The 57,253-nt window shown below is 60.3% G+C and carries 57 protein-coding genes and 3 pseudogenes; 30 read left to right on the top strand and 30 right to left on the bottom strand.

Annotated elements, in window-relative coordinates; genetic code table 11:
- Positions 1–338 precede the first annotated feature (338 nt).
- From C489_RS18965 to C489_RS18945, 5 genes and pseudogenes are all read left to right on the top strand, one after another.
- Positions 339–1,790 carry a sodium-dependent transporter gene (locus C489_RS18965; protein WP_083902852.1) on the top strand — a complete coding sequence of 484 codons (1,452 nt, stop codon included), beginning with the start codon at positions 339–341 and terminating at the stop codon, positions 1,788–1,790.
- Between the two features lie 2 nt (positions 1,791–1,792).
- Positions 1,793–2,116 carry a hypothetical protein gene (locus C489_RS18960; protein ID WP_049891100.1) on the top strand — a complete coding sequence of 108 codons (324 nt, stop codon included), beginning with the start codon at positions 1,793–1,795 and terminating at the stop codon, positions 2,114–2,116.
- Between the two features lie 102 nt (positions 2,117–2,218).
- On the top strand, positions 2,219–3,217 hold the full coding sequence (locus tag C489_RS18955) for a proline racemase family protein (RefSeq protein WP_006432982.1): 999 nt from the start codon (positions 2,219–2,221) through the stop codon (positions 3,215–3,217).
- Between the two features lie 356 nt (positions 3,218–3,573).
- The gene (locus C489_RS18950) at positions 3,574–4,485 is read left to right on the top strand and encodes a DMT family transporter (protein WP_006432980.1); all 912 of its coding nucleotides are present in this window, start codon (positions 3,574–3,576) and stop codon (positions 4,483–4,485) included.
- An 87-nt stretch (positions 4,486–4,572) separates the two neighbouring features.
- Positions 4,573–4,839: pseudogene (locus tag C489_RS18945) on the top strand (sodium/proline symporter); the annotation flags it as partial.
- Positions 4,840–4,884: 45 nt separating this feature from the next.
- On the opposite strand, the gene C489_RS18940 reads toward C489_RS18945, so the two are convergent.
- Positions 4,885–6,141, bottom strand: a complete 1,257-nt coding sequence (locus C489_RS18940; protein ID WP_006432978.1) for an RNA-guided endonuclease InsQ/TnpB family protein — start codon at positions 6,139–6,141, stop codon at positions 4,885–4,887.
- 223 nt (positions 6,142–6,364) lie between these two features.
- On the opposite strand from C489_RS18940, the pseudogene C489_RS22980 reads away from it, so the two are divergent.
- Positions 6,365–6,808: pseudogene (locus C489_RS22980) on the top strand (hypothetical protein).
- Positions 6,809–7,664: 856 nt separating this feature from the next.
- On the opposite strand, the gene C489_RS18930 reads toward C489_RS22980, so the two are convergent.
- Genes C489_RS18930 through C489_RS18920 form a run of 3 tightly spaced genes read right to left on the bottom strand, consistent with a single transcriptional unit; the run spans position 7,665 to position 10,172 of the window.
- Positions 7,665–8,492, bottom strand: coding sequence for a hypothetical protein (locus C489_RS18930; RefSeq protein WP_006432976.1), 828 nt, complete (start codon positions 8,490–8,492; stop codon positions 7,665–7,667).
- Entirely contained in the window at positions 8,485–9,957 is a 1,473-nt protein-coding gene (locus C489_RS18925) for an MATE family efflux transporter (protein ID WP_006432975.1), read from the bottom strand. Before C489_RS18925 ends, C489_RS18930 begins: the two co-directional genes overlap by 8 nt.
- A complete protein-coding gene (locus C489_RS18920; RefSeq protein WP_006432974.1) occupies positions 9,954–10,172 on the bottom strand; it encodes a TetR/AcrR family transcriptional regulator in 219 nt (72 codons plus the stop codon). The genes C489_RS18925 and C489_RS18920 overlap by 4 nt, the downstream gene beginning before the upstream one ends.
- A gap of 176 nt (positions 10,173–10,348) precedes the next feature.
- Between C489_RS18920 and C489_RS18915 the strand changes: the two genes are divergently transcribed.
- Positions 10,349–10,948 carry a TetR/AcrR family transcriptional regulator gene (locus C489_RS18915; RefSeq protein ID WP_006432973.1) on the top strand — a complete coding sequence of 200 codons (600 nt, stop codon included), beginning with the start codon at positions 10,349–10,351 and terminating at the stop codon, positions 10,946–10,948.
- Positions 10,949–11,056: 108 nt separating this feature from the next.
- Here the strand turns inward: C489_RS18915 and C489_RS18910 are convergent, their stop codons facing one another.
- The gene (locus C489_RS18910; protein WP_006432972.1) at positions 11,057–11,497 is read right to left on the bottom strand and encodes a zinc ribbon domain-containing protein; all 441 of its coding nucleotides are present in this window, start codon (positions 11,495–11,497) and stop codon (positions 11,057–11,059) included.
- A 475-nt stretch (positions 11,498–11,972) separates the two neighbouring features.
- Entirely contained in the window at positions 11,973–12,512 is a 540-nt protein-coding gene (locus C489_RS18905; RefSeq protein WP_006432971.1) for an Rrf2 family transcriptional regulator, read from the bottom strand.
- A gap of 350 nt (positions 12,513–12,862) precedes the next feature.
- Between C489_RS18905 and C489_RS18900 the strand changes: the two genes are divergently transcribed.
- From C489_RS18900 to C489_RS18870, 7 genes are all read left to right on the top strand, one after another.
- Positions 12,863–14,191 (top strand): 5'-deoxyadenosine deaminase, encoded by a 1,329-nt coding sequence (locus C489_RS18900; protein ID WP_006432970.1) that lies wholly within the window; start codon positions 12,863–12,865, stop codon positions 14,189–14,191.
- Between the two features lie 72 nt (positions 14,192–14,263).
- A complete protein-coding gene (locus tag C489_RS18895) occupies positions 14,264–15,085 on the top strand; it encodes a YqcI/YcgG family protein (protein ID WP_006432969.1) in 822 nt (273 codons plus the stop codon).
- Between the two features lie 6 nt (positions 15,086–15,091).
- Entirely contained in the window at positions 15,092–15,670 is a 579-nt protein-coding gene (locus C489_RS18890) for a cysteine hydrolase family protein (protein WP_006432968.1), read from the top strand.
- 129 nt (positions 15,671–15,799) lie between these two features.
- Positions 15,800–16,855: a PAS domain-containing sensor histidine kinase gene (locus C489_RS18885; protein WP_006432967.1), complete on the top strand. Its 1,056-nt coding sequence runs from the start codon at positions 15,800–15,802 to the stop codon at positions 16,853–16,855.
- A gap of 335 nt (positions 16,856–17,190) precedes the next feature.
- Positions 17,191–18,180 (top strand): NAD(+) synthase, encoded by a 990-nt coding sequence (gene nadE, locus C489_RS18880; protein ID WP_239642088.1) that lies wholly within the window; start codon positions 17,191–17,193, stop codon positions 18,178–18,180.
- 156 nt (positions 18,181–18,336) lie between these two features.
- Positions 18,337–19,491 (top strand): galactonate dehydratase, encoded by a 1,155-nt coding sequence (gene dgoD / locus C489_RS18875; RefSeq protein ID WP_006432965.1) that lies wholly within the window; start codon positions 18,337–18,339, stop codon positions 19,489–19,491.
- A gap of 45 nt (positions 19,492–19,536) precedes the next feature.
- A complete protein-coding gene (locus C489_RS18870) occupies positions 19,537–19,716 on the top strand; it encodes a DUF7557 family protein (RefSeq protein ID WP_006432964.1) in 180 nt (59 codons plus the stop codon).
- 15 nt (positions 19,717–19,731) lie between these two features.
- Here the strand turns inward: C489_RS18870 and C489_RS18865 are convergent, their stop codons facing one another.
- The 10 genes from C489_RS18865 to phnG all read right to left on the bottom strand — a co-directional run bounded on the left by C489_RS18865 (position 19,732) and on the right by phnG (position 28,704).
- Positions 19,732–20,910: a Fic family protein gene (locus C489_RS18865; RefSeq protein WP_006432963.1), complete on the bottom strand. Its 1,179-nt coding sequence runs from the start codon at positions 20,908–20,910 to the stop codon at positions 19,732–19,734.
- A gap of 416 nt (positions 20,911–21,326) precedes the next feature.
- Complete coding sequence (locus C489_RS18860) at positions 21,327–21,722, bottom strand: hypothetical protein (protein WP_083902851.1); 396 nt, start codon at positions 21,720–21,722, stop codon at positions 21,327–21,329.
- Between the two features lie 281 nt (positions 21,723–22,003).
- Positions 22,004–22,810 carry a sugar phosphate isomerase/epimerase family protein gene (locus tag C489_RS18855; RefSeq protein ID WP_006432961.1) on the bottom strand — a complete coding sequence of 269 codons (807 nt, stop codon included), beginning with the start codon at positions 22,808–22,810 and terminating at the stop codon, positions 22,004–22,006.
- Positions 22,807–23,970, bottom strand: coding sequence for an alpha-D-ribose 1-methylphosphonate 5-triphosphate diphosphatase (locus tag C489_RS18850; protein ID WP_006432960.1), 1,164 nt, complete (start codon positions 23,968–23,970; stop codon positions 22,807–22,809). The genes C489_RS18855 and C489_RS18850 overlap by 4 nt, the downstream gene beginning before the upstream one ends.
- Positions 23,967–24,704: a phosphonate C-P lyase system protein PhnL gene (locus C489_RS18845; protein ID WP_006432959.1), complete on the bottom strand. Its 738-nt coding sequence runs from the start codon at positions 24,702–24,704 to the stop codon at positions 23,967–23,969. The genes C489_RS18850 and C489_RS18845 overlap by 4 nt, the downstream gene beginning before the upstream one ends.
- Positions 24,701–25,531, bottom strand: a complete 831-nt coding sequence (locus C489_RS18840) for an ATP-binding cassette domain-containing protein (RefSeq protein ID WP_006432958.1) — start codon at positions 25,529–25,531, stop codon at positions 24,701–24,703. Before C489_RS18840 ends, C489_RS18845 begins: the two co-directional genes overlap by 4 nt.
- Positions 25,528–26,592: an alpha-D-ribose 1-methylphosphonate 5-phosphate C-P-lyase PhnJ gene (locus C489_RS18835; RefSeq protein ID WP_152423198.1), complete on the bottom strand. Its 1,065-nt coding sequence runs from the start codon at positions 26,590–26,592 to the stop codon at positions 25,528–25,530. The genes C489_RS18840 and C489_RS18835 overlap by 4 nt, the downstream gene beginning before the upstream one ends.
- Positions 26,585–27,718: a carbon-phosphorus lyase complex subunit PhnI gene (locus tag C489_RS18830; protein ID WP_006432956.1), complete on the bottom strand. Its 1,134-nt coding sequence runs from the start codon at positions 27,716–27,718 to the stop codon at positions 26,585–26,587. Before C489_RS18830 ends, C489_RS18835 begins: the two co-directional genes overlap by 8 nt.
- Entirely contained in the window at positions 27,719–28,264 is a 546-nt protein-coding gene (gene phnH, locus C489_RS18825; RefSeq protein WP_006432955.1) for a phosphonate C-P lyase system protein PhnH, read from the bottom strand. It abuts the gene before it with no gap.
- On the bottom strand, positions 28,261–28,704 hold the full coding sequence (gene phnG / locus C489_RS18820) for a phosphonate C-P lyase system protein PhnG (RefSeq protein ID WP_006432954.1): 444 nt from the start codon (positions 28,702–28,704) through the stop codon (positions 28,261–28,263). The genes phnH and phnG overlap by 4 nt, the downstream gene beginning before the upstream one ends.
- 405 nt (positions 28,705–29,109) lie before the next feature.
- Between phnG and C489_RS18815 the strand changes: the two genes are divergently transcribed.
- Genes C489_RS18815 through C489_RS18800 form a run of 4 tightly spaced genes read left to right on the top strand, consistent with a single transcriptional unit; the run spans position 29,110 to position 32,499 of the window.
- On the top strand, positions 29,110–29,958 hold the full coding sequence (locus C489_RS18815; RefSeq protein WP_006432953.1) for a PhnD/SsuA/transferrin family substrate-binding protein: 849 nt from the start codon (positions 29,110–29,112) through the stop codon (positions 29,956–29,958).
- Between the two features lie 26 nt (positions 29,959–29,984).
- Entirely contained in the window at positions 29,985–30,809 is an 825-nt protein-coding gene (locus C489_RS18810; protein ID WP_006432952.1) for a phosphonate ABC transporter ATP-binding protein, read from the top strand.
- Positions 30,806–31,837 (top strand): phosphonate ABC transporter, permease protein PhnE, encoded by a 1,032-nt coding sequence (gene phnE / locus C489_RS18805; protein WP_006432951.1) that lies wholly within the window; start codon positions 30,806–30,808, stop codon positions 31,835–31,837. The genes C489_RS18810 and phnE overlap by 4 nt, the downstream gene beginning before the upstream one ends.
- Positions 31,834–32,499 (top strand): DapH/DapD/GlmU-related protein, encoded by a 666-nt coding sequence (locus C489_RS18800; protein ID WP_006432950.1) that lies wholly within the window; start codon positions 31,834–31,836, stop codon positions 32,497–32,499. The genes phnE and C489_RS18800 overlap by 4 nt, the downstream gene beginning before the upstream one ends.
- Positions 32,500–32,747: 248 nt before the next feature.
- Here the strand turns inward: C489_RS18800 and C489_RS18795 are convergent, their stop codons facing one another.
- Positions 32,748–33,653 (bottom strand): hypothetical protein, encoded by a 906-nt coding sequence (locus tag C489_RS18795; protein WP_006432949.1) that lies wholly within the window; start codon positions 33,651–33,653, stop codon positions 32,748–32,750.
- A 200-nt stretch (positions 33,654–33,853) separates the two neighbouring features.
- Here C489_RS18795 and C489_RS18790 point away from each other — a divergent pair, with 200 nt between their 5' ends.
- Both C489_RS18790 and C489_RS21725 read left to right on the top strand, forming a co-directional pair.
- The gene (locus C489_RS18790) at positions 33,854–34,870 is read left to right on the top strand and encodes a phosphate signaling complex PhoU family protein (RefSeq protein ID WP_006432948.1); all 1,017 of its coding nucleotides are present in this window, start codon (positions 33,854–33,856) and stop codon (positions 34,868–34,870) included.
- 407 nt (positions 34,871–35,277) lie between these two features.
- Entirely contained in the window at positions 35,278–35,910 is a 633-nt protein-coding gene (locus C489_RS21725; RefSeq protein WP_152423197.1) for a hypothetical protein, read from the top strand.
- Between the two features lie 569 nt (positions 35,911–36,479).
- Here C489_RS21725 and C489_RS22930 read toward each other — a convergent pair.
- A complete protein-coding gene (locus tag C489_RS22930) occupies positions 36,480–36,608 on the bottom strand; it encodes a hypothetical protein (protein WP_275039583.1) in 129 nt (42 codons plus the stop codon).
- Positions 36,609–36,620: 12 nt separating this feature from the next.
- Here C489_RS22930 and C489_RS22775 point away from each other — a divergent pair, with 12 nt between their 5' ends.
- Positions 36,621–36,887 (top strand): transcriptional regulator, encoded by a 267-nt coding sequence (locus C489_RS22775; RefSeq protein WP_006432947.1) that lies wholly within the window; start codon positions 36,621–36,623, stop codon positions 36,885–36,887.
- Between the two features lie 378 nt (positions 36,888–37,265).
- On the top strand, positions 37,266–38,315 hold the full coding sequence (locus C489_RS18775; protein WP_006432946.1) for an RNA-guided endonuclease TnpB family protein: 1,050 nt from the start codon (positions 37,266–37,268) through the stop codon (positions 38,313–38,315).
- A gap of 369 nt (positions 38,316–38,684) precedes the next feature.
- On the opposite strand, the gene C489_RS21110 is transcribed toward C489_RS18775, so the two are convergent.
- The 4 genes from C489_RS21110 to C489_RS18755 all read right to left on the bottom strand — a co-directional run bounded on the left by C489_RS21110 (position 38,685) and on the right by C489_RS18755 (position 43,454).
- On the bottom strand, positions 38,685–38,996 hold the full coding sequence (locus tag C489_RS21110) for an AbrB/MazE/SpoVT family DNA-binding domain-containing protein (protein ID WP_006432945.1): 312 nt from the start codon (positions 38,994–38,996) through the stop codon (positions 38,685–38,687).
- A 271-nt stretch (positions 38,997–39,267) separates the two neighbouring features.
- A complete protein-coding gene (locus C489_RS18765) occupies positions 39,268–40,695 on the bottom strand; it encodes a sodium-dependent transporter (RefSeq protein ID WP_049891089.1) in 1,428 nt (475 codons plus the stop codon).
- Positions 40,696–41,157: 462 nt separating this feature from the next.
- On the bottom strand, positions 41,158–42,255 hold the full coding sequence (locus tag C489_RS18760) for a CNNM domain-containing protein (RefSeq protein ID WP_049891115.1): 1,098 nt from the start codon (positions 42,253–42,255) through the stop codon (positions 41,158–41,160).
- Between the two features lie 95 nt (positions 42,256–42,350).
- The gene (locus tag C489_RS18755; RefSeq protein WP_006432942.1) at positions 42,351–43,454 is read right to left on the bottom strand and encodes a CNNM domain-containing protein; all 1,104 of its coding nucleotides are present in this window, start codon (positions 43,452–43,454) and stop codon (positions 42,351–42,353) included.
- 100 nt (positions 43,455–43,554) lie between these two features.
- On the opposite strand from C489_RS18755, the gene C489_RS18750 reads away from it, so the two are divergent.
- Both C489_RS18750 and C489_RS18745 read left to right on the top strand, forming a co-directional pair.
- Complete coding sequence (locus C489_RS18750) at positions 43,555–43,998, top strand: universal stress protein (protein WP_006432941.1); 444 nt, start codon at positions 43,555–43,557, stop codon at positions 43,996–43,998.
- 156 nt (positions 43,999–44,154) lie between these two features.
- Positions 44,155–45,147, top strand: a complete 993-nt coding sequence (locus C489_RS18745; RefSeq protein ID WP_006432940.1) for a hypothetical protein — start codon at positions 44,155–44,157, stop codon at positions 45,145–45,147.
- 215 nt (positions 45,148–45,362) lie between these two features.
- Here C489_RS18745 and C489_RS23140 read toward each other — a convergent pair.
- The 8 genes and pseudogenes from C489_RS23140 to C489_RS18715 form a co-directional block, all read right to left on the bottom strand.
- Positions 45,363–45,543 (bottom strand): annotated as a pseudogene (locus tag C489_RS23140) (hypothetical protein); the annotation flags it as partial.
- A 54-nt stretch (positions 45,544–45,597) separates the two neighbouring features.
- A complete protein-coding gene (locus C489_RS18740) occupies positions 45,598–46,878 on the bottom strand; it encodes an RNA-guided endonuclease InsQ/TnpB family protein (RefSeq protein ID WP_006432939.1) in 1,281 nt (426 codons plus the stop codon).
- A 109-nt stretch (positions 46,879–46,987) separates the two neighbouring features.
- On the bottom strand, positions 46,988–47,128 hold the full coding sequence (locus C489_RS21960; RefSeq protein ID WP_006432938.1) for a hypothetical protein: 141 nt from the start codon (positions 47,126–47,128) through the stop codon (positions 46,988–46,990).
- Positions 47,129–47,154: 26 nt separating this feature from the next.
- Positions 47,155–48,174, bottom strand: a complete 1,020-nt coding sequence (locus C489_RS18735) for an SDR family oxidoreductase (protein WP_006432937.1) — start codon at positions 48,172–48,174, stop codon at positions 47,155–47,157.
- 2 nt (positions 48,175–48,176) lie between these two features.
- Positions 48,177–49,709 (bottom strand): vitamin K epoxide reductase family protein, encoded by a 1,533-nt coding sequence (locus C489_RS18730; RefSeq protein WP_006432936.1) that lies wholly within the window; start codon positions 49,707–49,709, stop codon positions 48,177–48,179.
- Positions 49,710–49,724: 15 nt separating this feature from the next.
- Positions 49,725–51,698 carry a glycoside hydrolase family 15 protein gene (locus tag C489_RS18725; RefSeq protein WP_006432935.1) on the bottom strand — a complete coding sequence of 658 codons (1,974 nt, stop codon included), beginning with the start codon at positions 51,696–51,698 and terminating at the stop codon, positions 49,725–49,727.
- A gap of 12 nt (positions 51,699–51,710) precedes the next feature.
- Positions 51,711–52,076, bottom strand: a complete 366-nt coding sequence (locus C489_RS18720) for an SPW repeat domain-containing protein (RefSeq protein WP_006432934.1) — start codon at positions 52,074–52,076, stop codon at positions 51,711–51,713.
- Between the two features lie 73 nt (positions 52,077–52,149).
- Positions 52,150–52,503: a four-helix bundle copper-binding protein gene (locus C489_RS18715; protein ID WP_006432933.1), complete on the bottom strand. Its 354-nt coding sequence runs from the start codon at positions 52,501–52,503 to the stop codon at positions 52,150–52,152.
- A 340-nt stretch (positions 52,504–52,843) separates the two neighbouring features.
- Between C489_RS18715 and C489_RS18710 the strand changes: the two genes are divergently transcribed.
- From C489_RS18710 to C489_RS18685, 6 genes are all read left to right on the top strand, one after another.
- Positions 52,844–53,164 carry a hypothetical protein gene (locus C489_RS18710; RefSeq protein ID WP_006432932.1) on the top strand — a complete coding sequence of 107 codons (321 nt, stop codon included), beginning with the start codon at positions 52,844–52,846 and terminating at the stop codon, positions 53,162–53,164.
- Entirely contained in the window at positions 53,152–53,733 is a 582-nt protein-coding gene (locus tag C489_RS18705) for a helix-turn-helix domain-containing protein (protein ID WP_006432931.1), read from the top strand. The genes C489_RS18710 and C489_RS18705 overlap by 13 nt, the downstream gene beginning before the upstream one ends.
- 104 nt (positions 53,734–53,837) lie before the next feature.
- A complete protein-coding gene (locus C489_RS18700) occupies positions 53,838–54,425 on the top strand; it encodes a hypothetical protein (RefSeq protein WP_006432930.1) in 588 nt (195 codons plus the stop codon).
- Positions 54,422–55,039, top strand: a complete 618-nt coding sequence (locus C489_RS18695) for a glycoside hydrolase family protein (RefSeq protein WP_006432929.1) — start codon at positions 54,422–54,424, stop codon at positions 55,037–55,039. The genes C489_RS18700 and C489_RS18695 overlap by 4 nt, the downstream gene beginning before the upstream one ends.
- Positions 55,040–55,233: 194 nt before the next feature.
- Positions 55,234–55,968, top strand: a complete 735-nt coding sequence (locus tag C489_RS18690) for a hypothetical protein (RefSeq protein WP_239642087.1) — start codon at positions 55,234–55,236, stop codon at positions 55,966–55,968.
- 333 nt (positions 55,969–56,301) lie between these two features.
- A partial coding sequence (locus tag C489_RS18685) for an IS200/IS605 family accessory protein TnpB-related protein (RefSeq protein ID WP_006432927.1) occupies positions 56,302–57,253 on the top strand: 952 nt, incomplete at its 3' end.

Below are 57,253 nucleotides of genomic sequence, written 5' to 3'. Positions count from 1 at the left end.
GCACGGTCGCACCGTGCGAGCGCAGACATGGTACCGTGAGTTCAGAGAAGGCGTTTTGATATTCGACATCTCCAACGTCGAATGCACCTCTTCAGCACTATGAATTCGATGCCGTACCTCTATTCAACAGAGCAGACTGAACTGAATGGGATCCTTGATTGAAGGATAGATGTTGATCAAGGGATCCTAGACTAACCTGGCGTGTTCTTCGAATGTGCTATTTTGAGATTCATATGGAGTAAATCGGAAGATCTCATGAAGTCGTTTTGATCCAGCGATACACGCGATACGAGAACAGAAACATTTATACAAACGTATCTTTCACGTTTTATCGTAGTATGGAAGAGGATACAGGACTTGCCCGTGATCAGTGGGCAACACGATTTGGTTTCGTTATGGCACTGGTTGGGGCTGTTGTGGGGTCAGGTAACATCTGGCGTATGCCTTATGTTGCTGGAATGAACGGAGGTGGGGCGTTTTTGGTTATATATCTCGCCCTACTGTACCTCATCGCTGTCCCTGGATTAATGGCAGAAACGTTTCTCGGCCGGTACACCCAGAGTGGAGTCATTGGTGCGTTTAAGAACTTCCTCGGAGAAGGGTGGTCCGAAGGATTGGGCCTCGTAGTCGTCATCGTCAATATCGGGTTGATGTCTTATTATGCTCCGGTAATCGCGTGGACAATCTACTATCTGGCGCACGCGGTACTGGGAACGTTCTATCAACCTGGGTTCGATCCCACGGCGTTCTGGGCCGCGTTCTCTGGGTCTCCTCTTTTAGTCGTGGGACTGCACACATTGGTTGCAGTCCTAGTCGGATTTGTGTTACTTTTCGGTATATCGGATGGTATTGAACGAGTCGTCAAATGGATGATCCCGGCTTTGGTGGTGACGCTATCCGCAGTCGCTATCAAAGGGCTAACGCTTCCTGGGGCAATGGAAGGGCTCGCGTTCGCGTTCAACCCTGAGTGGCAGTACATGACCGATGCAAATACGTGGATCGCTGCTCTTGGTCAGGCACTCTTCTCAACCGGGCTGGGATGGGGTATTGCACTCACTTACGGTAGCTACCTAGGAGAGAGCGACGATGTCCCGCTCGGAGGCGGCTTGATTACCGCAGTTGGGAATACGAGCATTGGTCTACTTGCCATCTTTACCGTGTTTCCTGCCGTCTTCGCGTTCGGTCTAGAACCGACTACAGGCGCTGAGTTGACCTTCGTTTCGCTCGTTTCCATCTTCCCGAGTATGACCGGAGGCTACATCTGGGGCCTTCTGTTCTTCCTTGGCTTCCTGTTTGCTACATACTCGTCCGGCCTCGGTATCACAGAGGTCGGGGTAACGACAGTCAAAGAAGAGACGCGTCTGACGCGTACTCAGTCCGTGATAGCAGTTGTCGGGGCTTGGTGGTTGCTCGGAATTCCGAGCGCGTATTCCTCTGAGTTCCTCGGATGGATGGACTTTATGTTCGGCAACTTCGGACTCCCGCTTGCGACGTTGATGATACTCATCCTTGTCGGCTGGGTGATTGATTCGAAACGCGCTCGTATCCTCGACTTAAATCATAACAGCGATGTCTATATTGGCTCTTATTGGGATCCGATCATCAAATACGTGATTCCGACCGTGATGGTCTTCATTATGGGATATTACTTCGCGACCAATATCGAGGACCCGCGGGCAATCAGCGGTCTCGCCCTCATGGCTGGTCTTACTATCGGGAGTGTCCTACTCATGCAGTTCATTCGGAGAGGAAAAACGAATGAACCCGCTCTGACGCCGGGAGGTGACTGATAATGGCGGAAACATTAACTGCGTTCGGTTGGGTCGTCATGCTATCAATGATAATTAGCTTGTGGGTGGTTACCATAGTGGCTCTGAAGAAAACCCTTTCCGAGGAAGATAAAAAAGCCGAGTTGATAACCAAACAAGGGGCGATAGAGAGCTACTCCCCACGCGCTCTGTCAGAACTCCGTGAGTGGATCGAGAACCATCCTAACGACCCGTATCGTGAGATAGCAGTCCACCGGTACAATGAGTGCGTTGAGACTCTGAAAGAGATAGACGAGCCGTTTTACGACTGGAACGACTCGCAGATATCCGACTTAGAGAAACTATAGGTTGGGGTTGCAGATCTGACTGCTGTAATTGAATCTTTTTCATTGGTACTGAGAACCCCTCAGGAGCGAAATCATTATACTTGAACTCGCGGATGATAGGATATGCAGTCAAACGTGCTTATTGAGTCGATCGACACGCACACAGGTGGCGAGCCGACTCGCATTATCACTGGCGGCCTCAACCGAGAAGTGTTCGAGGGCGGAACGGTTCAAGAGCAACGGGATAAGTTTGCCGAAGAGCTCGACCACTTGCGTGAGTTCCTGATGAAGGAACCACGAGGCCATGACGATATGTTCGGAGCGATTACGGTCCCTCCCTCTCGTGACGAAGCTGACCTTGGATTATTCTTCATGGATAACAAGGGGTACCTCGACATGTGTGGGCATGGAACTATCGGTGTCGTGACTGCATTGATAGAAACGGGACAACTAGAAGCGAAATCACAGTTACGAATCGAAACGCCAGCAGGCGTCGTCTCAGCACGTCCAGAGATGAGTGAGGACGGGCAGGTCGAACGAGTTGCGGTCCAGAACATTACCACATATATTATTGACAAGGTCGAAGTTACCCTGGCGCTTGGTAGCAGAACAGTCGTAGTACCGGTAGACGTTGTCCACGCTGGTAATGTATTCGCACTCATTTCTGCGTCTGCAGTTGACCTCGCAGTCGCGACAGAAAACACCGACAAATTCGTCGAATTAGGCCTTGAAATCCGGAGGACCATCAACCAAGAGATTGATCTTCAAGACCCACTTTCTGGAAAGAGTATAACAGTGGACATTACGGAGTTCTATGAGTCAGACAACGACGCCGACCGAAACGTCGTTATTTTCGGCGAAGGGCAGGTTGATCGTTCACCGTGTGGAACCGGGACTTGTGCTAAAATGACCCTTCTTCATGACAAGGACAGACTTGAGCTTAACGAGCCATATCATTACGAAAGCGTGATCGGAACGCGTTTTGAAGGCGAACTCCAAGACCACAAGGACAGAGACGGCACCCGCGTGATGACATCGGAGGTTGCTGGATCCGCGTATATCGTCGCGACCCACAACTTCTTACGTGATTCTGAGGACTCAGTCCCAGGCTTTAGTGTCTAGACTCGATATTACACCAAGCCTGAGAAACTCGGAGTCAACTATCCCACCCTACTGCGCTACTCACTTGCGTTCGCTCGTTGCGTTGCTCCTTGAGGGTGGGGACTCCGCGCTACCACAAGTTGAAGGAGGTGCGGTTCTCCAGACGTGACATTGCACATCCGGTTGAGTATTATTTTCGGAACACATCCGCCAACTTCGATATTTTCAAGACCGTGTGTGACAATTACGACAGGTGGCTGTCAGTCGAATGAGTACGTCAACAACTCGAGTACAACTCGCGGGACAATGGCGCGGTGTGGAGTCTATCATCAGACTGTGGAGAGCTAATCCGGTTACAAAATCACGGAGAGTATAGAATGTCGACAGTTAGAGACGTTCGGGATCTGGGGCTTCTCGCACTGGTATGGGGTACCATCTTTCCGGCTGCCGAAATCGGGCTTTCGACGTTCCCGCCGCTTCTGTTGATGGCACTGCGATTCGACGTGGCTAGCCTGATTATGATCGGGTACGTCGTCCTTCGGGGGGAAGACTGGTGGCCACGTTCACAAGGTGACGTGCTTGCGATCGTTGCTGGTGGCGTGTTGTGGACTGTAATCGGCAACGGTGTCTGGTACATCGGCCAGGCCCTGACGACGAGCGTTTTCTCGGGCATAATGACTAGCCTCGTTCCGGTGTTAACAGCCGGGTTCTCGTGGGTGCTTCTTCCCAAAGAACGGCTTCGCCCTCTCTCGATCGTTGGTTTAGGAATCGGATTCGTCGGTGTGGTGGTTATGCTGGTTCCGTCCGGAGCAATTACGTTCACCGAGAGCCTGCTTGGCAAAGCCATTCTATTCGGGGGTGCGGGTGGCGTCGCGCTGTCGAGTGTGCTGATTCGATACGCCGACATGTCACTCACCAGTTCAGTGCAAACAGCTTGGTCAGCGGCCTTCGGTGCAGTCCTCTTACACGTCCTGGGCCCACTATTTGGAGAGACGTGGAGTGGTGAGGTGTCACTGATTGCTGGCGTGGCAGTCGTTTATCTCGGTATCATCTCGACAGTCGTTGCGTATCTGCTCTATTTTTCATTGCTCCAGCGTCGCCCCTCGTTCGAGGTAACTCTTGTTATGTATCTGTCTCCTGTAGTTGCCGCGACTACGGGGTGGCTTCTATTCGGGGAGCCAATCACGTTCTCCATGGTTGGAGGGTTCCTCCTCATAGTTGTGGGGTTCGCACTGATGAAACGCCAAGAGATTCGGGCAGAGCTCACTCGATACGGAATCGCTGACTGATATGTACAATTCTGGATGAAAAACAGTGCTACTATCTACTGTGATGGGGAGCCCACCTCACCGGAGCGGGCCACCTATGTTGACGCCGTTTACGGGCTCTTCCCCGCGTTCATCCTCTCGACGACGACGCTCATCGTCGTCTCACTGCTGACGAAGCCACCGGAGGGCGTCGACGACCACTTCGAGTCGTTCAACAAGCCGCTCTCGGCGCTCTCGAGCAGCGACGATCCGACCGGGACGCCCGAGTACGTGACCGACGGCGGTCGCGATGTCGATCCGAAAGCCGTGACGGAAACGGACACCATTCGCGCCCACGTCGAAGAGAGCAATTACTGGAACTCGGGTGAGGATTGACATCCTCCTCCGTCTGAAGGCGGAGGAATCCCAAGCGTTGGGATATTACGGTTTGCAGACTCCCTGCTCTCTCGTTTTGAACGACCCGCTCTCGCGGTCGAACAGGAAGACTCCGGGCTGTGCCAACCAGCCGTTACTCATATCCCCTGTCGGGAGACTTTGAGTTATCTTTCTGCGAATGTTCACCGCACCGTTCACATCTGCGTTCATCGTCGCCCCGCACGACGAACAGACGTACAGACCGCGCTCCACGCGATTTGAGTCACGAATCTGCCCGCAACACGAACACGTCTTGCTCGTGTTCTCCTCGTCTACGCGGTCAACGAGGATGCCATGTTCCTCGGTCTTGTATTCGAGAAGGCGAGCGAATCGGTCGAACTCCCATCCGTGGAGTTTCTTGTTCCTCGACTGGCCCCAGTTCCGTGAGTCACCGTTGTCATCCTCACGAATATCGCTGAGGTCACCAACCGCGATCTCTTCTACGCCTTCTTCGACACACCGCTGAACGATGTGTTTCGAGAGGGTATGGAGGAAGTGGTCTTTGCGTCGGGAGAGTTTCTGTCGGGCTTTCCGCGCACGTTTTGACGGCCCGTTCTCACCTTCGGTCTGGTACTCCTCGCGGGTGAAGTAGTGCTTGTCCTCTTTCAGCACGTTCCCCGGATACAACTCCGAAGGGCCGTCTTCGTAGTCGATGGCGAGGTAGTTCGTGATACCGAGGTCGATACCCGCTGTCTTGTCGCCGGGTGCGTCTTCGACTGGAATCTCTTTCTTGCAGACGAGATGCAGTTCCCACTCGTCTCCGTTCCAGACGGCACGCACCTGCTGGACATTCTCGACTTCTACGTCGGGGCGGGTTTCGTACTCCGCGAGGATGAAGTCAGACCGACTCTCTTTCAAGTTGAACCCTTTCGAGAGGCGGAGTTGGCCGTGCTTATCGTCGTGCTTGATAGCCCGTTTCTTCCACGTGACGGTGGAACGCGGGTGGGCGTCGCCACGTTTCCGGTAGCCCGGTGGGTTGTTACCGTCGTCGGAGTTGTACCAGCCGATAAACGCCTCAGCAAGTTCTTCGAGAACTCGCTGACTTGACTGAGAATGCAGGTCACTATAGCGTTCGTGGTCTTTCAACTCCGATTTCAGTTCGGCCTCGTCGGGAATCTCGTCGTCGTCGTCCCACCGACCTTGGATGTAGTAGCGACCGACGTTCCACAGTTTGGATGCGGAGAACCCACACTGGTCAAGGTCGTCACGAACCTGTTCGTGATTCGTGATGCGTGCGACGTAGGTACGGGTCGTCTCCAGCATCTGTCTGTGGTCCATAACTAGTTATGAGAAGAGACCTATTAAAACACACGACTGGGCGTTGAATATCTGGCTGGAGTGTCGTCGGTGGGTTGTCGCTCAGAATGTCGGATTCATCCCGCGCCTAAAGGCGCGGGTATTCTCCTTGCTCTTTATAATGAGCGAAACGCGTCGGCAGCAGGCCGAGACCGCCGACATCACGGGACAGACCCGGTAGCGTTCGAACCTGACCGTCATCGAGCCGACAGTAGCACGCGAAGATGTTGACTCGACCGGCCGCGTCGGCGCGGTCGCGTATCCATACCGCGTCTACGACACGGTCGTGACGGTCAACCGACCAATAATCGCGGACTGAGACCTCGAGTACGTCGTCAGCGTCGACCGCGCTCGTCGACTCGCCGTGCGGGCCGACGTGGTCCCCGAGACCGTCTCGAGAACCGTCGACGACGTCCTCGTCGTTCCGTCCGAACTCACCGACGAGCAGGTCCGCGAGAAGGCCGAAAACGCGCTATTCAAGTGGACGCTCCGGAAGATCGCCGTGGGGTCCACGCCGGACGTGCAATTCGAGCAGGCGGTCACCGCCCACAAACTGTTCTGGATCGCGTCTCGGCCTGACGGCGACGTAATCGTCGACAGCGTCCGCGGCACCGAGTCGCCGTTGGACGGCTGAGAGCGCTCGGGCGGCACCGAACGCTGTTCGGCGCGATCGAAACCGGGCGGCCAAATCTTCGCTGTCGCCGGCAAGCACCGACCGCCGACTCGAGAGACCCGGTTCGGTCGGCTGTCTGTGCGTGACCTTCTCAAGGTGACTGCGTATCGACATCCCACAATACAGAAGTTACCAATCTCAAATAGTGATTGGTTTCCAGAGAGATTCCGATCGGTCTGGTGCAGTCGATGCTCCCAGAGTACGACAGGAACGTAAACCGACAGGCTGGAGACGGAACCCACACAGATGCGTTCCGGCCGACGATTCGGTGGCCTGCTACGCTGCTGACCGCTAGTGATCACATACAGCCGATCGGCAATGCAACTAATCGCTGCCTATTCCCCTTACTCGGCGTCGTTGCGGTTTTCGTTCGTGGTTCTACACACGGTCACGGCGCGGAACGTCAAAGCGGCGTGTCTCTCGTCGGTTCCGTTCCGAAATTCATCGCCGGAGATCGTCGCCATCGACTTCGATTCGCGAAACGTGGATTCCAGGATCCGATAGAAAACTAGGATTTAGTATACTTCTGTATACCTCTCTATTTATCGATAGCTCGAGAGATCCCCAGTAGAACGTGTCTTCGGTAGTATGGTCGGCACAGTATACCGGTGCTGTGACTGCGTGCGGTTCGGTCTGTGAAAAAGTGAACCGACTGCCTACCCGGCCAGCTGACCGACATCGCGGATCAGCTTTCGGAGGGGGAGTGGCTCACTGAGACCGATCGTCGCTCGAGGGGAGAGCAGTCGGAAACGGCCTGAGTCGTCTGTGAACTGCCTCGGCGTCCTGTTATCACGAGCGGGCAGGACCTCGATTCGAGTCAGTCTCGACATTGTTTAGGCAGACGGTCCGGCGCAGCCTCCCTCACGAAGGCTCGCAAGGGGGCGACATCGGCGACGGGCGACAGTTCGTCGAGGGCCCGCTCGACCTCGGTCAGACGCCGCGTCGCGTGCCGCCGGAGTCGTCGTACCGTGGGTGACGATGAACCCGGTTGGAGAGCGCCGGCGTCGGACGCGAGGACGAACTGTATTCGACTGACTGTTCCGAACCCGTGGCCCACTGTCGCGACGTGTTCGCTGTACTGCTCGTCGATGTCCGCAAGCGTCGCACCGATACGGGCCGATCCGCGGCCGAGTGAGCCAGCCGTCTCGTCGATCAGCGAACAGTAGTCCGTCGCCGGCCCCGTCGACTCGCTCTTGGCAGTCCCCAATGCGTCGATAATCGAGGCCGAGGCGGACGCAAGCGTTTCGAAACATGACCCGATACGGTCGTCCTCGAGGCTTCCGAGCGTCGAGTACGCGGTTGTGTAGAGGTAGTCGGAGGCCAACAGCGCGCTCGTCACGTCCCACTGCACCGAGGCGTCCTCGTCGCCGAGACGACAGAGCAATTGCGCCCGGAGCCGGGCGTACCCGCGGAACAGTTCGATCGCCGTCGCCGCGGACAACACGGTCTCGCGATTCGGTGTCGCCGCGATCGAGTCGTGAACCTGCGCCACCAATTGGCCGTACCGCCTGTCGTCGCGTTCCGTAATCGACGTCCGGGCAGGGCCGAACCGATTGTGCTCGACCGGCTCGAGTGCCTCCTCGAGTCGACGGTCGATCTCGAGTCGTCGGTCGGCTAGCGTCTCGTTTCGAGTCATGTCAGTCATGGGTTGTCGAAACGTCGATGCTGGTGTCGTCGACGTCGACGGCGGATTCGGTCAGATCGCTCTCGCGCCACGTGCCTCGCTGATACCACGCGTAGGCGATCGCTGCGCCGGCGACGTTCGAGACGGCGAAGGACAGCCAGATGCCGGTTTCGCCGATTGAACCGGCGGATAGCCACGCGATCGGGAAGCGGATGACACCAAGCATTAGCACGGAGATCGCCGCCGCGGTAAGCGTTTTTCCGGCACCGCGGAAGCTCCCCGTGTAGGCTCGCATGATCCCGATGAATCCGAACGTCAACGCGACGTAACGCAGGAACGTCGCGGAGATATCGACGACGGCGGGGTCGGTCGTGAACACGTCCGCAATCGGCGCGGCGAGGAACCAGACGAGAACGCCCGCGCCCGTGAGGACGCCGAAGAGCGTTTTCGCCGCGAGCGCTGCTGCCTGTTCCGCTCGCTCGGGTTTGTTCGCACCGATGTTCTGTCCGGTCATCGTCTCGACGCCGCGGGCGACCGCGATCGCGGGGAGGAAAACGACTGAGAAGACACGCGTCCCGATTCCGTACGCGGCGACGACCGTGTCCGGAAAGAGCGCGACGATGAACAACAGCAGGTTCATCGACAGCGCCCGGCCGGTCCCCTCGATGGAGGCCGGGACCCCGATTCGAGCGAGACGGCGGAGATAGCCGAGATTGGGCACCATATCTCGGAGGTTGATCTGCACGCCACGGGTACCACGGAACATGATCGCGAGGCCGACGACCAGCGCCAGCGCACGGGAGAACACCGTCGCTATCGCAGCCCCTTCGATTCCGAGCTCGGGGAAGCTGACCGTGCCCACGAGCGGTGCGTTCTCGACGACCGTCCACCCGAATATCAGGAACGGGTCGATGATGATATTGAGAACCACCGAGCCGAACATCACGAGCATCGGCGTGATCGTATCGCCGTAGCCCCGCATGAGCGCGATGAAGACCGCAAAGCCGAACATGAACAGCAGCCCCAGCGAGATGACCTCCATGTAACTCGTCGCCATCGGCAACACGTCGGCGGAGGCACCCATGACTCCCAGGAACTCCTCGACGAATGCGTAGCCGACGACTCCGAGAACGACCGAGGCGATGCCGGCGAAGATGACCGTCTGTGAGGCGGCGTACTCGGCTTCCCGTTCTTCCCCAGCGCCGGTGTACTGGGCGACGAGGACGCTGCCGGCGACCGAGATCCCCATCCCGAGCGAGATGAGGAGGAACACCATCGGGAACGCGAAACTGATCGCCGCCAGCGCGTCGGTACTGTACTGGCCAAGCCAGAACGTATCCGCGAGGTTGTAGGCCGTCTGAAAGAGGTTCGTGACGACGATCGGCATCGACAGGAAAAAGAGCGGTTTTCCGATGTCGCCGGCCGTGAGATCGAACTCCTCGCGTCCCTTGAACAGGGACCCGAGACGACCGCGACTGTCGCTCACTGTCGTCCCTCCGCCGCCGGTTCGGCCAGCAGGTCCGTCTCGATAGAGTCGAGTAACGCGACGAACGGATCGTCTTTGCCGACGTAGTGGTAGTGGTTCGACGCCTTGCTCATCGACGATTCGGCGGCGATATCTCGGACCGTGAGCGCGGCGGACCCATGCGTACAGAGGGCCTGATACGCTGTGTTCAGAATCGCAGTAGTTGGGTCGTCCATACGATCGATATCGAACTTACTAACTAGTCAGTCAAAAATCTTTGGAAGGCTACCGAATCAGCGTTCTCGGTTCGTTAGCCCCGTTCGTCTGAAAGTAGACTAATCGGATGGTAACATCCCGTCTGGCTACGAGCGGGTCACAACTATTATCCGCCCCACAACGAAGGTGGGATGCAATGGCTGATTCGCCGGGACGGCCCGCCTCGGATCCGAACGAAGAGATCATGCGTGCGACCTACCAGGCACTGGGAAAACACGGGTACGCCGCGCTCACGATCAAACGGATCGCCGACGAGTACGGCAAATCGACCGCCGCGATCCACTATCACTACGAGACGAAAGACGACCTCCTCGCGGCGTTTCTGGACTACCTCCTCGATCGATTTCAGGACACGATCCACGAGGTCGAAACGACCGATCCGGAACACCGGCTGGACCTCCTGCTCGACAAACTGCTGATCGACCCGGAAGACCACCACGACTTGCTGATCGCGATGCTAGAGATGCGGAGTCAGGCCCCCTACAACGACGCGTTCAGCGACCGCTTCCAGCAAAACGACGAGTACATTCGATACCTGCTTCGGACCGTGATCGAGCAGGGAATCAAGGCGGGCGTCTTCGCCGATGTCGATGCCGATCACGTCTCGCGGGCGCTCATGACGATCGTCGACGGGGCCCGAACGCGAGCGGTCGTCTTGGACGACGGGGAACCGCTCGAAACGGCCAGACGAACCGCCGACGAGTACGTCACCGCCGTCTTGGTGCGCGACGCCTAATCGCGGCCTCGCTTATGACAGCCGCGGGACTCTCCTCGAGACAGTTCCGATACGAACCGAAACGCGACCCCACTGCGACGAGACCTCCGTCGGCTGACCGAGTGATTGTCAGCGACCCTCGTCTATCGGGTCCGAGCGGTCGCGATCGGTATCCGCAACCGAGTTCGAACACCAGTGACAGAACTCGAGGTCGGGATCGAGGTCGTTCCCGCAGTGGGGGCACGTGACCGAGTCCGCATCGGTGCCGTCGCTCGAGTCGGTGACAGTGTCGTCGGTTTGGACTCGAGCGAGGAGATACGCGTCGACGATACTGAAGCCGATGACAACGAACATCGGCGCGATCGCGATCAGCGTCTCACGGCCCCAGCTACCGGCGACGAACGCGTCGAATGCGGCCGGGTCGACGAATAGTGCGGTCGTCACGAAAGACGTGGCGAGCCATCCGATCGCGCGACGCCACCGCCGGAGATAGAGGTGGCCGAGCCCGGTCACGAGTGCTGCGAGGAGTGCCGCGAGCCACGGTCGTTTCTGCGATAGTGCCTGGCCCATGTACTGACTAACTAGCCAGTCAGGTATAAGTCTTGCTCGCCGCCTCGCGTAGCGGATTCCTGACCCCCGATTGACCATTCTGTCCGAGCGGCCGACGAATGAGGTCGGGAACCAACAGTCCGCGCATCGAACGGTTCGTATGGCGCTTTCTATCGGCTAGTCTAACTAATTAGCCTAACCGAATAGCCCCTCACTCGGCTGGCGTCGCTTGCTCGTCCAACCAACGAGAAGGCGGGGGTCGGCGTGTCCGCTCACCTCCGATCTCGCGGCGTTGGGCGGCGACAGTCTTCGGTGGATCCCGCTCTCGAGCGATAGTAGCCACTGAACCGATGTACACGCTGATTACTCGCAACCGAATTCGACAGTTCGCTCCGTTCTCGAGCCGCGAGCGGGTCAAACCGATCACAGTACGTCGTCAGTCGCACCGGGTACTCAGTATTCTTCAACGACGACCATTTCGGCGTACTTGCGGTCCTCAGGCGGTGTTCGATTCCGCCTCTTGTATCGGTGCCTCCAAGAGAGCGACGTCGAGGATGACCATGTTTTCGCTCTCGTTGACGGCGACGATCACACCGCCGAGGACGAGGTTCGCGACCGGCGTCGGCCCGATCGCGATTTCGTCGCCTTTCTCGAAGCCACGGACCGACTGCTGAAAGTGGACTTGCGCTCGACAGAGATCCGGATTGTGGACGGTCGTGAAATCGATCGTGTCGACGGTCGCCGTGATGCGGTCGTAGTTGCGCGCGAGAGTGACTGATTCGGCGTCGGCAAGCGGTTCTCGATCGAGGGCCTCGTAAGCAGTGTCGGTCGGTTTGTACCCGCCGCTGGGTCCGGGAATTCCTTCGACGAGGTCAAGCGAGCGGAGCGACGACATCTGGTTCCGAAGCGTGCCCGGCTTGCGGTCGAGCGTGGTCGCGAGATCGCTCGCCGAAACCGGCGAGTCGGTCGCCTGATACTCGTTGACGAGTTCGGTAAGCGTTCGTCGTTGTCGTTGCGATAAATCAATTGTGCTCATCGTCGTACAAGCACCGTACACGCTCTTCGTACTTAGGTGTCGAGGGCCGGAAAGTCGCCGCCGCCATGCGGTTAGCTATCGTTCGATTATCCCGCAACGACGACATCGATAAAACGGTTATACACACTAAGGTTGGGTAAGTTCTGCCGACATCAAACCGGCTCCCGAGCCGGTTCCAACCAGTCTCGCTCGCCGCGTCGAACCCGGCCGGGTCGGTATCGTGAGCCGAGCGTTACCGACGGCGAGCCGAGACCCGAAATGTATACCGAGACAGTAGCGGCAACCCGTAGACGCCACGGTCGGTCCGTAGTCCAAACCGTTTTGCCTGTCGGACTGAATTCTCGGGTGGTATGCTACTTTCCGGAACGGTCATCGCCGACGCGGACACCGTCATCGAGAACGGGGCGGTCGTCGTCGATGGCTCTCGAATCGCCGCCGTCGGCCCGTACGACGAACTTCGCGACCGGTACCCGGATCGCGAGGAGCAGTCGTACGGTATTCTCCTGCCGGGACTGGTCGGGGGCCATCTCCACTCAGTCCAGAGTCTCGGTCGCGGCATCGCAGACGATTCGGAACTGCTCGAGTGGCTGTTCGAGTACGTTCTCCCAATGGAGGCGTCACTCTCGGCCGAGGAGATGGAGATCGCGGCGAAACTGGGGTATCTCGAGATGATCGAGAGCGGGACGACGACCTGCATCGATCACCTCTCGGTCAACCATGCCGAGCGCGCGTTCGAGGCCGCTGGCGAGATCGGGATTCGCGGCGTTCTCGGGAAGGTCCTGATGGACCAACGGTCGCCGGACGGCCTGCTCGAGGACACCGACGAAGCGCTGGCTGAGAGCAGGCGACTGATCGAGGAGTACCACGGGGCGTTCGACGACCGAATCCGGTACGCGGTGACGCCGCGCTTTGCCGTCTCCTGTAGCGAAGCGTGCCTGCGCGGGGCCCGAGACCTCGCGGACGAGTACGAGGGGGTCCGGATCCACACCCACGCCAGCGAAAACCGCGGCGAGATCGAGACCGTCGAGGAGGACACCGGGATGCGAAACATCCACTGGCTGGACGAAGTCGGGCTCACCGGCGACGATGTCGTCCTCGCACACTGCGTCTGGACATCGGAGAGCGAGCGCGAACTGCTTGCGGAGACGGGCACGCACGTCACCTACTGCCCGTCGTCGAACATGAAACTCGCCAGCGGGATCGCGCCGATCACCGACTACCTCGAGCGGGGGATCAACGTCGCGATCGGCAACGACGGCCCGCCGTGTAACAACACGCTCGATCCGTTCACGGAGATGCGCCAGGGGAGCCTCCTCCAGAAAGTCGACGGGTTGGATCCGGTCGCCGCGCCGGCCGCGGCGCTCTTCGAGATGGCGACGATAAACGGCGCGAAGGCGGCCGGATTCGACCGCCTCGGGGCGCTCCGCGAGGGATGGCGCGCGGATATCGTCGGGCTAGATACCGATCTGACTCGAGCGACCCCGCTACACGACCCGCTCTCGCATCTCGTCTTCGGTGCCCACGGTGACGACGTGGCGTTTACCATGGTCGACGGCGAGGTCCTCCTCGAGGAGGGCACGGTCACCGTCGTCGACGCCGACGAGATCCGCCGTCGGGCGACCGAGATTGACCTCTCGCTCGCGGAGCACCGCGAGGATGCGACCGACGCCCGACCGTGAGTGGCGTTTGCGGCTACGTTGCAGTTGCCCGAACCGATAGCTAAAAGGGCAGAAAAGGTCGAATTCTAGTCGATGACCGATTCCGTCGTCGGCACGCTCAACGACCAAGCGACCGTGGCGGCACGCGTCGAATCTGGTGACGCACCCGACTGGGTCACGGCCCACTGGGAGTCGTTTCGCGACGGGCTGTTGGGCGAGCGAAACGACAGTCCGTTCCCCTGCTTTTTCGGCGTCGAGTCCGTCCAGAACGGCGATCCGCTGTACACGGCCGTCCCGTCGATGACCGACAAGGACGCCCTGCTCGAGTTGGGTCGAACGCTGCTCGAGTACCTCGAGACGTATCGGGACCACAGCGAGCGCGCGTCGTTAGTGACGTTTTTCAAACCGCCCGAGGACCGCCTGTCCGAGGCGGAGTACCATCGCGCGCTCTGGCACATCCTCCAGTTTCTCCACGTCCACGATCCGGAGCCGTGGCCCGACCGGATCCCGACCGAACCTGACGACCCCCACTGGGAGTTCTGCTTCGGCGGCGAGCCGATGTTTCCGACCTGTCGCGCCCCGTTTTACGAGGACCGAAAGAGCCGCTACTGTCCCGTCGGACTCGAGATCACGTTCCAGCCCCGAACGCTGTTCGAGGAGTTGAACGTCACCGGCGACACCGAGGCCGGCCAGCATGCTCGAGACGTGATTCAGGACCGACTCGAGGACTACGACGGCGTCTGTCCCCACGCCGACCTCGGCGACTGGGGCAACGAGGGCGATCGCGAGTGGCCCCAGTACATGCTGACCGAAACCGACGCCGAAGCGCCGAGCGAGTGTCCGATCACCGTAACCCGGAGTCACCCGAAGTCGGAGTATCTCCTCGACCAATCGAGTCGCGCCGCCACCCGGTGATCGAAGATGAACGATACTTCGGCCCGTACGGCCCTCGTACTCGTCGACTTCCAGCAGGGGTTCGACGATCCGGTCTGGGGAAGTCGCAACAACCCCGACGCGGAGGCGAACGCAGCCCGACTCCTCGCCCACTGGCGGACGACCGGCTGGCCGATCGCTCACGTTCGACACGATTCGACGGAGTCGGAGTCGCCGCTTCGTGGCGACCAGCCGGGATTCGAATTCAAACCGGAACTCGCCCCTCGAGACGGCGAGCCCGAGTTCGTCAAACGGGTCAACGGGGCCTTCGTCGACACTGAATTGGAGTCGTGGCTACGCGAGCGGAGTGTCGACTCGCTCGTAATCTGTGGTCTGACGACCGATCACTGCGTGTCGACGACGACCCGAATGGCGGAGAACCGAGGGTTCGACGTTACCCTCGCTCGGGACGCGACGGCGACGTTCGGTCGGACATTCGACGGAGAGCGCTTCGAGTCGTCGCTGGTCCACAAAACGGCTCTCGCCCACCTCGAGGACGAGTTCGCGGAGATCCGTTCGACGGATGAGATTCTCGCGACCGTCACCGCCGAATCCGCCGGTGACTGATCGGCTTCTGCGGTGTCCCGTCCCCGTTTATCCGGCTGAACGGTGCGTGTATTCGAGAGCGGACAATAAGTGCCCGATTCGGAACGAAGAGGGCAGTGTTATCAGTAACTCTTCCCAACATCCACTAGAATGGGGACCAAATGGTCGGTATCTGACGACCGCTTTCGCTATCTTATCGAGCACGTACAGGACGCTATCGTCGAATTCGAACTCGTCGACGGCGATCCGATTATTCGGGACAGCAACGCCGCGTTCGTCGACGTATTCGGGTACGAGTCGGCCGAAATCGTCGGCGAACCTCTCAACGAATTGATCGTCCCGCCGTGGGAAACTACCGGTGCCGACTCCTTCGACGAGCAAATTTCCGACGGTGCCGTTAGCTATCATCGTGTTCACCGCGAAACCGCGGACGGACTCCGCGAATTCCTCTACCGAGCGATCCCGTACGAAACGGACGACGAGCGAACCCGCGCGTTCGCGATCTATACCGATCTGACCGAAGTCAACCGCTACGAACGGCAGTTCAAGGTCTTCGCCCGGCTGCTGCGTCACAATCTCCGTACTGAGCTTACAGTCATCAACGGCCATCTCGAGGCGCTGACCGGCCGCCTCGAGGAGTTGGATCCGGCGACGGCCGAGCACCTCCGTGCGATCGCCGAGGCCGAGGAAGCGCTCGCCGACCTGGTCGACGAAGCGAGAACTATCCATACCGAACTCGAAACGCCGCCACCGTCCGACCCGGCAATCGACTGCGTCCCCCTTCTCGAGGCCGTCGCCGAGTCCTACAGCGCGTCGTACCCGACTGCGGATATTCGGACGGATCTCCCCACCGAGCTTGCAGTGGTCGCGACCGATCGACTCGAGGCCGCGGTCGCGGCTCTCGTCGAGAACGCGATCGAGCACAATCCGAACCGCTCGCCGCTCGTACGGGTAACGGCACAGGCGAGCGGCGACGGTTGGGCCACCGTGATCGTCGCGGATGATGGCCCGGAAATTCCAGCGATCGAACAGCGCGTCGTAACGGACGAGACCGATATCTCACAGATCGATCACAGCAGCGGACTCGGGCTCTGGATCGTCCGCTGGACCATCGAACGGTTCGGCGGGACCGTCGCGTTCGAGACGGTCGACGGAGGCGGAAACCGCGTTCGGCTCCGTCTGCGGCTGAGTCCGTCCGACGACTGATCGACTCACTCGGTCCCTTCGGCGCGAAGCACCTCGAGAACCACTTCGACGCGGTTGGGTGTCGCCGGCGTCACACTCGAGGCCGACGCTGGTGGAGCTTCGAGCACGCCTGTTCGTCCCCTCGATCGGTCTTTCAGTCAGTGCTGTGTCGGGCTCAAAACGCTCGAATCGAATCGCGGCCCCGGTCCCCGACTCCCCATCCGGATAAAGAAGACAATCCTACAGTAAAAGTGGCCATCCACAGCATATATATTATAATATACTCACCTATGAGTTCACAAGTGAGTAAGGATTCGACTAGAAACCGTTATACCTCGTGATTGGTCTCTCGTAACGTGAACGATGATTTATCCGTCTTCCACCGCGGCTTTCGGCCCGGGCTCGAGCGAGTCCCGCCCGGTCGACCCGCGCGACCGTCGTCGCACTCGGCGTCCGACTACTGCCCCAGTTCGTCTCCCGCTGACGGAACGATGACGGCGACCGGTTCCGACACGGCCGTCAGGGAACTCCCCCGTGATTCCGACGGGCTCGCGACGACCGACGAGGCGTTGACGACCCTTCGCGAACGGCTCCCCCCGTTCCTCGAGCAACTGGTCGCCGACGCCGGCGCGGACGGCCTCGTGGTGCGACTGGACGGCAGTGTCGAAACGACGGTCGCGGCGACGCTCGCCGTCGATGCGATCGGCGAGGAGCACGTAACTGGACTCGTGATGCCGGCGTTCATCAGTCACGAGGCGATCGCTCGAAACGCGGAGACCGTCGCTGAGTCGCTGGGGATCGAACACAGCCGACTCCAGCTCCAGCCGGTCCTGGCTGCCGTCCAGGGAGCCGTCGGCGAATCGGACGGGCCGGTCGACGACGCGATCGCGACGAACAACATGCTGTCACGGCTCCGAATGGCCTGTACCTACTACGTTGCGAACACGTCCAACCTCCTCGTCGTCGGCCCGATCGATCGCACGCGGTACCTCCTCGGATCCGCGACGAAATACGGTGAAACGGCGGCGGACTGCCTGTTGTTCGGCGACCTCTACCAGACCGAAGTGCGCGCGCTCGCACGACACATCGGGATCCCCGAGGACCTCACCTTCGAGACGGCGGGATCGCCGCTGTACGACGGGCAATCGGCGATCGAACAGTTAGATGTCCCGCCGGAAACCGTCGATCGCATTCTTCGACTGCGTTTCGACCAGGAGGTGGAGAGAGCGACCGTTGCGGATCGACTCGAGGTCGATCCGGAACTCGTCGACCGACTCGACGAGTGGTGTGTCCGAACCCGACACAAACGACAGCAACCGCCGACGCCGGGGGTAGATCGCTGTTAGCCGTGTCGGCGTATTTGGAGCGGGGGATGGCTTCCTCTCGGCCGATAAGCGGTTCAACGACGGACTCGAGGGATCGCTCCGATTCTCTCTCATCGTCGGACAGTCCCGTCCGAAACGACTAAACGAAACAGCCGGAAAGGCTCTGCAAGAGCCCGAATGTCTGAAATCGTCGATTACGAACTCTTCGAAGTACCGCCGCGGTGGCTGTTTTTGCGCGTCGAGACGGCCGACGGAACGGTCGGCTGGGGGGAACCGGTCGTAGAGGGACGCGCAAGGACCGTCCGGACCGCAGTCGAGGAACTCCTCGAGAACTACCTGCTCGGGAAGGACCCGCGGCGGATCGAGGACCACTGGCAAGCGATGTACCGCGGCGGCTTCTATCGCGGCGGTCCGGTGCTCATGAGCGCCATCGCGGGCGTCGATCAGGCGCTGTGGGACATCAAGGGCAAACAGCTGGGCGTCCCGGTTCACGACCTGCTCGGCGGCGCAACCCGGGATCGGATTCGGGTCTATCAGTGGATCGGCGGCGATCGCCCCTCCGACGTCGCCGAACAGGCTCGTGCGCAGGTCGAGGCCGGCTTTACGGCGCTCAAGATGAACGCGACGGAGGAGATCGAACGCGTCGACGATCCCGCGACGATCGAGGCCGCCGTCACGCGGCTCCGGGAAGTTCGCGAGGCCGTCGGCGACGAGGTCGATATCGGCGTCGACTTTCACGGCCGGGTGTCGAAACCGATGGCGAAACGGCTCGTCGAAAAGCTGGAACCCCACGAACCGATGTTCGTCGAGGAACCGGTCCTGCCGGAGCACAATGATGCACTGCCGGAGATCGCGTCTCACACGACGATTCCGATCGCCACGGGTGAGCGGATGTTCTCCCGGTGGGATTTCAAGCAGGTGTTCGAGAACGGTGCCGTCGACGTGATTCAACCGGATCTCAGCCACGCCGGCGGAATCACGGAAGTCAAGAAAATCGCAGCGATGGCCGAAGCCTACGACGTGGCGATGGCTCCCCACTGCCCGCTCGGGCCGATCGCGCTCGCCTCCTGTCTCCAAGTGGACGCCTGCTCGCACAACGCGTTCATTCAGGAACAGAGCCTGAACATCCACTACAACGAGACCAGCGACGTCCTCGAGTACCTCGCCGATCCGTCCGTCTTCGACTACGACGACGGCTACGTCCAGATCCCGGACGAACCGGGACTCGGCATCGAGATCGACGAAGAACACGTCCGCGAGCAAGCCGAGAGCGACCGCGACTGGCACAACCCCGTCTGGCGACACGACGACGGCAGCGTCGCCGAGTGGTAAACCCGAAATCGGAGGTGAGACACAGACGAATGAGCACGTTCAGCCGTGTCTCGCGAGCCGAAAGCGAAACTCGAGCACCTCAAACGTGACGACGAGACATTCGATGAACTGCTCGAGCGGTTAGTGAACGACGAGACACCGATTACCGTCGGCACGTGGGATTCAGACACCGCCGCCCACGCCCGTGACGCTGTCGTCCACTCTCGAGAGAGCGTCGAGCAATAGCTGTCTGATGAGCGCTCAGTACGTTTGAGGCGGCCGCTCGAGAATGTCGAATATTTCCGTCGCCCGGTACTCCTTGTTTCGATCGTTGCCCGTCACTTCCTCTAAGACGCCTTCATCTTCCAAGGTGTCAATCGCACGGTACGCGGTCGATCGCTCGATATCGAGCCGCTCCGCGACTGTTTTGGTCGTTACGTACGGCTGTTCAAAGAGACTGCACGCTAAGCGATTCTTCGCGTACTGGACGCCACCGTACTCCGCCTCGTAGCTGCGTCGTAGCTCGTCTAGTGCCAGCGTTCGAGTAACGGATTCCGATGCCTGCTGGGCAACCCCTTTCACGAAAAACGAGAGCCACTCTTCCCAGTCGCCGCGGGATCGGACAGCGTCCATACGGTCGACATACGTGGCCTTGTTCCGATTGAAGTATTCGCTGAGATAGAGGTTCGGACGCTCGAGAAGGCCGCTATCGTACAGTTGGAGTGTGATGAGCAGACGACCGAGCCGTCCATTCCAGTCGCCATACGGGTGGATCGTTTCGAACTGGTAGTGGAAGAGCGCGATGTCTACGAGCGTGTGATAGCTCCCGCCGGTTCGGTAGTACGTCACCAGTGCGTCCATCAGCCCGTCAACCTCGCCCGGAACTGGTGGGAGAAAGTCTCCGAGGTGGTTTGGAACCGTCTTGTAGCCACCAATCGTATCCGTATCGACGCGGTCGTCCGGGACGTCCATGAGTAACGTTTCGTGGAGATCGTGAAGAAGCGACACGGAAATTTCTCCCCCGCTGTCGAGTATCTCGATACCGTCTTCGACAGCCTGTTCGTAGTTGAGGACTTTCTGTGTGTCCTTGGTATCCGTGTCACCCGTTGGTTCGATAGAATAGTCGTCCTCGGCTTCGTCGAGAATTCGCGTCTCGAGGCTGTAGAGAGCGTTATAGTCGATATCGGCCCCCTCGATTTCGGCCGATTCCATCGCTTCTTTCCGTAGAAGCGACGTGGAGAGGACGGGCGGAAAGTCGAGTTCGAGACTGACACCGCTGAGTTTGCCGAGCCAAAACGTGGCGTCGGCGAGCAGGTCGTAGAAGTCTGCATCTACCGTGAGGTCTCGCGAGGGCGGTAGTGGATCCGGCTTGTAGTATGACTCTTTCCCGTCGGAAATGAGTTCGCCAGGTGCCGTGTCTTGAACTCCGATCCTCTTCATGCACGTGACTGCTCTATTGATCCGATATAGTTGAATCTACTGATGCTAAATGCGAACAACATCGCTATCGCTCCACCATAGTTGTATATAGAACTTCTATATGCATACAATGGTCTTAGCGGAGGGCCGTGTTATGTCTCAGTAGACTGTCTGCAGTCGCGTTCTAGTGTGACTCTGCAGTATGCCGTGTTCGGGAACTCGCTCCTCGAGGACAGCGATAATACAGCGTCTATGCGTCACAGTCGGGACAGGAGATGTCGACGACGTAGGCGTCCCCACACTCCTTGCATACGAACTGCGAAGCCCGACGCCGTCCGTGGCTACGATCACCCTGTCTGCGTGGCACCACCCAGTATTATCCATAGTTTCCCGATCACCCCATTCACTATCGTCACCGTCTTCGAGGCATCGTATTGTCACTCTTCGACCCACTCGCTCCGGAGTTCGTAGCGAGTCACGTCATCGACATCGACCGCTAGTGTGAACTCGAGCGTGATCGTCTCTCCAGCGGCGATGGATTTCTTCAATTTGAGCCCCGACTGGTGGAGCGTTTCGCCGTCCTTGTCCAAGAACGTACAGACGACTTGCGGGACCGGTACCTCCGGCGTGATCGACTCGAGACCGTCGTTTTCGGCTGTCACGTCGACGACGATCCGGGTCCCGGAGTACGTCGCCTGCGTCGCGTACTCGTGGGAGAAGACGAGCGGCGTTTCGTTCGCAACCACTTCCCCGTCGACCCTCGATCCGGAACAGCCCGCAAACAGTGTCCCGCAACCCGCGGCGAGCGTCCCGAGAACGGCTCGTCGGTGCATACTCCAACCCCGGACAGTCTCACCGTGAACCTATCGTCCGTAGAGTCCGTACTTCGATCGGTTCCGGAGCCGAGAAGGAAGAGAACCGTCGCGATCAGTGCTGGTCGGTCAACGCTGCGACTATAGTAGCTCTTGAAACGATTTACACACCGATCGCAACGCTGTCCAGCGATCGGGTGTGCATTGACTTTCAAGGGCTACTATAGCGTCCGGTGGGCTGGTTCCGCTGCGGTCGCCCGACCGAGAGGGTCACGTCGGCGACGTAGTCGCCCGCTCATCCGTCATTCGTGGGCCGTCAGCTCCGTTTCTGGGGGCGTTATGTCGGTGCCGACGCTTGTCGCCAGGTCGCTGACGGACTTCATTTCGAAGACAAAGTAGTCCGCCGGAACCGCCTCGACGACGGACTCGTAGTCGGGAAACGGCTCGTGCCGGTCGGCGGTGCCGTCGTTATCGTGAAGGTGACAGATCTGGATCCGGTGGCCGAACTCCTCGACGAATGCGCGCCAATCGTAGCCGTTGACCTTCGCATGGCCCACGTCGAGCGTGACGCCGAGGTACTGTGGTGGCACGTCGATGGGACGCCGCATCGACGCGAGATCCGCTGGCGTCGTCGTGTAGCGCCGCTTCTGCTCGTTGATGGGTTGGTTCTCCAGACACAGCGGGACGCCGACCAGTTGCGCGTACTCGGCACACTCCGCCAGCGAGCGCAGCGCGTTCTGTTTCGCGCGGTCGCGGACCCACTCGGGGTAGCGCTTCGGGACCGAGCCGCCGTGGACGACGACGGCCCCAGCCCCGGCCTCGGCAGCGTCGTCGAGCGTCCGCTTGACTCGTTCGACGGAGTCCTGCCGGACCACCTCGTCGTAACTACCGATGTTCCAGTCTCGGAAGGGGGCGTGATAGGTGACGCTGACACCGTAGCGGTCGGACAGTTCCCGAATCCGCCCTGGACCGGGCGTGTCGGGATGGCCCGCGAGGTACTCGCGTTTGAACTCCACGTGGTCGAAGCCGAGGTCGGTGACGTAGCGCATGAACGCGTCGACGGTCTGTCCGAAGCGGATATCCATCGCTGCGCCGACGCTCGCGGTCATCGAACCCCCTGATCGGCTCGGTACACTGGCTGGCCAGCGACGAGTGCGCGGGCGACCGTCGGCGTCGGATCGCGGTCGACGACGAGCAGGTCAGCACGCGCCTCGACTTCGATCCGACCGCGATCGTCGAAACCGACCGCGTCTGCTGGATTGGCGCTGACGCGGTTGACTCGCTCGGGAAGGGACTCACCAGTGTCGACGAACGCGGCCGCGAGCAGCGACGGCGGATGGTAGTCGGCCACGAGGGTGTCGACGACGCCGGCCTCGATGGCGTCGGCCGTCGAGAGGTTGCCCCACTGGCTCTCTCCGCGGACGAGATTTGGCGCGCCCATCGCGGTCGTCATACCGAGTTCCGCAGCGCGCTCGGCCGTCTCTAATGTGATTGGGTACTCCGTGATGTCCACGCCGGCATCGGCCAATCGCTCGACTTCCGCGGGATTCTCGTCGTCGTGAGAGGCGGTTACCGCACCGGCGTCGTGGGCACCCGCAACGATCTCGTCGACGCGCTCGCGCAGCGTCGTCATCGCGATGTCAGTCCGCTCCTCGATCATCTCCTCGGCCTCCTCGGCCGTGTGCTCGTTGGCGTTCTCGTAGTACCGTTTGAACGCCTCGATATTGCGGAACTGGCCCTTACCGGGGATGTGGCTCATCACCGAAACGAGGTCGGCGTCGCCGTTCTCGACGACTTCGAGAACCGCGTCGACACAGCGTTTCTGGGTGACTTCACAGCGGGCGTGCAGACGATGGTCTACGAGCAGGTCGTCAGCAGCGGTGATAGCTGCTGTCAACGTCGCCGCGAGTTCGGGCGACCGATCGGCCTCCTCGTCGAGTTCGAAGGAGATGGCGTGAAACTTCGTCGTGATTCCTGCCGCAACGTTCGCGCGGTCAGCCGAGGCCAGCGCCATCGGAAGCGCCATTCGCGCTCCCGAGCGCGGATGGAGATGATTCTCGATGTCGTCGCCGTGGAGATCGACCAGACCGGGCAGGACGAGCCGCCCGTCGGCGTCGATTACGGTATCGGCGTCACCATCGACATCCCCTACTTCGACGATACGATCGCCCTCGATACGAACGCCGCCCTCGAGGACGGCCTCGGGCGTGACGACGCGTCCGCCAACGACCGCGACGCTCTCTTCGGTCGTCTGGACCGTCGAGCTCATCCGAGCACCACCTCCTCGTCGTACGCCTCGGTGGGGACGACGCGCTGGAGGCGACCGTCGTCCAGGACAACCACGCGGTCCGCAACGGCGTCGACTACGTCCGTGTTGTGGAAGACGCCGACGACCGTCGTTTCTGACCCGAGATACGTCGAAAGGAGATCGATCGCGGCTCGGCGGGTGTCCGGGTCGAGCGCGCTGGTCGGTTCGTCCAGGAGGAGCAAATCCGGTTTCGGCGCGAGCGCCTGCGCGAGGTTCACTCGCTGGCGCTCGCCGCCGGAGAACGTCGCCGGGTACGCCTGCCACAGCGACTCGGGTACCGAGAGCGCCGACAGTAGGTCACGAGCGACCGACCGTGCGTCCTCCCGATCGACTCCCTGTTCGATCAGCGGCCGAGCGACCACGTCGACCGCGGGGACCCGGGGAATCTCGTCGAGGAACTGTGAGGTGTAGCCGATGCTGTCCCCCCGGAGGTCGATTACCGTTCGGTCGGGACACGAGGCCAGATCGATGTCGCCGTCAGGGCTGTGGTAGACGACCTCGCCCGAGCTGGGATCGTACGTGCGGTACAGACACTTCAGCAGCGAGGACTTGCCGCTGCCGGATTCTCCGACGACGGCGAGGAACTCGCCCTCGCGGACGTCGAACGATACGTCGTCGAGGCCGACGACCTGCGTGTCGCCGAGCACGTGCATGTCGAAGGTTTTGGAGAGACCGTCGACGGACAGGACTGTCATATGACTGAATTGATTAGAGTCTGGGTGTACTCGTGGTGCGGGTCTTCCATGATGCGATCGGTGAGACCGGACTCGACGATGCGGCCGTGGCGCATTACCAGGGTCCGATCGGCGAGCAGGCGGACGACGCTCAGGTCGTGTGAGACCACGATGGCGGCGACGCCCTCCTCGCGCTGGACGCGTCGGAACATGTCCAGGACGCGGGCCTGGACGCTCACGTCGAGCCCCGTGGTCGGTTCGTCCAGCACGACCAGATCCGGATCGGTCGCCAGTGCGCGGGCGATCTGGACGCGCCGCTGCATCCCCCCGGAGTACGTGCTGGTGGGATCGTCCATCCGAGCAACCGGGATCTCCGTCTCATCGAAGAGTTCCCGAATGCGAGCACGGACATCCTCGTAGGAACGCTGGCCGGCCGAGAGCAGTTTCTCCGCGACGTTGCCGCCGCCGGTGAACTCGAGGTTCAGGCCGTCGCGGATGTGCTGGTGGACGAGTGCGATCTCGCCCGTACGGAGGTCGTGGCGCGTTTCGTAGTCCACCTCCAGCAGATTGCCGTCGTGGCCCGCGTAGTGAACCTCGCCGGCAGTCGTGGCGTCGTCATCGCGCTCGAGTGCAAGCAGTTCTGCGAGGCTGGATTTGCCGGATCCGGACTCGCCGACGATGCCCACCACCTCCCCGGCCTCGACGCTGAGATCGGCGTCGGCACAGGCGACGACACTTCCGCAGTGGGGACACTGGTTCGTCCCCGCGCGATCGCCGGTCGACTCGACACAGCGGGGACAGCCGGGTCCGTAGCGCGTCTGCAAGTCGCGGGCTTCCAGTAGCGTCATTCCCCGGCACCTCCCTGTTCGACCGGAGTTCCGGCGTCATCCGTCGGCGCGTCGGGCGTCCCCGGCCCCCAATCGACCGCCTCCTCGAGGTGATGATCCTTCGGGAGGTCGGGGTTCTTGCGGCGCTTCGCACAGAAACTCGCGTCGTTGCAGGCGTAGCGGGTCTCGAAGGCGTTGTCGCCGTCCTCGGTGGCCTCTTCCGAGACCTCGACGAGGTAGGTGTCGGTCGATCCGCAGGCGTGGCAGGCCTGCTCGGGAAAGCGTTCGACGGTGAACTGCCGGTCGTCAAAGGCCAGTGGTTCGACCTCGGTGTGTGGCGGGACGGCGTAGAGACGCGCCTCCCGGCCCGCAGCCAGCACCGTGAGATGGTCCGCGTGATCGAGTTTCGGCACGTCCCATCGCGGGATCGGCGAGGGGTCCATCAGGTAGCGCCCGGCGACCATCGTCGGATACCGAGAGGAGATCTTGATCTCGCCGTACTCGACGACGTTCTCGTAGAGGTGGACCCACATTTTCCCGTAGTTCTTGTGAGCGTGTCGCCGACGGTTGGCCGCGTCCGATGGGTCGACCGTCCGCAGCGCGTCGGTGATCGGCACCTGCAACACCAGGCGCTGCTCGTCGGTCAGCACCTCCTCGGGGATGCGGTGGCGACTCTGGATCAGGTCCGCCTCAGTGGTGTCGGTCGTCGTCGGTACGTCGGCGGTGTTCTCCGCCAGTCGCCGGATATTGGCGGCGTTGATGCTCTCGTCCGCGCCCTGATCGATCACCTTGAAGGTGTCCTCGGGCCCGAGGATCGACAGCGAGGCCTGAATACCGCCGGTGCCCCAGCCGCGGGCCAGCGGCATCGGCCGGGAGGCGTAGGGCACCTGGTGGCCGGGGATGGCGACGGCTTTCAGTACTGAGCGGCGGACCTCGCGTTTGGTGTGTTCGTCGAGGTACGCGTAATTGTACCCTTCCAAGCCGTCACTGTCCAAGGACTCGAGGGCGGCATCGACGGAGTCGGTCGCAACGGGCGTGCCCTCGTCGGGCAATACGTCGTCGGTGGTGGTGTGTTCAGTCATCGTCACTCGTTCCCGCGACCGCTGAGTCGGCAGGTCGTTCATCGGTTTCGACGCGGCTCTGCTCGCTCAACCCCTTGCGCTCCCTGATGGCGCGGATACGGTCCAGAATCGACTGGAACGTGACGTAGTGGGGGAGTTTGAGGTGTTCGATGAAGCCGAAGGAGTCCGTCCCGTCGACCGTGTCGAGGACGAACTCGGCGTTCTCGGCGGGTTCGTCGTCGCCGTCGAGTTGGATCGAGGCGTCCAGGATGGTCATTCCGATGGCCTTGCGTTCGTTGCGGCCGAAAGTCAGCCCGTACCCGAACGCGAACTGCGGGTCTTCGCGTTTCTCGTAGACGGGGACGACCGCCTCGGACTCGGTGACCTCAGTGTGGGTGACAGTCACCTCCGCACCGGTGTACGGATGTTCGATCCGGACGGGCAGGCGTCCGACCCGGACCTCCGCCAGCGTCGGGTGGACCTGGCCGTACCCCCGCAGCGCGGAGTAGCCCAGCGCGGTCACTGCGCCGGTCTCGCCGCGGGCCAGTTCTTGGAGAACCTCGTCGCGCTCGGGCGGATGTGTGATCGACTCGCGTGTCGTGTCGTTGGGTTCGTCGACCGCCGGTTCGTCGGGTTCGTGTAACAGCCCTTCTTCTCGGAGCAGTTCCGTGACATTAGTCAGCCGTTCGGGATCACCCTCGTCGTCGAGCTCCCACTCGGCGGTGGGGTCCTCGGGGCTACCGTCGGCGAGATCGAAATCCAGCAGTCGCTGGGTGTAGTCCTTGGTCGCGCCGAGGATCTGGCCACCGGGGATGTCCTTGAACGCCGGTGAAACCCGCCTGGTCGCGATCATCTCGCCCGGGTCGACCGTAGTCGTCTCGTCGAATCGTTCCAGTGTCGAGCGATACGCCCGTAACAGGAACGCGGCCTCGACGGTGTCGCCCTGGGCCTGCTTGACCGCCAGCGCGGCCAGTCGTGGAGCGTAGAGTCCTCCCTCACTCATCGCCTGTGCGGTGAGGCGGCCGAGTTGCCCCTCGATTTGATCGACGCCGATATCGTCGGCGTCGTCGTCGATGCGCTGTTTCTCGAACAACTGCTCGGCGCGCTCGATGAGTTCCTCCCCAGCAGTAACTGCGACGTACCCCATTCAGACCACCTCCATCGGTACCGACCGCGGGAGTGCGGCCACGCGATCCTCGGTGGCGAAGATGGCGTCGACGCCGCGCGGGTAGTCGGAGTGCGTCGCCGCGAGCGCGGACAGTTCCGCCTCGGGCAGGGCCACCGACAGCGTTGTCGTCCCATCGACACCGGGACCCGAGAGTCCCAAGGTGGTTCCACCGTCCGCATCGTCGTCGAGGGTTTCGACGCGGTAGACGACGGTCGCTCCGTCGCTGGGCTCGGTCAGCGAGCCGCGCTTACAGTCTCGCACGTCCCAGTCGGTGTGTTCGCGAGCGTGGACGATGTCCGCCTCTCCGTACGGAGCGCGTGTGAGCCGGCCCTGTTCACTCAGGGCGGCTCGCAGGGTCTCGTCGTCAGTCGCCAGCGTCACCTCGTGATCGACGAGGGTCGCCACGACGGCGTGGTCCGCGGGTGCCGGGACGGCGTGGACGGTTCCGGGTCGACTCATCGCCTCTAGTAGCCCGTCGAACGTCCGGCGGGTGTCGTGAACGGGGTCGAGGCCGAGCGCTCTCACTCTTGGCCCTCCATCGTCTCGAACTCGACGGCAGTGTGTTTGCTCTGGGACCAGTCCCGGCGTCGCTGTTCACGCTGCCGGGCGGCCACGTCTTCGAGGGCGGCGATGATTGCAGGAGTTTCCTCGTGGTCTGCGGCGACGGCAGCGTCGACGATCGCGCCCGAGAGCGCGGCCCGTTCGCCCTTGCCCGGCACCATGGCAAAGCCGCGTGTTCCCTCGAGTTCGACCTCGGCGGGTGTCACCAGAACCTCGCCGAGGTTGAACGGGCGACGTTCGACTGGGTCGCGCACCTGTTGCATCAACAACTGTGGCCGCGGTTCTTGACGGACCGACAGCGGTGGATCGCCGTCGAGGACGTCGTTGGCGAACTGAGCGAGCGTCGCCCCCTCGCAGGCGGCGATCAGCTCGAACCGATCGGATCTGTCGTGTGGATCAACCATACACTCGGTCGAACCACGTCCAAACGACTGCATAAGAATTCGCTCGGTACTCTCTATGGCTCGCTCGCCTTCGGGGTTCATTCCCCACCCCAAGAGACGACGTCCGGACGAGTACGGACTAGCGATTGCAGTATCGTATCGAACCGGGAAAAGCGGGAGTCACTACGGACGATTCGGACTCTACACAGCTAATCGTTATTCGGTCCATCTTCCAGAAATGAGTTGATGTCCGAGAATTCGGCTAACGACGATTCGGAGATATCGGCACTGAGCAACGGTCCCGATTCGGGATCGACCGGACGACGGAAATTCATCGCCAGCAGCGCTACGCTTGCTGCCACCGCAGGACTGTCGGGATGTTTGGGTCTCAGCAGCGGTAGTAACTCTGGCGCCGAGACCATTACGATGCTACTGACACCGGGCACGCCGGCCGATGCGCGCCGGCGGTACAAACCGGTCCAGAACCTCATCAACGGCGAGGTGGACGGAGTCGATGTGGAGATGCAGGTCCCGACGGACTACTCGGCGATCCGACCCGCCCTCGAAAGCGAGCAGGCCGAGATCGGGATGGACGACATCACGCTCCTCTCTAAGCCCGATATTATGGACGTCTACGGGACGACTGTGACGGGGGGTTCGGCGTTTTACTTCTCCCTAATGCTGGTCCAGCCGGGATCGGATATCCAGGAACGCACTGACATCGAAGGCAAGGAGTGGGCCTTCGCCGATCGGCTCTCGACCAGTGGATCCATCTTCGCGCTGTACACGCTCCAGGAAGCGGGACTCGATATCGGCGACGCGCCGAAGGAAGACCCCGTCGACTTCGACGCGACGTTTACCGACCACGATCAGGCGCTTCAGCGCCTCGCAAACGGCGAAGCTGTCGGCGCGACCACTTGGGGCGGCAACGGGATCCCGCACCTACCCGAGGGAACCGAGGTTCCCGATCGCGTCAACGAAAACAGTTCTTTCCTCGACACGATGGGCACCGAGACGCCGCAGTTCGAGCCGATCTGGTGGTCGTTCCCGATTCCGAAACAGCCGATGTATGCACGCAGTAGCTGGGACTCCGACAAGAAAGCGGAAATCGGCGAGGTACTGCGCAACTCCGATCAGGACCTGATCAAGCAGTACTACCCCGAGGACTACAACGAGGAGGAACTGCCGTTTACCACGCTGCGAGACACCTCGCTCGAGGACTACCAGCCGATCATCGATCGCATGGATACCGTCGGTGTCGATCCGGCAGCCTAACCGCTTGAAATACGCTTTTCAACACAATGAGTACACTCAAAGTCGAGAACTTGTCGAAACAGTACGGGGACGTGACGGCTCTGGAAGACGTGTCGTTCCAGATCGAAGACGAGTTCGCCGTCCTACTAGGGGAATCCGGCGCTGGCAAGTCGACGCTGCTGCGGTGTATCAACGGATTGACCGACCCGACCGAGGGGAGCATCTCCCTCGACGACGAGCCGATCACGGGGTCACAGACGGAGATCGGTATGATCTTTCAGCAGCACAACCTCGTCGACGGCGTCTCGGCGTACCTCAACGCGCTCACGGGGTCGCTCAATCGCGTCTCGATGCTCAAGAGCATGCTCCAGTGGCAGTCACGCGAGGACAAACTCCGCGCGCTGGAAGCCTTAGAGACCGTCGGCCTGCTGGACGAGAGCCACCAGCGGGTCTCCCAAATGTCCGGCGGCCAGCAACAACGCGTCGGCATTGCTCGCGCGCTGGTACAGGACCCGCGCCTGTTGCTCGCCGACGAACCGGTCGCCAGCCTCGACCCCTCGAGCGCCGAGACGGTAATGGGGTATCTCCGAAAGGCCGCCAAGGAACACGACGTGACCGCGCTGGTGAGCCTCCACCAAGTCAATATCGCCGCTCACTTCGGCGACCGGTTCATCGGCCTGCGCGACGGCCGGAAGCTATTCGACGTCGGCCGCGACGAACTCACGCCCGAGCTGATCGATGACCTCTACGGAAGCGTCGAAACCGTCGGGCTAGCCGACCAGGAAAAAACCGTCGAGGAGGCCCTCGACGCGATCGGCGACGACCCCAGCGAGGGAGCGGCTGAAGACGCCCAGCGAGGGATCGAAGCATGAGTGCACCGCCGTCCGAAGGGGACTCACTCGCGGCGTACTTCGGGTACGGAGAGATCGGCGACTCACCGGCCGAACAGAAACTGCAGGATATGAAGCGCCGCAAGACGAAGCGTCGGCTCTGGATGCTGGCCGGATTACTCGCGACCGGTCTGCTGTTCTATGCCAGCCTCCGCGTTATCGGGTTCAACCTCGCGGAACTGGTCGGGCAACTCGACCAGTTCTATGAGGCGTTGCTAGAGTATTTCCCGCCGACGACGTACTTCGGCATCCCGTTTGTCGATCTGGGTGCCTACGTGAGCTTCATGATCGAGGAGAACCTAATTCTCACCGTCGAGGAAGGCCAGATCGTCTGGGGCGCGATGTTCGTTACGATGGCTGTGGCGTTCGCCGGAACAGTGCTGGGCCTGCCACTGGCGCTGTTTTTCGGCGTCATGTCCAGCGAACGGGTCATCCCCTACCCGTTCAACTTCGTCTTCCGCGGGACGATGAGCCTCATCCGTGCCATCCCGGGGCTGGTGTGGTTCCTGATCCTGATTCCGCTCGCGGGCGTCACCCCCTTCACCGGTGCGCTGGCAATCATGGTCGACACCACGGGCTACCTGGGGCGGCTGTTTACCGATGAACTCGAAGAGATCGAAGACGGCCCCATCGAGGGAATCCGTTCGACCGGAGCGAACCGGTCACAGATCGTTTCCTTTGGGATGCTGAGTCAAGTATTCCGGCAGTTCATCGCTTGGATCGCGTTCGACCTCGAACACAACGTCCGGGCCGCCATCGGTCTGGGAATCATCGGTGCGGGGGGGCTGGGACTGGAGCTGTACATCCAGCGCCAGACGTTCAACTACACGGAGATGATGGCCTGTATCATCCTCATCTTCCTGCTGGCTGCCTCCGTCGAATTAGCCAGCCAGCGAGTCCGCTCGGCCCTCCGCGACGATGACGATGTCGAAACGTCGGGCATCATCGAAGCCTTCGCCAACGCACCGCGGAACATCCTCGCCTCGACGATGGGGCGACGCGGACAGTGACCTACTACGAGGACTACGGGCCGGATCGGACGCGCACGCTCGGGCCGGAACCAACGCTGCACGACCCCGTCTCGATCACCGAGAGCGAACTCGGAGCATGGACGGAGGTTCGGCCCCACGCCCGGCTCAACGAGTCGGCCATCGGGGAGTACACCTATCTCATGGAGCGGGTCCAACTCGATTACGCCACCGTCGGGAAGTTCGGCAACGTCGCGGCCGACGCTCGGCTCGGCCCGACGAACCATCCGATCGACCGCCCGACGGCCCACCACTTCACCTACCGGACGGCGATGTACGACCTCGGCAGCGACGACGAGTCGATATTCGAATGGCGGGCCGATCAGCCGGTCGAGATCGGTCATGACGTCTGGATCGGCCACGGTGCAATCGTCCTGCCTGGCATCACTATCGGTAACGGTGCGGTTGTCGGTGCCGGTGCCGTCGTCACCAGGGACGTCCCCGCCTACACTGTCGTCGCCGGGGTCCCTGCCGAACCGATCCGCCGACGGTTCTCCGAGGACGTCGCCGCTCGAGTCGAGGCGACCGAGTGGTGGCACTGGGATCACGCGACGCTGGCCGAGCGGCTCGACGCGTTCCGCGATCTGGAGACCTTTCTCTCGAGATACGCGCCTGCGGAGCCCGATCGGGTACCCTCGGACTGACGGCTTCGGACCCAGACGGAGCGATCTCAGCAAGTGGTTTTCTCTTTCACAATTGGCCACGTTCGAGTGGTTCCCTCCACCTGAAAACGGGTATCAGTCTCATCGAGGCGTTGCTCGTCGAACCTCGCGGTCGCTCGAATCGCTACGGAGGCAGGAGCGGCGTGCGCTCGTCAGGGCCGTGAGCGTGCTCGGTCAGTTCCTGACGGGCTCGTGCCGGTCGTTCGTGGCTGGCGGTCGGTCCGTGCGCCTCAAATTTCGACGTGATCCGGTTGGAGACCAGAGTGGATTTGCACCGCCAGCTCCGCCGCGTCGACCCAGTAGTAGATCGCTCGCTCGAGCGCTCGCGTAATCGTCACCAGATAGCCGTACATGTCCGGATCGTATGCCGTCACGAGTTCGAACAGTTCGTCTAGGTCTCGATGGACGATTTCCTCCTGCTCGCGGAGCTGTCCGTGAACCTCGAGCTCACAGTCGAACAAGATCCGCGAGAGGTAGTCGTTAATTCGTGCGCCCGAGGCAAAGATGTCAGTCATGCGCTCACCGACGATACCGCTCGCGTCGGTGTCCTCGCGGTCGACGACAGCGGCGATGAAACAGGCACGATCCCCGACGATTTCGAGGTTCGTCGCAATAGTCGACAAGTCCGCTGCGATGCGGTTGCCCGGCCAGTCGGTCGTCAGCGTGTACGACTTCAGTTCCGCGAGGACTGCCGAGTAGCGCTCGTTAGTGAGCGACTCAAGGGTCTTGGCTGACTGCTCGACATCCTCGCCGAGAAACGCTGCACGGGCGGCGTCGTACTGCTGTGTAGTCACCGACTCCAGACGGTCGAGCAGTTCCAGTACCTCCGTTCCGTGATCACCGCTCTCCGCATTCGAGACCATCTCCGTGACGCTGGTATCGGACCCGTATAGTTTCGAGATATGCCTCGAATTATCATACAGTGCCGCGTCATCGACGACGTAGCCTTTGCGCACGATGTCCGCGGCTTTGAGTTCCTGCAATAGCTCCGAGAGGTACTGTTCGGAGATATCGACCGTCCGGGCCAGTTCCGCTTTCGTTTCGGGTGCGGTCCTGTCGATCGCTTCGACGATGTGGACACGCGTCGCGTCACGGCCGCCCGCCCCGAGCGGGCGCTGCCATGTTTGGCGGGACATACCCGCTGATCTCGGCTCCCGATGTTAGAGTTGTGCAACAGACTGTCCGGACGGCTATATATCTCCGTGACCGGATCAAAACGGACCCGGTTCAAACCACGCATCCACATACAATCATAAATACTGATATATTCTCCTCGGTATCGGCACGGACCAGTCATACCAACCTTAAGGTGTTCTTGGTCGATGGCGGTCCGTATATGGAGACACGGAAAGTTCAGCTCTCCGGGGGGACGACGTACACGATCTCGCTTCCGAAGTCGTGGGCACAGGAACACGGCATCGACGCTGGATCCGCGCTCTCGCTGTATCCCAACGGCGACGGTTCGCTGCTGGTCGAGACGGGGGCGGACCGAACGACGGAGACACGGTCGACGACTGTGGACGTCTCGACAGACTCAGACAGCGCCATCAGACAGTGGATTCACGCGCTGCACGCCGTCGGCTTCGATACGGTGACGCTGGTCGACAGGACGGGACACTCGACCGAACATCGTGAGATCATCGAGGACACGGTCGCGAACCTCTCTGGATTCGAGTTGCTGGAAGCCGGTGACACCAAAATACGGCTGACGAACCTCATCGATGCCGAGAACGTCGACATACGCAAGTCGATGCTTCGCCTCCGCCTCGTGATGCTCGGGATGCACCGTGATGCGGTGAGTGCCGTCCTGACCGACGACGAGACGCTGGCACAGCGCGTCATCGACCGCGACAACGAGGCCGACAAGTTGTTCGCGATGGTGACTCGCCACTTCCGACGGGCGCTGACGAACCTCCACGAGGTCGAGAAACTCGAGTACACCCGGGACGAACTGTTCGAATACTACTACGTCTGCCGGCAGTTCGAGCGCATTGCAGATCACGCCGAAAGGATCGCTCGCTTTACCTCCGATCCCGAAGTCACAATACCGGCGAGCTTCGAGGACCGGATCGATTCGTTGGCCTCGAGTTCCAGACAGATTATCAATAGCGCTGCGGACGTGATCCTTGCCGACGCCGGAGTCGAGGGGGCACAAACGGCGCTTACCCAACGGGACGAACTGACGGCAGACCTCAGATCGCTCGATCGGGACCTCTATGCCCACGACGATCCTGCCGAGGCCTATGTCGTCGGCCTCCTCCTCAACAGTATCCGTCGAACCGGCGAGTACGGCGCGAACATCGCTGGTATTGCGATCCAGCAGTGCGCTCGTGAGTGTGAGTGTCCCGATTGAGTGATCAGTTTCCGTCGTGACCCATCCAAGCTGCCGGCGCTTCGATCCGACTGGCTCACGGGGGTCAACCTCGATCGTTCCGCCAGCAGTGAGCTAGCTATCCCGCCACAGACGCATATCCTATACTGTGTATATATCACAGGGGATTCCTCATAGCAGCCGTTTTGCGTGTACCATACCCCCTTCTAATCAGTGCCGTCAGACTCCCGAAAGCGCCAGAAGACTCCGTTATGTCCCATCAGCACGGACCCTCTCAAGAGGAGAACAGTGAGACCGATCGTTACGGGCGACGTGGGGTGCTTGCGACGCTCGTAACCGGTATGGGCGCAGTAGCAGGCTGTGTTTCGAGAACACAAGAGCAGAGCCGAGGAAATATCGTCCGTCAATATTCCGTTCGGACACCGCGTGTGAAAGAGGACGTTCGCGTAACTATCCCCAGAACCGTTTACCGGACGGCCCGTGAGGAAAAAGCCGCGATTTCAAACGCTGTTACTGCTGCTCAAAAGAACGAATTTCTCGACGGCGTTGTCCGCCGCATCATAGACTCGTCTTCCTCTATTCCTCAGGCGCTTCATGCCGTCCAATCCTTCGTTGACACTATTGACTACGCCACAGATAGAGAGTCAACGGGGACTACTGAATACGTCCGCTACCCATCTGAGACCCTTGTGGACGGTGAGGGTGACTGTGATGACAAAGCCGTTCTCCTGGCTGGGCTCCTTTCTCGTCCGCCTTTTAATTACAAAACGGGGCTTGTCTTCCCACCGAACCATTGTGCAACACTTGTACCTCGGAGCGAGCTCCCCGCTCAATCCGTTTCAGTAGACCCGCTACGTGTGACAGTGAACGGGACGGAGTTCGTATATATCGAGTCAGTTGCGGACGTTCCCTTGGGGCGCTGGGCAGAAGACTACGGTGAGAACCCCATTCTTGCCACATACGTGGGTTTCTGGCAGATCCACAATATGGGTGAATTGCTGGCGTCGGCTGAGCGAGCACTGGACGGCGATTTGTTGTCGACACTTCGAGCATATACGTAGTGCCTGTTATAGAACTGAGGCGAGAAAACCCACTACTTCAGTCGTGGGATGAATCGCCGCACGGTTCACAACCGCCCAAACCGCAACATTTGAGCGTCCACCTGCCGTCTCTGATGGTGTCGGGACGATGGATTCCCATCGGTTCTCGGCAGTCCATAAACTGGCAGTTGACTCGGTGTTTGCCTCATCAAAAAGTAAGCCCGTGGACAGCAGAACCGACACAACATAATCAGATACCTCCGAGTCCTTCGCGGGATAGGAGTAACGGGGGCGTGGCACTCCCACCGGCACGTCGGGTCTGAAACCCGAAGAGACCACCGAACCGCCCGTTGGTGGGCGTGGGAAGCCCACGACTTTAGTCGTGGGAGGATGTCACTCATATTCATCGGCACACTGTGCATAAGCTGGCCCTTACTGTAAGGCAACGCCACTATTCAGTGAACCGCCAGAAACCAAGAGCGAGATGGGATCACCGCTCGAGTGAGTGCTGCTGCAGCCTGCTACTACGGGCACGGACGGAACGCTCACTCGAGATTCTATGACTCGGCGACCGCGCCGTCTTCGTGACGCTAGACGGGGTCGTAGTAGAACCGCTTGCCGGTCACGATGGAAACGGTCGTCCGCTCGGTGAGCGTCGAGAGGACTCCGAACACGCCACGCTCGAGTCCGATCGGATCGACGAAATCGTCTCGGAACACGGCCTCCTAGCAGTGACTAACAACACCCTTTCAACCGAACAGTCGCTCGAGACGGAACGCCGATCGATCCGAGACAACGGGATTGCGTTTTCCAGACAAGAACAGTTCGAGAGCGTTGTCGGTGTTGAAACCTCGTTCGGCCTCGACGAGCGCGAGCCAGCCGCTGCAATCGGGGTCTGTGGCCTCCTCGAGCGACTGTCCGGTCGCTACCTCCAAGAGGACATCACCGGGCAGGTACTCAGCACGGCGAAGTCGATACAAGTCGAACTGACGCAGTGATTGGGCAGGGAGATAGAATCGTCCGAGGGCCGAAAAGCGACAGGGCCGACGACGGGAAGGGGGGGACCCGTCGCCGGAGGCCACAGTAGGGTGTTGGTAGGTGGCTGATTGGATCGTGCGGTCTGTCGCACAGCGGGTTGCGCGACAGCTATCATGTTCGGGAAGACCCCTATCAACTTCTATCCGATTCTCAGTGACTCGAAGTCGTACTGTCCGCTCGAGCAGTGTCTCTTCCACGCCGTTACAGGTTGAACAGGCGCAATGCCACGGTCTTTAGGCCGTGGATACGTGCCGTCAATTAATGACGCAAACCACCGACGATAGCACGGCCTGATATTCTAACATATACTTAATCAATCGTATCTAATTACGATTGTAATGGTCACGGTGACTGTCACCGCGAAGTTCCACAACCCATCTTTCTCACGGCGGAAAGAGTGGCAACGTGCCTCTCGACTCTACCGTGACACCAAGCAATTCTGCATCGAGGGATGGGAGAACAGCGACTTCGGCAACTCCGTGACCACGGCCAGTATCGACAATGACCTCTACTCGGCTATCCAAAACCAAGCTATCCGAGAGGCCAAATCTGACCACAATAAGGATGGAGAGGTTCGATACCGAGAAAGTCAGCCGTTCGCCGTTAACAACCAGAACTGGGAGATCGACACGACCGAGAACGGTACGGTCGTCGTCGGATTCCCGTGTGTCTCCCAATGGTGGTACACGCCAATCGAAGTGTCCGACGACATAGCCGACCCCGTAGACCGACTGGTCGAGGAAGACACCGACAAGACCCGACTCCAGGTCTACCGTCGTGGCGACGATTGGTACTGTACGTTTACTATCGAATACGACACTGACACGTCAGGAGAAACACCCATCGGCGTCGATATAGGCGAACGTCACATCCTCGCCGTGACTGCCTACGGTGAGGACGAGTCGATGTTGGTGTCTGGTGGTGAGGCGAAGTACGTTCGACGCAAATATCGTTCCCTACGCGATTCGCTTTCGGAAGCGAGTGCGCTTCGCGCACGCAACCGCGTGGGTAACAAAGAGGAGCGTCGAATCAAAGACATGAACCACAAACTCTCCCGTCGCCTCATCACGTTCGCGGAACAGTGTGAGAACCCCGTAATTCGGATGGAAGACCTCGAAGGTATCCGTGAGAGTAGTTCGTGGTCGGGTGTCCACTCATGGCATTTCCACCAACTCCAACAGTTCATCACGTACAAAGCCGAACACGCTGGTATTCGCGTCGAGAAGGTCGATGCGTACCACACCAGTCAGGAGTGTTCGGTGTGTGGTTCGATGGGAACCCGTGCTGGCGACTACTTTTCGTGTTCGGAGTGCGGTCGTGGACGCCACGCCGACCTGAACGCGTCGGAGAATATCGCACAACGAGAGGGTGAACCATGCACGGCGTAGCAGTTCGGCTGACGCGAACCGTGCTTCCTCGCTGGTTGAATAGCCAGTCGTCTTTGACGCCCGCTGTATGCGGGGAGGAAGGCCCCATTGACAGGGCTGTACGCGCTGCAAAGCACGTCCTTGGTCACAACTGGATGGCGACCGTCGACGGGTCACGCGAAAGCGTACTTGAACCCCGAGGAAACGCGCAACCTGAATATCCACTTCGTGGATTCCCGCGTCTGTAGGCGTGGGAGGATGCCAATGGACTGATGTAACCCTCTATCTCGCCGGACGCGACTCGGTCGATCCACTCTTCGACAGTATCACTCCCCGGCTCGTCGTCCAAATAGGCAACGAGTGGTTCTGTATCGAAAACGATCGCGTCCGTCATTCGTCCTCCGTGCCGCTGGAAAAACGGTCTACTACGTCATCGTCTCGCTGTTTGTCGCGTTCGCGTTCCTCGCGAAGGACCGCTGTTCCGGGACGGTCCGCATCGCCGTCCCGCTCGAGACCGCGGAACTCTCGCATCGAGCCGACTGGTCGGACCACGATTTCTCCATCCTCGTTCTCGACGAATTTGACTCGTCCTGGCGCCGGAATTCCGTGTTTCTCCCGGAGCCGCTTTGGGATCGTCGCCTGCCCTTTTTCCGTCACTGAAACAACACGCTCCTCACCGTTCGACGGAGTATTACTTGACATTAGTAACACCTTTGTGTCAAATCACTTAGTTCTGTTCCCGGATCAGTAGGAGTCCCCTCGGTTGGGAACCAGCAGGTCAGCATTCCACCCGACCGCATAGTAGCAACCCTCTATTGCTGCTAACGACTCGTACTGCGGCTATCTAATGAATGAATATATGCTAGTCAGCCTTCGGCGCTTATTGCGTTCGATTTGAGCAGGTTCACAACACCGATAACGGGGAACGCGATCTACGTTACGACAGTCGGTACCGTTCGCAGTACCCGCCTTCTCAGTCCGCACTCTCGTTCAGTTGCGGTCGCGTTTCGGAGACGGTGCGGCAGGCCACTACCACGAGTACCAGCAGCGTCACCAGCGACGTGACCACCAACGACCCTCTTCCGACTGAAAGCCCGACGAGGGCTGCGACGTCGGTGTAGAACGTAAAGAGGAGAAACGCCGGGAAGACGGTCCCAATCGCGTATCGCCACGGGATTACCAGTGGGCGCGAGATCGGTCCCGCGCCTTTGAGGTACTCTTCGATCGCGGCCGGACCGAGTACCCAGGCTGCGTACAGCATGAACCCGGTCAGGCCCAACACCAAAAGCAGATTAACGAGCTGGTCCGCGAATAGCGTAAACACTGCGGGGTTGAACGCGTTCACGCCGCCGGTCAGTGCGACCAGCGCGAAGAGCCCGCCGGTCGCCGTTGACCGCTCGAGGTCGAACTCGTCGACCAGGAGCGAAACCGGAATCTCGAGCATGCTGACTAGGCTCGTGAAGGCGGCGAGCAGAACCACGAGGAAGAAGACTGCGCCGAGGAGTCGTCCGCCAGGCAGACTCGCGAACGCGCCGGCGATCCCAACGAACAGGGCACCGGGACCGCCCCCAGTGGGTCCCGATGCGAACGAGAACAGCAACGGAAACACCACGAGTCCGGCCAAGATGCCGATACCGAGATTAAACACAGCGATGGCTGAGGCGTCGAGGGGGAGCGACCGATCGTCGTTGATGTAGGAGGCGTAGGTGATCATCGTCCCGCTGCCGATCGAGAGGGTGAACAGTGCCTGGCCAGCAGCGGCCCCGAGTATCGACAGGAAGTTCTCCGTGAGGTAGGTACCGTCGAACCCGAGGTAGAACTCGTATCCCTGCGTTGCGCCGGGCTGCTGGCCCGCCCAGATCGCGAGTCCGATGAGTAACACGACGATGCCGGGCATCATCACCTTCGTCGTTGCCTCAATGCCGCGTCTGATCCCCGCAGCGATGATCAGGGATGTGATTGCGAGGACGGCGAGTTGATACCCGAACGCTTCGGCACCGTAGCTAATCGTCGCGAAGTGGGTCTCGGGAGCCGCGAAATAGGCACCCGTCGCGCTCTCGAGGAAGTAGCGAAGGATCCACCCGCCGACAACGCTGTAGAACGACAGGAGTACGATCGAGGTGACGACACAGAGCGCGCCCAACGCCGTCCAGAAGCGCGATCCGGCGAGCGATTTGAACGCCCCGACTGGGTTCCGGTTCGACCGTCGGCCAATCACGAACGCAGCCAGCAAGCCCGGCACCCCGACGGTAAGGACGATGAGCAGATACAATAACAGAAAGGCGCTGCCGCCGTTCTCCGCAGTCATCCACGGGAACCGCCAGATATTCCCCAAGCCGACGGCGCTTCCAACCGCGGCCAGGATGAATCCTGTCCGACTCGACCAACTTTCACGTCCCATCTTGTCTCAGCGAATCGACTCGGTACGCATAAGGGTTGTTGATCAGTGGCATAGGTTTAGTCGTGGTTACATGCACGCGGTAGCCCCTGGATCTGTCTCTTATACACATCTCNGGGTTGTTGATCAGTGGCATAGGTTTAGTCGTGGTTACATGCACGCGGTAGCCCCTGGATCCGTGAGCGGGCGCGGAATATCCCTGCACGACGAAGTTCGGAACGACGGGAGTAGTTCCAGAAGCGGGCGGCGAGCGTGAACTCGAGCCCATACCCAAACCGGTCGGACCCCGGACGATCCTCACACGATCCGAGCTGGCGGCCGTGAACGAACAGTCGAGGTGACCCGCTATGAGAGTGGCGCTGCAGAACTCGCAATCAAGTGACTCAACGACTGCTCTTCCGCAAGCTAGCTCAACTAGACCGTTCCTGGTCAACTATCTCGTGATAATAAAACCTCAGGTCGTCCTCAGGTCCCGGTCGGATCTGTTTCGCCGCGCGCGTGTCCGGCCCTCTTGTCTATCGGGTCTTCGAGGTCACCCATGACCTCCTCGAAGGCGCCCGTCGAAGTCAGGAGACCAACGATCTCGCCGTCCTCGGTGACGAGGGCGAGTTCCTGGTTTTCCGTCTGGAAACGGTCGATGGCGTCGTTGATTTCCTCCTTGGCCGGAAGCGTCATCGGCGACGCGGCGATATCTTCGATGTCGATGTCGCCGCTCATGACCTCCTCGAAATGGTTCGTGATCGTCGGGAGATAAACGATTCCATGGAAGTCGTCTATGTCCTCGCCGACCACTGGGTAGCGAGAATGGGAGTGTTCCTCGACGAGCGCGAGGTTCTCATCAGGGGTGTTCTCGGTCGAGAGTGCGACGATCTCCTCGCGTGGAACCATGATCACCTCGACCGGGATATCGCCAACGGCCAGCGCGTTCATCACCTCCTGCCGGCGTTCTGCGGGAACGTTTCCTGCTTCGAGGGTCGAGCTGAAGCGTTTGTAGAGGCCCGCACGCCCCTGCATGACGTCGGATTCGGTTTCGAGCCACGCGCCGGTCATCTCGACGCCGAACAGCGAAAGCGTCCATTTCGCTGCCCCGTCTCCAAACTGGATGACCGGCCAGATGGCCCGCGTCCACCAGTACAGCGGCGTCGCACAGCACCGACAGACCAGTTTCGAGCGCTCGACGCCGAGATAGGTAGGGGTCTGCTCGCCGTGGGTGAGATGGACGAGGTTGACGATGAGAAACGCGAGGATGGCCCCTGCGCCGACCGATGCGAGAACGGTCCCACCGAACAGCGGTTCGAAGATGGCCGTGAGCGCGGGTTCGGCGACGATACCGACCGCGATGCTCGAGAACGTAATCCCGATTTGGCAACTGGTCAAGTAAATCTCCAAATTCTGAGTCATCTCCCACGCGCGTTCGAGAGCGCTTCTTCCGGGTTCCACGAACTCCGCTTCGGAATACTGTCGGGCGCGGGTCAGCGCGAACTCGATGGCGACGAAAAACCCGTTGGCGAGAATGAGTAATAGACCGGCGATAAGCCTGATAGAGGCTTCGAGCGCGGTCATCGGCATACCAAGTTATATGACTAGCAACACGGATAAACGGCTTGTCTGCAAACCAATTCTTCGCGCTACGACGGCTCCCGTCCTCACGAGGTTTCTCAAGCCGGGTCGCTTTGGGAGTCTAGTCCCGATGCGTCGTCCCCGCGTCGTTCGCGCTGGTAGGCGTCAATGGGGTCTTCGAGTTCGCCCATCACTTCCTCGAAGGCGTCCGTCGAGGTTAGCAGGCCAACGACTCGTCCCTCCTCAGTGACGAGGGCGAGTTCCTGATTTTCCGCCTGGAAGCGGTCGATGGCGTCGCTGATTTCCACGTCGGCCGGCAGCGTCATCGGCGGCTCGGCGAGGTCTTCGATGTCGATGTCACCGTTTTTGAACGCCTCGTACTGGTTTGTGATCGTCGCGAGATAAACGGCCCCTCGGAAATCGTCGATGTCTTCGCCGACCAGTGGAAAGCGGAGATGTGGATGCTCCTCGATGACCGCGAGGTTTTCGTCGGGGGTGTTCTCGGTCGAGAGTGCGGCGATTTCCTCGCGCGGCACCATGCTGTCACGGACGGGGATTTCCTTGACCACCAACGCATTCATCACTTCCTGACGACGCTCTTCGGGAACCTCGCTGTCGAGTATCGACCCGAGTTGTCGGTGGAGGTCCGCACGCTTTTCGATGTCCTCGCCGTCAGATTCGAGCCACGCGCCGGTCATTTCGACGCCGAACAGCGAAAGCGTCCATTTCGCCACCCAGTCACCGATGAGGAGAATCGGTCGAATGACCCACGTGAACCAATACAGCGGCGTCGCGCCGTAGCGGCAGACCTGTTTCGAGCGCTCGACGCCGAGGTAGGTGGGGGCCTGTTCGCCATAGATCTTGTGCACCAGGCTCACGATGATGTACGCCAAGATCACGCCCGCGCCGATCGACGCGAGAACCGTCCCACCGAACAACGGCTCGAACAGCGCTGCAAGCGCGGGTTCGGCGACGATACCCAGTGCGATGCTACAGGCGGTGATGCCGACCTGACACCCGGTGAGATAGATTTCGAGGTCCTCGGTCATCTCCCACGCGCGTTCGAGACCGGGTTCCATGAATTCCGCTTCGGAATACTGTCGGGCACGGGTCAGCGCGAACTCGATAGTGACGAAAAACCCGTTGGCGAGAATCAACGCGGCACCCGCGACAAGACGGAGGAGTATTTCGGGTGCTTGCATTCAGTATTGGTCCATCGATACGGCATCGAGGCAAAAAAGCATGGGGGAGGGTACCCGCTCGGGGGCACGCTTTTTGCCGTTCGGCCAATAGAACTTCGACGTGTACCGCGACGTCCTTATCCCGACGGATGGCTCTGACGCGAGCGTCACAGCGCTGAATCACGGGCTGGAAATCGCGTCGAGTATGGGTGCCGAGGTGCATCTCCTGCACGTTGTAGACGTTGGGACAGAGATGTCCTCATCCGCTGTTGGCGACATCGCGGATGACCTCACCGAAGCGCTTGATGAGGAAGCGGAAGAGGCGCTCGAGCAGGCCGAGAAAATGGCCGATGAGGCCGGAGTTACGTCCGAACGAGCCGTTCTCGAGGGATTTCCGGAAGACGCAATACCTCAGTATAGCGCCGATAACGGGATCGACCTCATCGTGATCGGAGAAAGCGAGGATTCGACCCTCACAGAACGACTCTTCGGGAGCACGACAGAAGACGTTCTCGAGTCGGTGACTTCCTCGGTTCTGGTCGCTCGGAATGAGTCCCGCTCGTAGAAATTACCGTTATCGTATCAGTCCATCAGAGAACGAGCCACAGGATGCTAGCCCTCCGGATGACGATTCAAGACGAACCGGTAGATCTGGGCCCGGCTCGAGAGATGATCGTTGAACCGCACTCTCCCTGGCAATCGATTACACGCCTGAGCTATAATGGATAACGGACGATCAGTCAGAGACTGGTTCTTGTTCAGCGCGAGCCGCTTGACCGTTACAGGAATACTGATACTCACCTGCTTCGTTCTCCTTACGGTTCTCAGTCTGCTTCCCATCCCCTTCCAGTCGATATTGACTGAGGGAGACACGGTCGAGACGCTGTTTCAGACCCTCGTCAGTGTTCTCATAACCGGAATGACGCTCGTTGTCTCGATCAATCAGCTTGTCCTTTCCGAAGAATTCGGATCACTGGGTCGACAACGCGAGCGGATGGATAAATCGATGGCGTTCAGGAAGGACTCCGAACGAGAGTTTCAATGGACTGGTCCCCCGAAGCCGGAGCGGTTCCTCAGTACGCTCATCAACACGAGCGTTGATCGAGCCAAGACAGTTCAAGAGGCCGTGAAGGGGAATTCCGACCAACTTCTTCAGGACCGGGTTGATCAGCTAGTCGACCGGATCACCACGAGCGCTGACGAAATCACCAGCGAATTGGAAGACGCACCGTTCGGAGAGTTCACGATAATGCAAGCTGCCCTCTCGTATAATTACTCGTGGAAAATTTACCTCGTTCGCCGACTGTACTGGGAGCATCAAGGGAGTTTGAGTGACGATGAACAGGAGGCGATTGACGATTTGGTCGACATTTTGGAACTGTTCGGTCCTGCAGAGGAGTTTTTCAAGGCCCACTATCTCCAGTGGGAACTGGTCAATCTCTCTCGACGGATTCTCTATACGGGGATTCCGGCGCTCCTCTGCTCGATCTATGCGGCGCTCTATCTGAAGCCAGAGGTCGTGTCAGGAACGGTACTCAGCGTTCCGGTACTCGTCTGGGTAATCAACGGCGGAGTGACGTTTGCGCTGATTCCGTTCTTTATTTTCACTGCATACGTCCTTCGGACGGCCTCAATCGCGAAGGAATCGGGAGCTATCGGCCCGTTCGTCCTCCACGAATCCGAGCGAGCACCGCTCATCAACTGGGACGAATAACACTTGTCTATGAGATGATGTCAATTCTGTCACCGACGCGGGTGATCTCTCACACTTACTGATCATTTTGTCACTAATCTTCAGTTCCAAAAAGACCGTTTTTCCGCCTCGTTGGATGGGAAATAGTGAGGGGCAGGATCTGATAACTGTGAGTGGCTGCCATACAGTATATATTGGGCGTACTGGAGAGATTCGGTTAATCGAGCCGCTGGAAAGGAGCGTTCGACACCGAGGTACGTCGGCGTCTGCTCACCGTGGGTGAGATGGACGAGGTTGATGATGAGAAACGCGAGGATCGCGCCGCTTCTCCAGCGCTGTGTTCGCGAAGAGGGGCTTGAAAATGGCCGCGAGCACGGGTTCAGCGACAATCCCGACCGCGATGCTCGGAGCCTTGACATCCTCCCTGCCCTGAAGGGCGAGGATTCCCGACCGTCGTTGGGATATTGTGGTTTACGACGTTACGTGTTCTTGAGGTGCGAACGCACCAGTTTCCTTGTCAAACAAGAACGTCGATGGCTGTGCCAACCAGCCGTTACTCCTATCACCGCCATCCGTGGCGGGACTCGGAGATACTTTCTTCCGAATGTTCTCAGCACCGTTCACGTCCGCGTTCGCCACCATATCGCACTCATCACAGACGTACAACCCGCGTTCAACACGATTGGCCTTCCGCGTGCGCCCACAGCACGAACATGACTTTGACGTATCACGCTCGGACACCTCTTCAACCGTGATGCCTTCCATTTTGGCCTTATATTCGAGCAGGTCGGTGAAGCGGTCGAACGCCCACGAATGTAGGTCGAGGTTGCCGTGCTTCCCCCAGTTCTTTGACTCGCCGTTCTCCTCGTCCTCACGGATACCGGAGAGGTCGCCCACCACAATCGTTCCAACACCTTCGTCAACACATCGTTGGACGATGTGTTTAGATAGTGTATGGAAGTAGTGGGTGCGGCGAGCAGATTTCTTCTGGTTCAACCGCGTGGACTGCTCTGAGTCAGAATCGTCACACTGGGCGATTCGCTTGCTGAAGTAGTAGTCGTCCTGCTTCAAGCAGTTGAGCGGATAGAGTTCGCTGTGGCCGTTTTCGTAGGCGAGTGCGGCGAAGTTGTTGATGCCGAGGTCAACGCCAACCGTCTTCTCACCGGAGACTTCCGCAACGTCGATTTCGACTTTACACACGAAGTGCAGTTCCCACTCCTCACCAGTCCAGACTGCACGTACTTGTTGGACGCTCTCCACGGTAGAGAGGTCAACATCGGGCTGAGTCTGATACTCGCAGAGGATAAAGTCCGACCAGTATTCTTTCAGGTTCGATCCTTTGCTGAGTCGGACTCTCTTGTACGTGGTGTCGAGTTTGAACCCTGCGTCTTTGAACGTAGTCGTACTTCGAGGGTGTTCGTCGCCGTGTTTGCGGTACTTCGGTGGGTTTGCTTTCGTGTCTCCGTTGCGTCGTTTGCCGTACCACCCGTTGAACGCTTCAGCGAGTTCTTGGAGGACTCGCTGACTTGACTGAGAATGCAGGTCATCGTAGCGTTCGTGCGATTTCAAGTACGTGGTGAGTTCGTTGTGGCCGGGGATATGGCATATCTCTGACCACACGCGGTCACAGACCCACCGTCCGACGTTCCAGAGTTTCGAGGCTGAGAACCCAAGCGAATCAAGGTCGTCAGACACCTGTTTCGGATTCCGTATGGAAGCAGTGTAGGTGCGGGTGACGACTTGTTCCGCCATACGTAACCTATGTAGATAAAACTACTTGAATGTGTAGATTCGGACGTGGAATATCCAGCCGTGCTATCGAACGGTGGAATGTGTAGGAGTTGTTGGATTCATCCCCGCCCTAAAGGGCGGGGCTTTCTCCTTGATTCTCCGTAAACCGCCGAGCGCGCGTCAGCGAGAACTCGATGGCGACGAAGAACGCGTTCGCCAGGATTAGCAAGAGCCCGGCAACCAGACGGACCACGATTATTCCGACGATCATGATTTAGCACTCACGATCTCAGTAAATCAGTTGGAGTCGGTCGATACGACGCGCCAACCGAGAACGGCGCTCGCGATCGCGGCTATGAGACCGGTGATTAGGGCGAGGGCTCGTCGATGCATCGACGCCTGCAGCTGGTAGCTCCGCTCGCGTGCCCGGTCCTCGAACGGGCCGCGAGCGCCGAAGTCGCCGGCCACCGGCTTGGTCAGGTTGTGCTCTCGATCGGGATCCACCGGCTCATCGGTCAGTTGAGAGTCGTAGCCGCCGCTGGCAAGGTAGTTGTCGAGTCGCCGCGGGATCAAACGGTTCCCGAGGATTGCTTTCACCGTCGATCGTCCGACCCATAGCTCGTCCCGGCCGTGGTCGACGGCCCAGCAGATCGCCCGAGCGGCGACCTCGGGCTGATAGATCGGTGGGACCGGCTGGGGTTTCCGTGGCATTCGGCTCTTCGACCACTCGAACTGGGGCGTATTCATCGCGGGCATCTGCACCATCGACAGCTGCACGTCGCAGTCATCGTGGATGAGTTCCGTCCGGACGGATTCGGTGAACCCCTGTATCGCGTGTTTCGCGCCGCAGTAGGCCGACTGCAGCGGAATGCCTCGGTACGCCAGGGCGGAGCCGACCTGGACGATCGTCCCCTCGTCACGGGGACGCATCCGCTCGAGGGCGGCCAACGTACCGTTGACGTAGCCGAGGTAGGTGACCTCGGTGACGCGGTGGTAATCGGCGGCAGTCATCTCTGCGGCTGGCGAGAACACGGACACCATCGCGTTGTTCACCCAGACATCGATCGGGCCGAACTCGTCCTCGACGGTCTCGGCGGCGGCCTCGACCGCGTCGGAGTCGGCCACATCCGTCGGGACGACGACAGCCTCGCCGCCGGCTTCCTCGACGTCTTCGCGCGCCCCTTCAAGCCCCTCCTCGCCGCGCGCGAGGAGGCCGATCTTCGCGCCGCGTTCGGCGAACGCGCGAGCGGTGGCTCGCCCGACGCCGGCTGATGCACCTGTGACGACGACGACTTCAGAGTCGGTAGTTCCGGACATAGTTAGCTACTGAGGGGGTTCAGTCGGTCGACTGTCTCGGAGGTGGCATACCGTTCCCAGCCGCCGTAACGATCCGTAATCGGTCCTCGCGGGACGCTGAGGACCAGGGTGAGCGCGCCGGCTATGACGGCGTTGATCGCGGCGATCGTCGGGACGCCAGCGAACAGCCACGGAGCGACGACAATCCAGACAGCGAGCGGGATATTGAGGAACCGAACGGCGCGCGCGGGTTCGCCGCTCGCGATCACGGTAAAGGAGACGACCAACGAACCGACCAAGTGGCTGCTATCGGCCATGAGCCCTGTCGTTCCGAAGAGAGTCGGCGAGAGCATGAGCCAGACACCGAGCGCCATTGCACCGAGCAGCGTCCACGGGATCGAGACGCCCCAGAACGGTTCGCCGATCGGAGAGTCACCGATCGGCCGTGTTCCGGTTTCGTCGACACCGGCCTCATCCTCGGGAATCGTGCCACCCATCCAGAAGGCGGTCCAGAGACTGTCACCTTGGCGCATCAGTCGGACGACGTACTGACCCATCGCGACCACCTCATCGACTGTCAGCGAGATCATCCATAGCATGCCGAAGGCCGAGAGGAGACAGAGGGTACACCACGTTCCGACCATGATCGGCTGCATGATGACCAGCAGTACCTGCATGAAGCCCAGCGGGATCACGACGACGCCGAAGAATGCGACCATCCACGGCATCGTCCGCCAGCGCCGGCGATCGCCCATGAATCCCATCAGGGCCTCGACCGAGTAGGCCACTGCGCCGAGGCCGGCGTCGGAGACCGGGAATGCCTTTGATACCTGAGACGTGAGGACCCCTTCGGTCCCGGGATTGTACAGCGGATCCCAGACGCTCTCGATGTAGCCCAACTGGAAGGCGGCCATGTACCACGAGGCGAAGAAGCCGAGTATTCCGAGTGCGATCAGCGGGGCGCGCTGGGCGCCTGTTGAGGGGTTGTACGACCAGCCCGGTGGGATGGTCGGTCCCTCCATCTCCGAGCGCATCACGATGAGGACCGTGAACGTGATCACCATGACACCGACGAGGGAATTGTTGGCGTACGCCGCTGCCGATGGTGCCCAGAACGCGATCGGCGAAAGCAACAGCCAGAGGCCGACGAACCCGTTAGCGTAGTTGGCGTAGCCGCTCTCCTGATAAATCGTGAACCCGGCCAGCGCGATTAGAACGAAACCACTGATGACGCTGTTCCACGTCATCAGTGTGCTCTCGTAGCCCAGCGTTGGCGCGCTCGCGAGAAGCCAGAGACCGAGCGAAATAACAGCGTACTGGACCCACACTTCCTTCGTCGGGTGGGCAAGCATCATGTCTCCCGGCCGCATCGAGCCACCGTCGTCTCCGTCATGATCTTCACTGCCGGTCTCGCCACGTTCCTCGCCGTTATCGGTATCCCGATTGCGATCACCGTCGTTTCCACCGCCACCGTCGACACTCGAGCGCCGCTCTCGAGCGTCGGTTGTCGTAGCATCCGGTTCGCCGTTCGAATCGTCGTGTCTGTCGTCGGTCATTGGTATGTTCGTCTCTCACCCGCGGTCGTTCGGCCGGCGAACGATCGCCCCGCTCGAGCCGCCATCTTGAAGCGACTCATTGCGTCCGAGCGCTACCGACTCGCCACTCGAATCGTTGGCGGCGAGATAGAGCGCACTGTTGAGCAGCCCGATGTGACTGTACGCCTGCGGGATATTCCCGCGCTGTTCACCGGAGTCCGGATCGATCCCTTCCGCCAGCAATCCGAGCGGACTGGCGTAGTCGAGAATCGCCTCGAAGCGCTCTCTCGCCTCGTCGGTCCGTCCCGAGAGTGCCAGTGCACTCACGAGCCAGAACGAGCAGACGACGAACGGACTCGCTTCGCCGGGGAGCCCGTCGTCACCCTCATAGCGCCGGACGAGACCGTCGTCGGTGGTCAGGCGCTCGATCGTCGCGTCGATCGTCCCCTGTACGCGAGCGTCGTCGGGCGGGAGGAATCCGACGATTGGGACGAGGAGATTCGACGCGTCAAGCACCTCCCCGTCGCCGAACGATCGCACGAAACTGTCCGCCTCTTCGCTGTACCCCTGTTCAAGGATCGCTCGGCGAACGTCGTCACGACACGACCGCCAATGCTCGACTGGCGCTGAGAGGTCGTCGGCCGCTTCGGCGAGTTCGATCCCTCGATCGAGGGCCGTCCAGCACATCACCTTCGAGTAGACGAACTGTTCGTGGTCCGATCGAACCTCCCAGATGCCGGCGTCGGGCTCGTCCCATCCCTCGCAGACGTAGTCGATGAGGTCGCACATCACCGACCAGTCATCGTACGTCATCGGCTCGCCGTAGCGGACACTCTCGTAGATTGCGAGGATCAGTTCACCGTAGACATCGAGTTGGTGTTGGTTCTTGGCCTCGTTTCCGATACGAACGGGGGCCGATCCCTCGTACCCGCTCAAGTGATCGAGGACCGTTTCGTCGGGGACCTCCTCGCCGTTGAGGCCGTAAACCGGCGGCACTGCCTCGGGGTCGTGGTGGCGACAGTGATCGAGACAGAGTTCGAAATACGAGCGGGCCTCCTTGAGATGACCGAGTTCAGATAGTACCCGGACCGTGAAGGCCGCGTCGCGGATCCAGTTGAATCGATAGTCCCAGTTGCGGACGCCACCGAGGTCCTCGGGCAGCGATGTCGTCGGGGCCGCACACACGGCACCGGTCTCCCGGTGGAGGAGAAGCTTGAGGACGAGCGACGACCGGACCGCGAAGTCGTGCCACGGGCCGCCGACGGGGCAATCGTCCCCGTCACAGTCGTGGGTCCACTCCCGCCAGTAATCGACGGTGTCGGCGAGCGTTTCCCAATGGGACGACGGCTCGTGTGGGATCGCTTCGCCGTAGCTCAGCACCAGCCAGCGCGTCTCGCCGGCTTCGAGCGTCACCGTCGCGTCAGCGGCGTGGCCGTCGGCCGACGGCTCGAGTGGAACGTCGCTGGACACGATCACTCGTTCGTCGTCGCCGGCCGCGACGACGCCTTCGCTTGCCGGTTCGACAGTGGGCACCTCTCGGGCGTAGTCGAATCGCGGTTCGAACGCGACCGCGAGTTCGATCGACCCGTCCTCACAGCCCAGTTGCCGATAGACGGCTGGCGGTCGGTCGCCTGTCCCGGATTCGGTCGCCTCGTCGACGGGCATGAAATCCGTCACCGTCGCGTTGCCGCCGGCGGTCCGAAACCTCGTCTCGAGGACGTTGGTGCGGTCGCGATACTGCTGGACGGATTCGAACGACTGCGTTGGCCGCACAGCGAAGTGGCCGCCGCGATCGGCATCGAGCAGCGCGGCGAAGACGCTCGGCGACTCCACATGCGGGAACGGACACCAGTCGATCGAACCGTCGCGACCGACTAACGCAACCGTGTTCCCGTCACCAATCAGGCCGTATTCCTCGAGGGGTTTGTACTGCATGATCACTGTGAGGTCCGGGTCGCTGTCCGCACGGATCGATCGCCGATCATCGATAACCGGTTCATCTCTCGTCACCGATCGTCTTTCCTATTGGGCAGTCGCTTGAAGGGTCGGAGCACTGCCAGCGACGTACGCGTTGTAGCTCCCGAAACTCGCCACGAGCGTGCCTGAGACGACATCGTTCCACAGCGCAACGCCCTTGAGACCGAGCGCAAACGGCGCGACGACGAGCCAGAGTCCGAGGACCGCGACGAGACCCGCGCCGGTTGCGCTTATAGGTCGCCGGCTGACGGCCCTGGTGTAGTTATAGCCGGCGACAAGGATGACCATAGCGCCGACGACGATGTCGTTCCAGCGACCGGCCGCTGACGTGCCGAGGACGAACGGAGCCACGAGTAACCAGTAACCGAGTACACTGTTACCGGCGATTGTCACTTTCGTCGTTGCGTCCATGATCCGGCGCTCGTGGTTGTCTCGATTGGGAGCGAGTTGCACTCGGAGCTACGAACCGGGGTGGACGGCATCCTCAGGCCGAAGCCATGTCTCGGCAGGTCTCCGCACAGTCGCGGAGGACGTCCGCACAGACCTGACAGTGCTCGGCGTCGTGTTGCTCGCATTCGTCGGCGCACTCCTCGCAGGCGTCGGCGGTGATCGCGGCGAGGTCCGAACTATAGCCGGAATTGCGTGCCATGAACCGGGCGTGCATGGTCGTCAGGTCGGCGACATCCCGGCACAGTCGGAGGCACTCGGCCATGTCTTCGCCCTCATCGGCGCACTCGTCGGCACACCACTCGCAGGCCTGTGCGCACTCGAAACAACTATCGATACACTCCTGCATCTCCTCGTTCTCGCTGACGTGGTCGATTTGGGTCAGTGCCATTACGATCAAGTGATCGACGACGACCGGCTTTGTTATCCGCAGGCCACGATGATCCGACCGAACGGTGAGGGGCGATACTGGCAGTGGGAACCGAGGGATGGCCGATCGGTGAGGCGCGGTTCATGGATGATTACCGTGGGCCAATAGGAGCCCTGAAACGATTGACACACCGATCGCAACGCTATCCTTCGATCGGGTGTGCAGTGACTTTCAAGAGCTCCTATAGCGACGAGTCCGCCGGCCGATATCGGACCGTACTCGAGATATGTCTCGATCCGATCGCCACGCCACTGAAATACCATGCCGCAGCTTAACGACACCCGGAACCGAACGCTCACGCGTGCCCCATTCCGTCGTCCACCTTCTCGGCGTCCCGTTCGCGATCATCGCCGGCACCGGCGCTGGGGTGTTCGCGCTCTTGTGCTGGGGGATCTTCCGCGACTCTCCTTTCGGCACGGCGATCGCTCTCCTCTCGGTCGGGATGGTCGCGCTGACGATCTACCACACGATGTTGCTCGTCGTCGAGCCGGAGTCACTGGTCCTCCACGTCCTCCGAAGCGCGGCGAACACGATCATCGCGATCTTCGTCGGCCTGCTGATACTCCGCCACCGACAGCTCCGCCACGGGAGAGCCGGAGGTGAGGGCGCGTGGTCGGACTAGACCCCTTCGTCGGCTACAATCTCGCGATCGGGACCGTCGTCGCCCTCGAGCTCCTGTATCTCCTCTCGCTCGAGGCGCCAGTGACGGCCTACCGTCGGTTCGTGCTCGTGACCGTTGCCGGGCTAGTGTTGGCCGTGGTTGGCGGGCCGATCGTCGAGCTAGTCGCGCCACGGTTCGTCCACTGGGTCCACGGCGTGGCCGCGTTACTGGTCGTCTTCGGACTCTATGATCCCGTGACGAACGATGTGCGGACGACCGAGTGGGCGCGCGTGCTGTTGACCGAGCCGTCGCAAATCCGACGACCGGCTGAGTGGATGACCCCAATGGATGACGAGATCCTCGCCGCGCTCCATAGTACGGATCTCGTCCTGACGCCGGCGGTCGTCGCCTTCAATACCGGATTCAGCCGGAAAGAAGTGAACCGTCGCCTGATCGAACTGGCGGACCACGGGTTCGTCGAAAAGGTCGAACGGGGGAAGTATCGGCTGACTCGACGCGGCAAGCGGTACCTCCAGGGGCAACTCCAGACGCCGCCATCGACGGACACCGAAGCCGGGGTTCGGAGTTGAGGCATCCGGCAAAACCAGCGCTCCGTTCCGTCCTCTCGATCACCCTTTGAATCGCTGCAAATCCGGTTGTGGGTTTTAGTGTTCTTGACCCTAGTTAGTACGCTGTGACGCTCGAGAAACTCGTCCGCGACGAGCGGATGAACGCCGTCATCGGATGGTCGTTGATAGGCATCGTTGCGCTGGGTGCCATCGAGAGCGTTCTTACAGGCGTGTTACTCTGGGGCGGATTCGAACTCGTGATCGTCGCTACGGTATCCGTTCCAGCGCTGCTCACTGGTGACTGGACGGCAATGGTTTCCTGGCCGCTCTCGGCAGTCGCTACGCTCTCGGCCGTTGCCGGTGTGGCCGGATTTCCGTCCGAAACCGTCGTGTATCTCACCGTTGCGACGCTCGCACTCATCATCGTCGTTGAGCTGGAGACGTTCGCGTCGGTCGAACTGAGTCGTCGGTTCGCGGTCGGCTTCGCGGTGCTGACGACGATGGCGCTCCAAGCGCTTTGGACCGTCGCGCAGTTCTACTCGGACCGGTGGCTCGAGACCGAGTATCTGCGTTCACAGACGGAACTCCAGTGGGATTTCGTCACTGTCACTGTCGTGGGGCTCGTACTCGGTGGACTCTTCCAGTGGTACGTCGTCCGATTCAGGCCGGCAGGCGCTCTCGAGCGGGCCACGAACGGAGCGGACTCCTCATGACGCTCGGCGACGCGCTGGGGCTGACGGACGCACAGGAGCGCCGTCTCGTTCGGGGCCTGCAACTGGGGCTCGCCGCGCTCCTCGGGTACGGGGTAGTGACGTTTCAGTTCGGCATCTCCGGAACGGCGGGATTGGCGCTCGGGATAACGCTCCTGCCGGCGTGGTTGCGTTGGGAATACGGATACTCGATGGACGCCGGCCTCGTCCTCTGGATCACTGCCGCCGTCCTCCTCCACACGATGGGATCGCTCTGGCTCTATGAAACGTACCAGTGGTACGATGAGATTGCACACACCGTCTCGGCGGCAGTCATCGCAGGTCTGGGGTATGCGGCCTTCCGTGCATTCGAACTCTATTCCGACGAGATGAACGTCCCCTCGACGTTTCGATCCGTGTTCATCGTCGTCTTCGTTCTCGCGATCGGTGTCATCTGGGAGGTTCTCGAGTTCGCCCTCGGCGGGGCGGTGGTCACTGTCTACGGAATCGACGATATCGTTACCGACTTCGTGTTCAATGCAGTCGGCGCAGTGATCGTCGCAATCTGGGGAACTGGCTACGTGAGCGAACTCGTCGGCTTCTTCGGACGACGACTTCGGTCCAAGCCGGAGAATTAGGGCTCTGGAAGCCCATAGCACAGCCAATCGAGGCTGCAAGAGCCAGCATGAGGACTATCTGCGGACGGAGTGAACGGCCGCTCGTCCGAGATGGACGTTGATTCACAATGAACGATCAGTCTGGCCGGAAATCGAAATCGCGACGATGGTTCGTGAAGGCGGGGTCGGTCGCCTCGGCTGCATTGGGACTCGGTATGACCGGACGCACGGTGGCACAGGAGACGACCGGAACCAACGACGGTGGCAGTGACGGGCAGTTTCGAGAGGCGATCGCGACCGGCGAAGCGTATTTCTCGGGCGCGGTCTTCCGGGTCGTCTCGCCGCCATTGCAGGATGCTCCCGTCGTGGACAATCCGGACGTCCTGCAGAACCACAACGTCCGCGTCATCGAACACTTCAACACGAACGAGGAAGGGTATCTCTTCGTGCCCCAAGATGCACAGATCGAAGAAGGGGAGCAGTACGTGTTCGACGATCGGTTATCGTCGCCGACCGAAGACGAGTTAGCGATCACCGATCTCGTCCGTGTCCAATATCGACCGCTCACTGACGAAGACCTCCCGTTCGAACTCGAGTCCGAGGAGGACTTCGAGATTGTGGATGATAATGGTGGCGAAGCCGCCGTTCGCCCGGATAACTTCTTCTCGAGTGCCCCGTTTAGAATCACGTCGGGACCGCAGGGCTGGGTTCCACAGGACATCGAGCAAAGCGGCCTATTTACGGATTACAATACCGTCCATGCCGAATACTTCGGTACGAACAATCAGTTCCTCTTCTTCCCACAAGAGGGAGCAGAAACGGAAGAGGGAGAACTCTACGTCCTTCGTGACGAATCTGAAATATTCGACCCAGCGGGTAATCTCGTTGCTGCCGAGTTCAACCTTGTCGACGAAGAAACCTTTGCTTTCGACGACGATTCCCTCCGTTGACGTCCTCCCCGGCCTGAAAGACGGGGCTTTCTCCTTGCTTTTCCGTGAGGCGAATCGACGCCCGCTCTGACCGCGATCGGCTGACTCATCCATCGGATCGGCGACCGTCTACAGGCGGAGCAGGCCGAGTGCCTCGGGGCTTGACCCCGAGGGTGAAGGCCGTAAGCTCAGGTGAGTGTTCCACTTTCACTGTGGANTCTACAGGCGGAGCAGGCCGAGTGCCTCGGGGCTTGACCCCGAGGGTGAAGGCCGTAAGCTCAGGTGAGTGTTCCACTTTCACTGTGGATGGCTGGCATTCAAGATAATCGCACTACTACACTGGTACTGGAGCGAATGACCGACGCACAGGCTCTCGTCAAGACGCTGGACTTCCAACTCGACATCCAGAGTGACAACCAGGGCCTGCTGTACGACGCCACACTCGAAGCGCGGTGGGCGTACAACGAAACCATCCGACTCGCCAAAGAAGGCGTGGACTGGGACGCCATACCCGACAGGGTAGCCGACGACGTTGACCTCGTGAAGAACACTACTCAGCGTGTTGTTGCGAAGGCACTCGGTGCGATGGAGAACTACTACGAGTACGACGACTTCGGCCAGCCGAGTCACACCAAGGACGGCGGGTACCCGCTTCGTGCGAACTACGAGGAAGGGTACAATCTGTCGCTCACCGACCACGGCGACGTGGCGTTCCGAATCAGCGCGAAGCCGTACAAGCACGTTGAGGGCGTCCTCAAAGGGAGTGATGCTCACCTCGACATTCTCAAGACTGCGCTCACGAGTGACGAGTGGAAGATTGGGACGGCTGAAGCCCTGTTCCACAACGACAACCCCGAGTTGCACGTCAATATCACTAGCACCGAACAGACCGTTCGAGACAAGTACGATTCACAGACGGTTGTTGGCGTGGACGTGAACGAGGACAACGTGGCTCTCACCGCTCTCTCAGAGGATGGCGTTGAGGACTCGTTGGTTATCGATTTCCCCGAAATCAAGTTCGAGCGCCACCGCTACTTCACGATGCGAAAGCGCGTACAGAACGCGGGAAAGGACAGCATCCACGACACACTTGGAGGACGTGAGGAACGGGTTGTCCGCGACCGACTCCACAAGGTGTCTCGGCACATCGTGGAGTGGAGCCAGCAGTTCGAGAGGTCGTGCATCGTCTTTGAAGACCTCAAAGAGATGCGCGACAGTATCGACTACGGCACGCGGATGAACCGGCGCTTGCACCATCTCCCGTTTCGTGCCCTTCAATTCTATACGTCGTACAAGGCGTCGTTCG

The sequence above is a fragment of the Natrinema versiforme JCM 10478 genome (genome assembly GCF_000337195.1).
Lineage (GTDB): Archaea > Halobacteriota > Halobacteria > Halobacteriales > Natrialbaceae > Natrinema > Natrinema versiforme.
The sequence above is the reverse complement of the archived record's forward strand: the minus strand, read 5'-3'. Positions and strand labels throughout refer to the sequence as shown.

Bases quoted from the DNA above. Each gene is read 5' to 3' on its own strand.
- C489_RS18715 (WP_006432933.1), bottom strand. From the start codon at position 52,503: ATGGCACTGACCCAAATCGACCACGTCAGCGAGAACGAGGAGATGCAG.
- C489_RS18940 (WP_006432978.1), bottom strand. From the start codon at position 6,141: ATGCTGGAGACGACCCGTACCTACGTCGCACGCATCACGAATCACGAA.
- C489_RS18910 (WP_006432972.1), bottom strand. From the start codon at position 11,497: ATGGGCCAGGCACTATCGCAGAAACGACCGTGGCTCGCGGCACTCCTC.
- C489_RS21960 (WP_006432938.1), bottom strand. From the start codon at position 47,128: ATGATCGTCGGAATAATCGTGGTCCGTCTGGTTGCCGGGCTCTTGCTA.
- C489_RS18855 (WP_006432961.1), bottom strand. From the start codon at position 22,810: ATGACCGCGAGCGTCGGCGCAGCGATGGATATCCGCTTCGGACAGACC.
- C489_RS18765 (WP_049891089.1), bottom strand. From the start codon at position 40,695: ATGGGACGTGAAAGTTGGTCGAGTCGGACAGGATTCATCCTGGCCGCG.
- C489_RS18920 (WP_006432974.1), bottom strand. From the start codon at position 10,172: ATGGACGACCCAACTACTGCGATTCTGAACACAGCGTATCAGGCCCTC.
- C489_RS18835 (WP_152423198.1), bottom strand. From the start codon at position 26,592: ATGACTGAACACACCACCACCGACGACGTATTGCCCGACGAGGGCACG.
- C489_RS18845 (WP_006432959.1), bottom strand. From the start codon at position 24,704: ATGACAGTCCTGTCCGTCGACGGTCTCTCCAAAACCTTCGACATGCAC.
- C489_RS18815 (WP_006432953.1), top strand. From the start codon at position 29,110: ATGCTACTGACACCGGGCACGCCGGCCGATGCGCGCCGGCGGTACAAA.
- C489_RS18755 (WP_006432942.1), bottom strand. From the start codon at position 43,454: ATGCAAGCACCCGAAATACTCCTCCGTCTTGTCGCGGGTGCCGCGTTG.
- C489_RS18955 (WP_006432982.1), top strand. From the start codon at position 2,219: ATGCAGTCAAACGTGCTTATTGAGTCGATCGACACGCACACAGGTGGC.
- dgoD (WP_006432965.1), top strand. From the start codon at position 18,337: ATGTCTGAAATCGTCGATTACGAACTCTTCGAAGTACCGCCGCGGTGG.
- C489_RS18810 (WP_006432952.1), top strand. From the start codon at position 29,985: ATGAGTACACTCAAAGTCGAGAACTTGTCGAAACAGTACGGGGACGTG.
- C489_RS18895 (WP_006432969.1), top strand. From the start codon at position 14,264: ATGACCGATTCCGTCGTCGGCACGCTCAACGACCAAGCGACCGTGGCG.
- C489_RS18885 (WP_006432967.1), top strand. From the start codon at position 15,800: ATGGGGACCAAATGGTCGGTATCTGACGACCGCTTTCGCTATCTTATC.
- C489_RS18830 (WP_006432956.1), bottom strand. From the start codon at position 27,718: ATGGGGTACGTCGCAGTTACTGCTGGGGAGGAACTCATCGAGCGCGCC.
- C489_RS18690 (WP_239642087.1), top strand. From the start codon at position 55,234: ATGACCGGACGCACGGTGGCACAGGAGACGACCGGAACCAACGACGGT.
- C489_RS18950 (WP_006432980.1), top strand. From the start codon at position 3,574: ATGTCGACAGTTAGAGACGTTCGGGATCTGGGGCTTCTCGCACTGGTA.
- C489_RS18775 (WP_006432946.1), top strand. From the start codon at position 37,266: ATGGTCACGGTGACTGTCACCGCGAAGTTCCACAACCCATCTTTCTCA.
- C489_RS18915 (WP_006432973.1), top strand. From the start codon at position 10,349: ATGGCTGATTCGCCGGGACGGCCCGCCTCGGATCCGAACGAAGAGATC.
- C489_RS18790 (WP_006432948.1), top strand. From the start codon at position 33,854: ATGGAGACACGGAAAGTTCAGCTCTCCGGGGGGACGACGTACACGATC.
- C489_RS18720 (WP_006432934.1), bottom strand. From the start codon at position 52,076: ATGGACGCAACGACGAAAGTGACAATCGCCGGTAACAGTGTACTCGGT.
- C489_RS18960 (WP_049891100.1), top strand. From the start codon at position 1,793: ATGGCGGAAACATTAACTGCGTTCGGTTGGGTCGTCATGCTATCAATG.
- C489_RS18695 (WP_006432929.1), top strand. From the start codon at position 54,422: ATGACGCTCGGCGACGCGCTGGGGCTGACGGACGCACAGGAGCGCCGT.
- C489_RS18760 (WP_049891115.1), bottom strand. From the start codon at position 42,255: ATGACCGCGCTCGAAGCCTCTATCAGGCTTATCGCCGGTCTATTACTC.
- C489_RS18900 (WP_006432970.1), top strand. From the start codon at position 12,863: ATGCTACTTTCCGGAACGGTCATCGCCGACGCGGACACCGTCATCGAG.
- C489_RS18745 (WP_006432940.1), top strand. From the start codon at position 44,155: ATGGATAACGGACGATCAGTCAGAGACTGGTTCTTGTTCAGCGCGAGC.
- phnE (WP_006432951.1), top strand. From the start codon at position 30,806: ATGAGTGCACCGCCGTCCGAAGGGGACTCACTCGCGGCGTACTTCGGG.
- C489_RS18905 (WP_006432971.1), bottom strand. From the start codon at position 12,512: ATGAGCACAATTGATTTATCGCAACGACAACGACGAACGCTTACCGAA.
- C489_RS18735 (WP_006432937.1), bottom strand. From the start codon at position 48,174: ATGTCCGGAACTACCGACTCTGAAGTCGTCGTCGTCACAGGTGCATCA.
- C489_RS18865 (WP_006432963.1), bottom strand. From the start codon at position 20,910: ATGAAGAGGATCGGAGTTCAAGACACGGCACCTGGCGAACTCATTTCC.
- C489_RS18890 (WP_006432968.1), top strand. From the start codon at position 15,092: ATGAACGATACTTCGGCCCGTACGGCCCTCGTACTCGTCGACTTCCAG.
- phnG (WP_006432954.1), bottom strand. From the start codon at position 28,704: ATGGTTGATCCACACGACAGATCCGATCGGTTCGAGCTGATCGCCGCC.
- C489_RS18740 (WP_006432939.1), bottom strand. From the start codon at position 46,878: ATGGCGGAACAAGTCGTCACCCGCACCTACACTGCTTCCATACGGAAT.
- C489_RS18730 (WP_006432936.1), bottom strand. From the start codon at position 49,709: ATGACCGACGACAGACACGACGATTCGAACGGCGAACCGGATGCTACG.
- C489_RS18930 (WP_006432976.1), bottom strand. From the start codon at position 8,492: ATGACTGACATGACTCGAAACGAGACGCTAGCCGACCGACGACTCGAG.
- C489_RS18965 (WP_083902852.1), top strand. From the start codon at position 339: ATGGAAGAGGATACAGGACTTGCCCGTGATCAGTGGGCAACACGATTT.
- C489_RS18795 (WP_006432949.1), bottom strand. From the start codon at position 33,653: ATGTCCCGCCAAACATGGCAGCGCCCGCTCGGGGCGGGCGGCCGTGAC.
- C489_RS18840 (WP_006432958.1), bottom strand. From the start codon at position 25,531: ATGACGCTACTGGAAGCCCGCGACTTGCAGACGCGCTACGGACCCGGC.
- C489_RS18860 (WP_083902851.1), bottom strand. From the start codon at position 21,722: ATGCACCGACGAGCCGTTCTCGGGACGCTCGCCGCGGGTTGCGGGACA.
- C489_RS18850 (WP_006432960.1), bottom strand. From the start codon at position 23,970: ATGAGCTCGACGGTCCAGACGACCGAAGAGAGCGTCGCGGTCGTTGGC.
- C489_RS21110 (WP_006432945.1), bottom strand. From the start codon at position 38,996: ATGTCAAGTAATACTCCGTCGAACGGTGAGGAGCGTGTTGTTTCAGTG.